43 protein-coding genes (2 of these 43 cut by a window edge) are annotated in these 57671 nt (G+C 65.5%); 28 read left to right on the top strand and 15 right to left on the bottom strand.

From position 1 onward, the window contains the following. Positions 1 to 740 carry the 5' portion of a polyamine ABC transporter substrate-binding protein gene (locus ACUXVH_RS26725; protein ID WP_065364312.1) on the bottom strand. 349 nt of this gene lie to the left of the window's left edge, so only the first 740 of its 1089 coding nucleotides appear in the window; it begins with the start codon at positions 738 to 740; its stop codon lies off the left edge, out of view. Between the two features lie 51 nt (positions 741 to 791). Next, entirely contained in the window at positions 792 to 2093 is a 1302-nt protein-coding gene (locus ACUXVH_RS26720) for an NAD(P)/FAD-dependent oxidoreductase (RefSeq protein ID WP_015636032.1), read from the bottom strand. A 136-nt stretch (positions 2094 to 2229) separates the two neighbouring features. Here ACUXVH_RS26720 and ACUXVH_RS26715 point away from each other — a divergent pair, with 136 nt between their 5' ends. The 3 genes from ACUXVH_RS26715 to ACUXVH_RS26705 all read left to right on the top strand — a co-directional run bounded on the left by ACUXVH_RS26715 (position 2230) and on the right by ACUXVH_RS26705 (position 6269). Further along, positions 2230 to 3207, top strand: coding sequence for a LysR substrate-binding domain-containing protein (locus tag ACUXVH_RS26715; protein WP_065364313.1), 978 nt, complete (start codon positions 2230 to 2232; stop codon positions 3205 to 3207). A 569-nt stretch (positions 3208 to 3776) separates the two neighbouring features. Further along, on the top strand, positions 3777 to 4928 hold the full coding sequence (gene wecB / locus ACUXVH_RS26710) for a non-hydrolyzing UDP-N-acetylglucosamine 2-epimerase (protein ID WP_065364314.1): 1152 nt from the start codon (positions 3777 to 3779) through the stop codon (positions 4926 to 4928). A 240-nt stretch (positions 4929 to 5168) separates the two neighbouring features. Beyond that, a complete protein-coding gene (locus ACUXVH_RS26705) occupies positions 5169 to 6269 on the top strand; it encodes a GGDEF domain-containing protein (RefSeq protein ID WP_065364316.1) in 1101 nt (366 codons plus the stop codon). Between the two features lie 31 nt (positions 6270 to 6300). Here the strand turns inward: ACUXVH_RS26705 and ACUXVH_RS26700 are convergent, their stop codons facing one another. The 3 genes from ACUXVH_RS26700 to ACUXVH_RS26690 all read right to left on the bottom strand — a co-directional run bounded on the left by ACUXVH_RS26700 (position 6301) and on the right by ACUXVH_RS26690 (position 9554). After that, positions 6301 to 7863 (bottom strand): TerC family protein, encoded by a 1563-nt coding sequence (locus ACUXVH_RS26700; RefSeq protein ID WP_011061874.1) that lies wholly within the window; start codon positions 7861 to 7863, stop codon positions 6301 to 6303. Positions 7864 to 8219: 356 nt separating this feature from the next. After that, on the bottom strand, positions 8220 to 8597 hold the full coding sequence (locus ACUXVH_RS26695; RefSeq protein WP_011061875.1) for a VOC family protein: 378 nt from the start codon (positions 8595 to 8597) through the stop codon (positions 8220 to 8222). 75 nt (positions 8598 to 8672) lie between these two features. Then, a complete protein-coding gene (locus ACUXVH_RS26690; protein ID WP_011061876.1) occupies positions 8673 to 9554 on the bottom strand; it encodes a LysR family transcriptional regulator in 882 nt (293 codons plus the stop codon). 104 nt (positions 9555 to 9658) lie between these two features. On the opposite strand from ACUXVH_RS26690, the gene ACUXVH_RS26685 reads away from it, so the two are divergent. The 18 genes from ACUXVH_RS26685 to ACUXVH_RS26600 all read left to right on the top strand — a co-directional run bounded on the left by ACUXVH_RS26685 (position 9659) and on the right by ACUXVH_RS26600 (position 35739). After that, on the top strand, positions 9659 to 10156 hold the full coding sequence (locus tag ACUXVH_RS26685) for a GlcG/HbpS family heme-binding protein (protein WP_019094372.1): 498 nt from the start codon (positions 9659 to 9661) through the stop codon (positions 10154 to 10156). Beyond that, the gene (locus ACUXVH_RS26680; protein WP_065364317.1) at positions 10153 to 11694 is read left to right on the top strand and encodes an MFS transporter; all 1542 of its coding nucleotides are present in this window, start codon (positions 10153 to 10155) and stop codon (positions 11692 to 11694) included. Before ACUXVH_RS26685 ends, ACUXVH_RS26680 begins: the two co-directional genes overlap by 4 nt. A 152-nt stretch (positions 11695 to 11846) precedes the next feature. Continuing rightward, the gene (locus ACUXVH_RS26675; RefSeq protein WP_255313409.1) at positions 11847 to 12911 is read left to right on the top strand and encodes an NAD(P)/FAD-dependent oxidoreductase; all 1065 of its coding nucleotides are present in this window, start codon (positions 11847 to 11849) and stop codon (positions 12909 to 12911) included. A 118-nt stretch (positions 12912 to 13029) separates the two neighbouring features. Next, positions 13030 to 14775 carry a ubiquinone-dependent pyruvate dehydrogenase gene (gene poxB, locus ACUXVH_RS26670; RefSeq protein ID WP_072450010.1) on the top strand — a complete coding sequence of 582 codons (1746 nt, stop codon included), beginning with the start codon at positions 13030 to 13032 and terminating at the stop codon, positions 14773 to 14775. A 523-nt stretch (positions 14776 to 15298) separates the two neighbouring features. Then, entirely contained in the window at positions 15299 to 16912 is a 1614-nt protein-coding gene (locus ACUXVH_RS26665; protein WP_065364320.1) for a tryptophan halogenase family protein, read from the top strand. Continuing rightward, a complete protein-coding gene (locus ACUXVH_RS26660) occupies positions 16912 to 17997 on the top strand; it encodes a PrnB family protein (RefSeq protein ID WP_065364321.1) in 1086 nt (361 codons plus the stop codon). The genes ACUXVH_RS26665 and ACUXVH_RS26660 overlap by 1 nt, the downstream gene beginning before the upstream one ends. Positions 17998 to 18039: 42 nt before the next feature. Beyond that, the gene (locus tag ACUXVH_RS26655; RefSeq protein WP_065364322.1) at positions 18040 to 19743 is read left to right on the top strand and encodes an NAD(P)/FAD-dependent oxidoreductase; all 1704 of its coding nucleotides are present in this window, start codon (positions 18040 to 18042) and stop codon (positions 19741 to 19743) included. A 24-nt stretch (positions 19744 to 19767) separates the two neighbouring features. After that, complete coding sequence (locus tag ACUXVH_RS26650) at positions 19768 to 20859, top strand: Rieske 2Fe-2S domain-containing protein (protein ID WP_065364323.1); 1092 nt, start codon at positions 19768 to 19770, stop codon at positions 20857 to 20859. A 154-nt stretch (positions 20860 to 21013) separates the two neighbouring features. Next, complete coding sequence (locus ACUXVH_RS26645; protein WP_065364324.1) at positions 21014 to 22249, top strand: cation:proton antiporter; 1236 nt, start codon at positions 21014 to 21016, stop codon at positions 22247 to 22249. 24 nt (positions 22250 to 22273) lie between these two features. Beyond that, entirely contained in the window at positions 22274 to 22834 is a 561-nt protein-coding gene (locus ACUXVH_RS26640; RefSeq protein ID WP_015636044.1) for a flavin reductase family protein, read from the top strand. Positions 22835 to 23232: 398 nt separating this feature from the next. Beyond that, entirely contained in the window at positions 23233 to 23751 is a 519-nt protein-coding gene (locus ACUXVH_RS26635; RefSeq protein ID WP_011061887.1) for a sigma-70 family RNA polymerase sigma factor, read from the top strand. Next, on the top strand, positions 23744 to 24733 hold the full coding sequence (locus ACUXVH_RS26630; RefSeq protein ID WP_255313408.1) for a FecR family protein: 990 nt from the start codon (positions 23744 to 23746) through the stop codon (positions 24731 to 24733). The genes ACUXVH_RS26635 and ACUXVH_RS26630 overlap by 8 nt, the downstream gene beginning before the upstream one ends. Positions 24734 to 24852: 119 nt before the next feature. Continuing rightward, complete coding sequence (locus ACUXVH_RS26625) at positions 24853 to 27648, top strand: TonB-dependent receptor (protein ID WP_011061889.1); 2796 nt, start codon at positions 24853 to 24855, stop codon at positions 27646 to 27648. Position 27649: 1 nt separating this feature from the next. Continuing rightward, a complete protein-coding gene (locus tag ACUXVH_RS26620; protein WP_065364326.1) occupies positions 27650 to 28750 on the top strand; it encodes a cytochrome-c peroxidase in 1101 nt (366 codons plus the stop codon). A 252-nt stretch (positions 28751 to 29002) separates the two neighbouring features. Then, positions 29003 to 29452 (top strand): PTS sugar transporter subunit IIA, encoded by a 450-nt coding sequence (locus ACUXVH_RS26615; RefSeq protein ID WP_041118852.1) that lies wholly within the window; start codon positions 29003 to 29005, stop codon positions 29450 to 29452. 246 nt (positions 29453 to 29698) lie between these two features. Continuing rightward, a complete protein-coding gene (locus ACUXVH_RS26610) occupies positions 29699 to 31444 on the top strand; it encodes an efflux transporter outer membrane subunit (protein ID WP_141679907.1) in 1746 nt (581 codons plus the stop codon). Positions 31445 to 31540: 96 nt separating this feature from the next. Continuing rightward, positions 31541 to 32653: an efflux RND transporter periplasmic adaptor subunit gene (locus tag ACUXVH_RS26605; protein WP_011061893.1), complete on the top strand. Its 1113-nt coding sequence runs from the start codon at positions 31541 to 31543 to the stop codon at positions 32651 to 32653. Between the two features lie 8 nt (positions 32654 to 32661). Further along, the gene (locus ACUXVH_RS26600) at positions 32662 to 35739 is read left to right on the top strand and encodes an efflux RND transporter permease subunit (protein ID WP_011061894.1); all 3078 of its coding nucleotides are present in this window, start codon (positions 32662 to 32664) and stop codon (positions 35737 to 35739) included. 28 nt (positions 35740 to 35767) lie between these two features. Here the strand turns inward: ACUXVH_RS26600 and ACUXVH_RS26595 are convergent, their stop codons facing one another. The 3 genes from ACUXVH_RS26595 to ACUXVH_RS26585 form a co-directional block, all read right to left on the bottom strand. Next, positions 35768 to 36196 (bottom strand): TOBE domain-containing protein, encoded by a 429-nt coding sequence (locus ACUXVH_RS26595; RefSeq protein WP_015636050.1) that lies wholly within the window; start codon positions 36194 to 36196, stop codon positions 35768 to 35770. A gap of 119 nt (positions 36197 to 36315) precedes the next feature. After that, positions 36316 to 37626, bottom strand: a complete 1311-nt coding sequence (locus ACUXVH_RS26590; RefSeq protein WP_065364329.1) for an NtaA/DmoA family FMN-dependent monooxygenase — start codon at positions 37624 to 37626, stop codon at positions 36316 to 36318. 75 nt (positions 37627 to 37701) lie between these two features. Beyond that, entirely contained in the window at positions 37702 to 39795 is a 2094-nt protein-coding gene (locus tag ACUXVH_RS26585; RefSeq protein ID WP_093403950.1) for a TonB-dependent receptor, read from the bottom strand. 270 nt (positions 39796 to 40065) lie between these two features. Between ACUXVH_RS26585 and ACUXVH_RS26580 the strand changes: the two genes are divergently transcribed. Continuing rightward, complete coding sequence (locus tag ACUXVH_RS26580) at positions 40066 to 40851, top strand: IclR family transcriptional regulator (RefSeq protein WP_169893601.1); 786 nt, start codon at positions 40066 to 40068, stop codon at positions 40849 to 40851. A 9-nt stretch (positions 40852 to 40860) separates the two neighbouring features. On the opposite strand, the gene ACUXVH_RS26575 is transcribed toward ACUXVH_RS26580, so the two are convergent. After that, positions 40861 to 41652 (bottom strand): ABC transporter ATP-binding protein, encoded by a 792-nt coding sequence (locus ACUXVH_RS26575; protein WP_011061899.1) that lies wholly within the window; start codon positions 41650 to 41652, stop codon positions 40861 to 40863. A 147-nt stretch (positions 41653 to 41799) separates the two neighbouring features. On the opposite strand from ACUXVH_RS26575, the gene fepB reads away from it, so the two are divergent. From fepB to ACUXVH_RS26560, 3 genes are read left to right on the top strand one after another with little or no spacing between them, the layout of a single operon-like run. Then, on the top strand, positions 41800 to 42705 hold the full coding sequence (gene fepB, locus ACUXVH_RS26570) for a Fe2+-enterobactin ABC transporter substrate-binding protein (RefSeq protein ID WP_081305204.1): 906 nt from the start codon (positions 41800 to 41802) through the stop codon (positions 42703 to 42705). A 3-nt stretch (positions 42706 to 42708) separates the two neighbouring features. Beyond that, the gene (locus tag ACUXVH_RS26565; RefSeq protein ID WP_011061901.1) at positions 42709 to 43749 is read left to right on the top strand and encodes a FecCD family ABC transporter permease; all 1041 of its coding nucleotides are present in this window, start codon (positions 42709 to 42711) and stop codon (positions 43747 to 43749) included. Next, positions 43746 to 44777: a FecCD family ABC transporter permease gene (locus tag ACUXVH_RS26560; RefSeq protein ID WP_053159269.1), complete on the top strand. Its 1032-nt coding sequence runs from the start codon at positions 43746 to 43748 to the stop codon at positions 44775 to 44777. Before ACUXVH_RS26565 ends, ACUXVH_RS26560 begins: the two co-directional genes overlap by 4 nt. Before the next feature lie 79 nt (positions 44778 to 44856). On the opposite strand, the gene ACUXVH_RS26555 is transcribed toward ACUXVH_RS26560, so the two are convergent. Then, on the bottom strand, positions 44857 to 45411 hold the full coding sequence (locus ACUXVH_RS26555) for a hypothetical protein (protein WP_019094352.1): 555 nt from the start codon (positions 45409 to 45411) through the stop codon (positions 44857 to 44859). A gap of 502 nt (positions 45412 to 45913) precedes the next feature. On the opposite strand from ACUXVH_RS26555, the gene ACUXVH_RS26550 reads away from it, so the two are divergent. Continuing rightward, positions 45914 to 46636 carry a helix-turn-helix transcriptional regulator gene (locus ACUXVH_RS26550; RefSeq protein WP_011061904.1) on the top strand — a complete coding sequence of 241 codons (723 nt, stop codon included), beginning with the start codon at positions 45914 to 45916 and terminating at the stop codon, positions 46634 to 46636. Positions 46637 to 46670: 34 nt separating this feature from the next. Here the strand turns inward: ACUXVH_RS26550 and ACUXVH_RS26545 are convergent, their stop codons facing one another. The 4 genes from ACUXVH_RS26545 to ACUXVH_RS26530 form a co-directional block, all read right to left on the bottom strand. Continuing rightward, a complete protein-coding gene (locus tag ACUXVH_RS26545; RefSeq protein ID WP_065364331.1) occupies positions 46671 to 48290 on the bottom strand; it encodes a serine hydrolase domain-containing protein in 1620 nt (539 codons plus the stop codon). A 239-nt stretch (positions 48291 to 48529) separates the two neighbouring features. Further along, on the bottom strand, positions 48530 to 49072 hold the full coding sequence (locus ACUXVH_RS26540) for a TetR/AcrR family transcriptional regulator (protein ID WP_015636058.1): 543 nt from the start codon (positions 49070 to 49072) through the stop codon (positions 48530 to 48532). Continuing rightward, complete coding sequence (locus ACUXVH_RS26535; protein ID WP_019096132.1) at positions 49065 to 49613, bottom strand: dihydrofolate reductase family protein; 549 nt, start codon at positions 49611 to 49613, stop codon at positions 49065 to 49067. The genes ACUXVH_RS26540 and ACUXVH_RS26535 overlap by 8 nt, the downstream gene beginning before the upstream one ends. An 87-nt stretch (positions 49614 to 49700) precedes the next feature. Next, positions 49701 to 50606, bottom strand: a complete 906-nt coding sequence (locus ACUXVH_RS26530; protein ID WP_011061908.1) for a LysR family transcriptional regulator — start codon at positions 50604 to 50606, stop codon at positions 49701 to 49703. A 92-nt stretch (positions 50607 to 50698) separates the two neighbouring features. Here ACUXVH_RS26530 and ACUXVH_RS26525 point away from each other — a divergent pair, with 92 nt between their 5' ends. Beyond that, positions 50699 to 51661 carry an SDR family oxidoreductase gene (locus ACUXVH_RS26525; RefSeq protein ID WP_065364332.1) on the top strand — a complete coding sequence of 321 codons (963 nt, stop codon included), beginning with the start codon at positions 50699 to 50701 and terminating at the stop codon, positions 51659 to 51661. On the opposite strand, the gene ACUXVH_RS26520 is transcribed toward ACUXVH_RS26525, so the two are convergent. Then, positions 51643 to 54660: an autotransporter outer membrane beta-barrel domain-containing protein gene (locus tag ACUXVH_RS26520; RefSeq protein ID WP_065364333.1), complete on the bottom strand. Its 3018-nt coding sequence runs from the start codon at positions 54658 to 54660 to the stop codon at positions 51643 to 51645. The genes ACUXVH_RS26525 and ACUXVH_RS26520 overlap by 19 nt on opposite strands. Before the next feature lie 249 nt (positions 54661 to 54909). Here ACUXVH_RS26520 and ACUXVH_RS26515 point away from each other — a divergent pair, with 249 nt between their 5' ends. Continuing rightward, positions 54910 to 57671: the 5' portion of a hybrid sensor histidine kinase/response regulator gene (locus ACUXVH_RS26515; protein ID WP_065364334.1), read on the top strand. The gene runs 76 nt beyond the window's last position; 2762 of the gene's 2838 nt are visible here — the first part of the coding sequence; its start codon is at positions 54910 to 54912; its stop codon lies off the right edge, out of view.

The following is a 57671-nucleotide window of genomic DNA, read 5'->3' as shown; positions in this document are numbered from 1 at the left end:
GCGGTGGCCATGGCTTGCAGCACGTCGCCGCTGAAACCCACGGCCACGCAGATGTTGCCGTTGGCCAGGTCGCTGACGTACTTGGCCTGGTGGAAGTAGAGGATCGAGGGGCGGATCGCCTGCAGCGCCGCTTCGGCCTTTTTCAGGTCCGCCGGCTGTTCGCTGTGGGGGTCCAGGCCCAGGGCATTGAGGGTGATGGGCACCATCTGCGTCGGGTTGTCGAGAAAGGCCACGCCGCACTGCTTGAGCTTCTGGATGTTCTCCGGCTTGAACAGCAGCTGCCAGGACTGGGTGACATCGGTGTCGCCGAAGATCGCCTTGATCTTGTCGACGTTGTAGCCGATGCCCACGGTCACCCACATATAGGGAATGCCGTACCTATTGCCCGGGTCGCTGGTTTCCAGCAGCTTCATCAGCTTGGGATCGAGGTTGTTCCAGTTGGGCAGCTTGCTGCGATCCAGCGGCTGGATCGCCCCGGCCTGGATCAGCCGCGGCAGAAAGTGGTTGGACGGGCTGGCCAGGTCATAGCCGCTGCCGCCGGTCATCAGCTTGGCCTCGGTGGTCTCGTTGCTGTCGATCACGTCGTAGGTAGTCTGGATCCCGGTGCGCTGGGTGAACTGGGCCAGGGTGTCCGGAGCGATATAGCCGCTCCAGTTGGCGATGCTCACGGTCTCGGCCGCCTGGACGCTTGCGGCGCACAAGGCCAGGGATAAAAGTGCCGTAGTGGTGCGATTGATCATGTTGCCGCCCTCTGTGCTCTTATTATTGCGGCGTTTCATTCGCCGCGACGGTTAACGTTCGTGTCGCGCGCGCTGCACTTCCCAGCCCATGCGCAAGCTTGCTCCAATGTCGAAAAACGGTCGGGGTGGCAGGTAGCCGGGCCGGGCCTGGGACAGCACGTCCCGCAGCAGCGAGGAGTCGCAGCCGGCGGCCATTTCCACCAGCAGCCTGCCCCACAGGGTGCCCCGCGCCACCCCCGAGCCGTTGCAGCCGGCCACCGCGTGCAGGCCTTCGGCGACCCGGCTGAAGTACGGCTCGCCGGAACGGGTGCCGCTCAGGTGCCCGGTCCAGGTGTATTGCAGGTCGGTATCGGTAATGCCGGGAAAGCGCTTTTGCAGGCCCCGCAGGTGTTCCTGGCGGCGCACCGCCAACTGCGCCGGGCCGAGATCGCGCTGGCGATACTCGACGGTGTTGCGCATCAGCAGGCGGCGCCCGGGCAACAGGCGCACCGTGGCCGCCCCGGGCAAGGTGGAGAGCACGCCCCAGCCCTGCTCATCCAGCAGCCGCTGCCAGTGATCTTCCTGCAGGGGCCGGGTGATGCTGGCGCTCAGTTCCAGGGGGAAGGTGCGGCTGTGCCGGACTCCGAGCCGGGGCAGAAAGGCACCGACACAGGCCAGCACCTGGGGCGCCTGGATCTCGCCCTCCCCGGTCACCGCCCGCCAGCCCCGGCCCGGCAGAGGCTGCAGGTCCTGCACCGGGCTGTTCTCGAACACCTCCACCCGCTCCGGCAGGCGCTCCAGCAGGCCCTTGACGTATTTGGCCGGCTGCAGCAGCGCGTTGCCACCGGCGCAGTGGATGGCCCGCTGGTAGAAGCCGCTGCCCAGGCGCTGCTGCAAGGCCGCGCCTTCCAGGTACTGGGCCTGGGCGCCCGCGGCATTCAGGGTAGCGACTCGGGCGCCGCTGTCCTGCAAGTGCTGCCCCTGGTGCACGGCGAAGTGATAGCCGCCAGCGTCGAACTCGCACTCGATGCCCAACTCGTCAATGCGCCGGCGCACCTCTTCACCGGCAGCGATGCCGATGCCGCAGGCAAGCTGATAGGCCGAGTGGCCGGGCCGGCCCAGCAACTCATCGGCGCCGGGCAATTCATGGCTGACCACAAACCCCGAGTTGCGCGCCGAAGCCCCCTGGGCCGCCCGCTGGCGATCCAGCAGGACGATGCGTTGCTGGGGCAACATCCGCGCCAGGGCATGGGCCGCCGAGAGGCCGGTGATGCCACCGCCAATGATCAGCCAATCGGCTTTCTGTAGGCCCTTGAGGGTTGGCCGCTGGGAAGTCTGCCCTGCCAGGGCGATCCAGCCACATACATTGTTCAAAGCCTGTCACTCCTGCACAATCCATGCGCCCGGAGCATTCAACAGAACACTCAACCCGGCGCCACATGCCTACAATCTATGGATATGACGGCTTTATTTCGAACGTTATTAATTCATCTATCTATTCGGAAAACGCATGGATAACCCTCTTCGACTGCCCTCGTTGCAGGCCCTGCAGACCCTGGTCAGCGTGGCCCAGACCCACAGCTTCACCGAGTCCGCGGCGCGCCTGCACCTGACCCAAAGCGCGGTGAGCCGGCAGATCCAGCAACTGGAGGAGCACTATGGGGTCAGCCTGTTCGAGCGCAGCAGCCGAAGGGTCTCGCTGACCGAACAGGGGCGCGATGTCTGCACGGTGGCCACCCAAGTCCTGAGGTCCCTCGGCTCCCTGCAGGAACGCCTGGCCCCGGCGCCCCTGGACCGGCCGTTTCGCATCCGCATCTTTGTCTCCCTGGCGGTGCGCTGGTTGCTGCCGCGGCTCAGCGGTTTCTACGCCGCCAACCCCGGGCTGTGCCTGTCGATCGAGACCGTGGGCGGGGCCACGGTAGACCCCGGCGGCGATTGCGACGCCTATGTGCTGTACCTGCCGGAAGGCCTGGACGAGCGGCCGCTGACCCCGCTGTTCGACGAATACCTGGTACCGGTGTGTGCCCCAACGCTCAGTGACGGGCAATTGCCGCCGCGCTCCCTGGAGGAACTGGCCGGGCACGCGCTGATCCACGGTTCTACCAGCCGCCAGGAATGGACCGCCTGGCTGCAGGCCCAGGACGACCAGACGCCTCACAGTTACAAGCATCTGCTGTTCAACCTCGACGACCTGGCCCTGGACGCCGCGGCCCGGGGGCTGGGGGTGGCCATGACGGACCTGATCCTGGCCCAGGACTCGATTGCCCGGGGCAGCCTGCTGATCCCCTTTGGCCAGGCGCTCAAGACCGGCGGGGTCTATGCCCTGTGGCTACGCGACAGCGGCGCCGCGCATCCGGCCTGCGAAACCGTATTGAACTGGTTCCAGGCTCAGGCAGCCGAACGGGATATGCCCGCGGCACGAGGCCTGGCTGGGGCGATTGCAGCAGCCCTGCCCACCCTGGGTGGCAGTAAATCCCTGGCTGAATGACTGGACCAGGCCCTGCTGCTCATGGGCCTGGGCAAACAACATTGAAGGGCCGATGAACACTGCCCGGGAAAGCTCGAGCGCCGCCGGCGCTCAGCTGTAGAGCGTCACCATTGCCCAGGCAAAACACGCCAGCACCAGGGCCATCCCCACTACATACACCGCTAAAGCACGACCCACAGCATCACTCCACGAACCAGGCAGTCATCAACACACTCACTCTCGGGGTGAGTCATGGCGCGCATTCTAGCAGCGCGCGACGTCATTTTGACACGAGCCTCTAAGCCTGATTAAAAGCCTCCCGACAAATGGTATTGGCGTCAATTTAATGGCTTAAATCAGCCTGACTCTTCTTAACGGGCAGCCGAACTGCGCAACATCATCTTGCATTGCGCCCAGTGTTTTCTTTCCGCCGAGAAACCTGCTGCCTCCGGGATCAATGCAAGCCCCCTTTTCCCGCTAAACCGCGAACCTGAGCGCTATCAGCGCCTGCACTCCTGGTTGGACAAGAGTGATTCTCACTGCTTTGATCTCAACGCCAGGTCCGGTTTTCACAATCCCAGGGAGGGTCCATGTCGTTCAAGGTCATGATGGTTTTCGGTACACGTCCTGAGGCGATCAAGATGGCACCACTGGCTCGGGTTCTAAGGCACTGGCCAGGTATCGAGCTGCACATCTGTTCCACCGGCCAGCACCGGGAAATGCTCAAACAGGTACTCGACGCCTTTGAGCTCGAGGTCGATGTGGACCTGCAAGTGATGACCCAGGGCCAGACCCTCAACGGCTTGTCGCAGCAACTGCTGATCCACCTGGACACCAGCTACGAGCGCCTGCAACCGGACATCGTGCTGGTCCATGGCGACACCACCACCAGTTTTATCGCCGCCCTCGCCGCCTTCAACCGGCGGTTGCCCATTGGCCACGTCGAGGCCGGCCTGCGCACTGGCAACCTCCAGGCACCCTGGCCCGAAGAAGCCAACCGGCGCCTGACCGGGGTCATCGCCGACCTGCACTTCACCCCGACCGCCAGGTCCGCAACCAACCTGCTGCGGGAAAACGTGCCCGCTGAAAACATCGAGGTCACCGGCAACACGGTGATCGACGCGCTACTGTGGATGCGCAACCGGCAGAAGCACACCCACTGGCGCCCCGCGGCCAACTCGCCCCTGGCGGTGCTCGACGACAGCCGGCGCATGGTGCTGATCACCGGCCACCGCCGGGAGAACTTCGGTGACGGTTTCCGCGATATCTGCAAAGCCCTGGCAACCCTGGCCGAGCGCTACCCGGACGTGCAGTTCGTGTACCCGGTACACCTCAACCCCCAGGTGCAGAACGCGGTGTACGGCCTGCTCTCGAACAAGCCGAACATCTACCTGGTAGCGCCCCAGGACTATCAGCATTTTGTCTGGCTGATGGGACGTTCGCACTTCATCCTCAGCGACTCCGGCGGCGTCCAGGAAGAGGCCCCGGCCATCGGCAAGCCCTTGCTGGTGCTGCGCGAGGTCACCGAGCGGCCGTCGGTGCTGGAAGGCGGCACCGTGCTGCTGGTGGGCACCGATCGCGAGCGCATCGTGCACCACGCCAGCGAACTGCTGGACGATGCACAGCTGCATGCCCGCATGAGCCGCGTGTACAGCCCCTACGGTGACGGCCGCGCCAGCGAACACATCGCCCGCCGCCTGTGCACCTGGCTGGAGGCCCAAGCCCCCCGTACTCCGGCATGAGCCCGGGCAGCCCCCGCAGCCCGCAGTCGCAAAACGTCCAGTTGGCCATATGGCTCCACACCTTGTGCGAGAACTGGAAGCTACCGGTCACTGGCAGGTACCTGCCGATTGAACTGGACGACCTACACTTTCAAGCAGCGGATCGTCGCGCCCCCTCCAACCCCGGCGCGGTGTTCTCCCTGCGCTATCGCCCCTGGGGCAAGCCGCTGCTGGATCATCAGCTCACATCCAAGGCCCGCGATGTTCAGAACCCTTGAAGAACAAGTGCTCAAACAGGCCGCTCCGGCGGCCTTGAAGCTTGAATTCGCGCAACATGATTTCGAACGCCTGCGCAGCTTCTGCGTCCTGATCTACACCGCCAGCATCCTGATCTGGCTGATCTTCGACCTGATCGTCAGCTTTCCCGGGCAGCAGGGCTTCACCGCCTATTCGATGGTCTTTCTGAGCATTCTGTCCTTCACCACCATCATCCTCGGCTTCACCCGCCAGGACCGGCACTTCCAGTGGGTCAACCTGCTGTTCGTGCTGACCATCACCATCGGCGTGCGCCTGGTGATCGAGGGGCTGCCCATCGACCAGCGCCCGGTCTGGCTGATTCTCGGGGCGTCGAGCATGCTCTACGGCGCCTCGGTGATGCCTCTGCGACGCTGGTCGTTCGTCAGCGCCATCTTCATCACCTGGCTGGTGCTCAATCCGTTCTGGCGCACCAGCACCACCCTGCAGGAACTCAAGGGGCTGCTGGTGCTGGTTTACGCGCTGTTTCTCAGCGCATTGACCCTCTACAGCTTCATCACCCTGCGCCGGGCCCGGCTGCACAACTACATCATGTCCAAGTTGCTGCTGGACCAGGCCTACCTCGACACCCTCACCGAGATCCCCAACCGCCGCTCGTTCATGGCCCGCGCCGGCCAGCGCCTGCAGGCTCTGCCCCGGGAGCACGACCATTACCTGGCGATGGTCGACATCGACAACTTCAAGAAGGTCAACGATGTGCACGGGCATGACATCGGCGACGAAGTGCTCAAGCGCATCGCCGCCGATATCAAGGGAGTGATGAGGGATTTCGACTATGCCCGCCTGGGCGGCGAGGAGTTCGCCATCTACCTGGCCGACGTGCCCCGCGCGGATGTGGAGGCGCTGGCCGCGCGGCTGTGCCAGGTGGTGCGCGACCAGCCGACCCGGCACCCAGTGACCATCAGCATGGGCCTGGCCCGGGTCGAGCCTGGCGAAACCCTGAACCAGGCCCTGATCAAGGCCGACCAGGCGCTGTACGAATCCAAGCACGGCGGCAAGGATCGCTACACCTTCCATCCAGCCGCCAGGCCCGCACCACCCGCGTAGGAGCTGGCTTGCCAGCGAAGAGGCCCCAGTGTCAGTCCACGCTCCTGCGCGACAGCAGCACCTGGGTTACCCGGCGCTCTTCCACTGCCCTGACCTGCAGGCTCCAGCCCGCCCACTCCACCCTATCGCCCTTGACCGGCAGGCGGTCCAGCAGGCTCATCACCAGACCGGCCAGGGTCTGGTAGTCCTCGGTGGGTTCAGCGCCGAAGCCGGTCCGCTGGCGTACCTGAGGCAGGTTCAGCGCACCATTGACCAGGAACCCGCCCTCTTCTTCGATCACATCCGGGCCTTCGATCTCGCTGGCATCCGGCAGCTCGCCGGCAATGGATTCGAGAATGTCGGTCATGGTCAGGATGCCCATGAAGTCACCGAATTCGTTGATCACAAAGGCAATGTGAGTGGACGCCTGGCGCATCTGTTCCAGGGCGTTGAGGATCGAAAAGCTGTCCAGCAGGTTGATGGTCTTGCGCGCCAGATGCTCAAGGTTCGGCTCGCTGCCCGCCAGGTACTCCTTGAGCAGTTCCTTTTTGTGCACGAAGCCCAAAGGCTCATCCACCGCGCCATCGCGAATCAGCGGCAGGCGCGAGTACGAAGAATGCATCAGCTTGGTACGAATACTCTCCGGGCTGTCCGTAAGGTCGATGCAGTCGACCTCGGCACGCACCGTCATCAGGCTGCGGATCGGCCGCTCCGCCAGTTGCAGCACACCACTGATCATCACCCGCTCACGGCGGTCGAACAGCTCGCTGCTGGGGGCCTCATCAGTTTCCAGCAAGTCGGCAATTTCCTCGCCCACTTCTTCCGCCGCCAGCCTGCGCCCACCCAGCAGGCGCATCACCGCATAGGCCGTGCGCTCGCGCATCGGCCGCAGGCCCTGCATGGATTTCTTGCGCCGGGCCCGGGCGATCTGGTTGAACACCTCGATCAGGATCGAGAAGCCGATGGCCGCATACAGGTAGCCCTTGGGAATATGGAAACCCAAGCCTTCGGCGGTCAGGCTGAAGCCGATCATCATCAAGAAGCCCAGGCACAGCATGATCACCGTCGGGTGCGCGTTGACGAAACGAGTCAGCGGCTTGCTGGCGACGATCATCACGCCGATGGACACCACCACCGCGATCATCATCACCGACAGGTGCTCGACCATGCCCACCGCGGTGATCACCGCGTCCAGGGAGAACACCGCATCGAGCACCACGATCTGCGCCACGATCGGCCAGAACAAGGCGTAAGTGGTACTGCCGGCGCGCTGGCTGACATGGCCCTCCAGGCGTTCATGCAACTCCATGGTGGCCTTGAACAGCAGGAACACACCACCGAACAGCATGATCAGGTCACGCCCCGAGAAGCTGTGCTCGAAGACCTCGAACAGCGGCTGGGTCAGGGTCACCATCCACGAGATGCTGGCCAGCAGGCCCAGGCGCATCAACAACGCCAGGGACAGGCCGATGATCCGCGCACGGTCGCGCTGCTCGGGCGGCAGCTTGTCCGCGAGGATGGCGATAAACACCAGGTTGTCGATGCCCAGCACCAGCTCCAGGACGATCAGGGTCAAAAGGCCAAGCCAGGCCGTGGGGTCTGCGATCCATTCCATAACGACGACTCAAGTGCTCCGGAAAATTCAAACGGCCAGGCGCGACGCAGCGCCAAGGTGCAGGGGCTGCAAAACCTCGGGTACGGGCGGATAAAGGCAGGAAGTGGCAAGTGCCAGGCAAGTGCAACCGGGAGAATGGCTGCCTGAGCGTCTGGGGCTCAGAACCGCCGGATGGCGCGAGAAGTCATGGGGCAAAGCGAGGAAAGAGCGCCGACTGGGGGGCTCCGAGAGCGTGTTCATGCAAGTCCTGAAGGAAAAAACGGACTTGGAGATTACAGGGAGGGCAAGGCGATTCCCCAGCGGGAAATCATTACAAGATTTTATCCGGCCCGCGTCTCTGACGCAGGCCGGCACCGCTACAACTGCTCGGAAATCTCGATCAGGTTCAGGTCCGGGTCCCGCAGGTACACCGAACGGATCGGGCCGGTGGCGCCGGTGCGCGGCACCGGCCCTTCGATGATCGGCCAGTTGGCCTGTTGCAGATGGGCAATCACCTGTTCCAGGGGCACGCTGGCGATGAAGCACAAATCCAGCGCCCCCGGCACCGGCAGGTGGGCCTTGGGTTCGAACTCCTGGCCGCGCACATGCAGGTTGATCTTCTGGTTGCCGTACTTGAAGGCCTTGCGCCCGCCGGCAAAGGTTTCCAGTTGCATGCCCAGCACGCGGACGTAGAAATCCTCGGCGGCAATCGGGTCGATGGTGGTCAGTACCAGGTGGTCAAGGTGGTCGATCATCGAAGACGCAGCTCCTGAAGCGAAAGGAATGGCCCGGGGATTATGCGACCCGGGCCATCGCTTGAACATGCCCCATCAGGCTTTGCCGCGGTACTCGCGCCGTACCTGCTCGATGTAGCGCACCACCGCCGGTGCCTGCTCGAAACGCCGGTGGATCAGCGACAGCCAGGACGTCGCCGAGCTGCCGCCAATCGGCCGGTACAGCACATGGGGCAGGCTGATGTGGCCCACCACCGACTCCGGCACCACTGCCACGCCCTGCCCCAGGGACACCAGGGCCAGTACCGCCACCAGGCCGCCGGGCTGGGGGCCCAGCTTGGGGGCGTAGGCACCCTGGGCCGCCACCTGCAAGGTGCCGCTGATCTGCTCCGGAAGAATGAAGGTTTCATTGAGCAGGTGTTCGGAGGCGATCTGCGGCAGGCGGCACAGCCAGGATTCATCGGACAGCGCCAGGACAAAGCCCTCGGCGTCCAGGCGAATGGCCTCGACCCCTTCCGGCAATGTCATGGGCGAGCGAATGTAGCCCACGTCCAGGCGACCATCGGCAATCCGCGCCGGCAGCGTCGCCATCGGGCACTCCCGCACGTTGAGGCTGACGTCCGGGCAGTCGCGGCCAAAGCCCTGCACCTGTTTCTGCAACAGCCCGCAATACACCGCCGAGGCCACATAGCCCAGTTCGATATGGCCGATCTCGCCGCGCCCGGCACGCTGGGCATTGCGCTGGGCAAACTCGAACTGGCGCACCGTGGCCTCGGCTTCCAGCAGCAGGGTGGCGCCGGCCTCGGTCAGGCTGACCTCGCGTTGCTGGCGCAGGAACAGCCGGGTGCCAAGGGTGTTCTCCATGTCCTGGATCTGCCGGCTCAGGGTGGGCGGGGCAATCCCCAATTGCTCGGCGGCGCGGGTGAAATTGCGCTGCCGGGCCACCGCCAGGAAGTAGCGAAAGTGACGAATTTCCATGATGGGCATTAGCTCAAAGGTAATGAACTGATCGCCAGCAGCTAACAAAGACCGCGAAAGGCCGGGATAAGCTGAGCGAACCTTCACAGTAGAGAGCTTCTGCCATGCGCGTCAAACCCCTGTTTCTGGCAATGATCACCTGCTGCGTGCTGCAGACCGCGGCCGCCGAGGACAGCCGCCCCGTCATTGCCCACAAGGCAATACTTACCCTGGACAACGCCCAGCGCCTGCTCAGGGCCGCCCAGCAAACCGCCCAGGCCAAGGGCTGGCCCTGCGCCGTGGCAATCGTCGACGACGGCGGCTGGCCGATACTCGGCGCGCGCATGGACGGCGCCCCGGTGGTGGCCGGAGTCGAGCTGGCCCAGGGCAAGGCACGCACCTCGGCGCTGTTCAAGCGGCCCTCCGGGGATCTGGAAAACGCCGTCAATGGCGGCCGCCCCGCGGCCCTCAGCGCCGGCCTGGTGATGATGAAAGGCGCCCAGCCGATCATCGTCGACGGCCAGGTGATCGGCGCCATCGGGGTCAGTGCCGACACCCCGGCCCACGACGATGAAATCGCCCTGGCCGCCCTCGCCACCCTCAGTCGGCAGGCCACGCAATGAACCGCTCCGTCAACCCGCGCCTGACCCTGCTCACCGCCTCCGGGGTCTGTTCGCTGATCGTTCTGGACACCAACATCGTCGCCGTGGCGCTGCCGAGCATCGCCCGTGACCTGGGGGCCAACTTCGCCGATATCGAGTGGGTGGTCAGCGCCTACATGCTGGCCTTCGCCGCCCTGCTGCTGCCCGCCGGCAGCCTGGCCGACCGCTTCGGCCGCAAGCGCACCCTGCTCTGCGGCCTGGGCCTGTTCATCCTCGCCTCCCTGGGCTGCGGCGCGGCGCCCAACGCCCTGCTGCTGGACATCGCCCGGGCGCTCAAGGGGGTGGGCGCGGCGCTGCTGCTGACCTCGGCCTTGGCCTCCATCGGCCATACCTTCCACGACGAAGTGGAACGGGCCAAGGCCTGGGCCTTCTGGGGTGCCTGCATGGGCATGGCCATGACTGCCGCGCCCACGGTCGGCGGGCTGATCACCGAGTACTTCGGCTGGCGCTGGATCTTCTACTTCAACCTGCCGGTGGGTGCGCTGCTGCTGTGGAGTGTGCTGCGCAACGTGCCGGAATCCCGGGATACCCAGGCGGCGCGCCTCGACCCCTGGGGCAGCCTGGCCTTCAGCGCCAGCCTGCTGTGCCTGATCTGGGGCCTGATCGAGGCCAACCGCATCGGCTGGAGCCACCCGGCCACCACCACCCGCCTGCTGGCAGGCGTGGCGCTGCTGGGGTTGTTCGTGCTGATCGAGCGGCTGCAAAGCCGGCCCATGGTGGACCTGCAACTGTTCCGCCACCCGCGCTTCATCGGCGCCCTGCTGGGCATGTTCGCCTACGCCGGCTGTGCCCAGGTGATGATGACGCTGCTGCCCTTCTACCTGCAGAACGGCCTGGGCTTCTCGGCCATCGCCTCGGGCCTGGGCATGCTGCCCTTCGCCCTGACCATGCTCATCTGCCCGCGGATCGGCGCACGCCTGGCCGGGCGCTATGCGCCGGCCACGCTGATGGCCGCAGGGCTGACCCTGGTGGGCTGCGGCAACCTGCTCAGCGCCTGGGCGGTACACGCCGGGGGCTACCTGAACTTCGCCCTGGCAATCGCCGTGACCGGCGCCGGGGCCGGCTTGCTCAATGGCGACACGCAGAAAAACATCATGGCCTGCGTGCCCCGGGAGCGCACCGGCATGGCCTCGGGCATGAGCACCACCATGCGCTTTAGCGCCATCATGCTGGCCATAGGGGTGTTCGGTGCGCTGCTGGCCAGCCATACCCAGCAGCTCTTGCAGGGCAGCCTGCACGCCGTGCCCGGGCACTGGCTGGAGCAGGCACCGGAGATTGCCTCACGGGTGGTGGCCGGGGACATGCAGGGCGCGATGGCCGGGTTACCGACCGATGCCCAGGCCCTGCTCGAGCCCCTGGCCCGGCAGGCCTTTGTCGGTGGTTTCGGCCTGGTGCTGACGGTAGCCGGGATGCTCGCCCTGCTCGGCGCCCTGGTGGTGGGCCGGCTGATGCGCAATCCACTGCCCCAAGCGTCGGGGCTGACGCTGAAGCTGCAATAGCCCAGGCACTGCACAAACCGCTGCCGCGCCTGCGGCAGCGGTCCTGGCCCGCCCGCTTGCAATTTCACAACACTCGTTCAATTGCTGGGGCAATCCGCCACGGTTAAGGTGCGCCCTTCGCAACGCCCCATTGAATGGATAACGAGGTGAGCGTGAAGCCTTCAAGCGTGATCGTGGTGGGCGCCGGGATTGTCGGCGCCGCCATTGCCTACCACCTGGCCCGCCAGGGCGCGCAGGTGACCGTGCTGGAACAGGACAGCCCGGGCTCGGGCGTCACCCGCCACTCCTTTGCCTGGATCAACCCCCACGGCGAGTTCCCGGCAGCCGCCCGCGCCCTGCGGGCCCAGGCGCTGGCAGACTACCGCCGCCTGCAGCACGAACTGCCGGCCTTGCAGATCCGTTGGTCCGGCGCGCTGACCTACGGCGCGGCCGACCAGCAAGCGCCAGATACCGACGAGCCAACCGCCGAGGCCTCGACCCGGTGGCTGGACCGGGCCGGGGTTGCCCAACTGGAACCCCACCTGCAAGTGCTGCCGGAGCGTGCCCGCTATGCATCCGGCGAAGGCAGCCTGGACCCGGTGGCCGCCACCCGCACCCTGCTCGATGCGGCCTGCACCCACGGCGCCCGGGTGTTCGACCAGACCCGGGTACTTGGCTTGCGGGTCGAAGGCCGGCGGGTACTCGGGGTAAACACCGCCGCAGGGCTCCACCGTGCCGACCAGGTGCTGCTCGCCAGCGGCTGCGCCACCCCGGCCCTGCTCGCGCCCCTGGGTATCCAATTGCCGGTGCAGGCCTCGCCGTCGATCCTGATCCGCGTCAATGCGCCACCGGGCCTGGTCAAGACCCTGGTCTCCAACAGCCAGCTGGAAATCCGCGAAGCGGCGGACGGCAGCCTGCTGCTGGCCGAGGACTATATCGATGCCCAGGGTCCACTGGGGCCCGAGGCCATCGCGCAACAGGCCCTGGCCAGCATCCGCCAGCTGTTCCGTGGCGCCCAGGCCATCACCTTGCGCAGCGTGGAAGTCGGCCTGCGGCCGATGCCCGGGGACCAACTGCCGATCATCGGCCCCAGCACCCGCTACCAGGGCCTGTACCTGGCGGTGATGCACGCCGGAGTGACCCTGGCCCCCACGGTGGCGCGCCTGATCAGCCAGGAACTGCTGCACGGGCAAACCTGCGCCGAACTGGCCGCCTGCCGACCGGCACGCTTCGCCTGAACACCAGCCCCTGTCGCCACACCGCGGCAGGGCCTGCAAGATTTCACGGAATCATCCGCACTCGCCTGTTGTCCTCTTTTGATTGCACGACTTCTTAAGCGGACCGCAGGAGCTCTTCATGGCGAACATCACCATCGCCCAGCAACTGGCAACCACCCTTGAACAGGCCGGGGTCAAGCGTATCTGGGGGCTGACCGGCGACAGCCTCAACGGCCTCACCGACGCTCTGCACAGCATGCAGACCATCGAGTGGATGCATGTGCGCCACGAAGAGGTGGCCGCCTTTGCCGCCGGCGCCGAAGCCGCCACCACCGGGCAACTGGCGGTGTGCGCCGGCAGCTGCGGGCCGGGCAACCTGCACCTGATCAATGGCCTGTTCGACTGTCACCGCAACCATGTGCCGGTACTGGCCATCGCCGCACAGATCCCCTCCTCGGAGATCGGCCTCGACTATTTTCAGGAAACCCACCCTCAGGAGCTGTTCAAGGAGTGCAGCCACTTCGTCGAACTGGTGAGCAACCCGGCGCAGATGCCCGAGGTGCTGCACCGGGCCATGCGCAGCGCGATCCTCAACCGCGGCGTGGCGGTGGTGGTGATCCCCGGCGACGTGGCCCTGCAGCAGGTACCCGCCGCCAGCAAGCCATGGCCGGCCCTGCACGCACCGCGCACCCTGCCCGCCCCCCACGACCTGGACAAACTGGTGGAACTGCTGAGCCAGAGCAAGGCCGTGACCCTGCTCTGCGGCAGCGGCTGCGCCGGCGCCCACGATCAGGTGGTGGCCCTGGCCGACGCCCTCGGCGCACCGGTGGTGCATGCCTTGCGCGGCAAAGAGCATGTGGAATGGGACAACCCCTTCGACGTCGGCATGACCGGCCTGATCGGCTTCAGCTCCGGCTACCACGCCATGCTCAACTGCGACACCCTGGTGATGCTCGGCACCGACTTTCCCTATCGCCAGTTCTACCCCAGCGACGCCTGCGTCATACAGATCGACCGCAACCCCCAGGCCCTGGGCCGGCGAGTGCCGCTGGACCTGGGGATCGCCGCCGACGTCGGCGAAACCCTCGCCGCACTGCTGCCGCGCCTGCCCTATAAGGGCGACCGCCGCTTTCTCGAAGAATCCCTCAAGCACTACGCCAAGGCGCGCCAGGGCCTGGACGACCTGGCCCAGCCCTCGCCCGCTGGCCGGCCGATCCACCCGCAGTACCTGACCCGGCTGCTCAGCGAACTGGCAGACCAAGACGCCATCTTCACTGCCGACGTCGGCACCCCCACGGTGTGGGCCGCGCGCTACCTGAAAATGAACGGCCAGCGGCGCCTGCTGGGCTCTTTCAACCACGGCTCCATGGCCAACGCCATGCCCCAGGCCATGGGCGCCCAGGCCGCCTTCCCCCAGCGCCAGGTGATCTCACTGTCCGGCGATGGCGGCTTCAGCATGCTGATGGGCGACTTCATCTCCCTGGCCCAGCTCAAGCTGCCGGTGAAGATCGTGGTCTACGACAACGCCTCCCTGGGTTTTGTCGCCATGGAAATGAAATCCGCCGGCTACCTGGACACCGGCACCGACCTGCACAACCCGGACTTTGCCGCCATGGCCAACGCCATGGGCATTCTCGGCCTGCGGGTGGAAAACTCCGAAGAACTGGAAGGCGCCCTGCGCACCGCCCTGGCCCATGACGGCCCGGTGCTGGTGGACGTGGTCACCGCCACCCAGGAACTGGCCATGCCGCCGGCCATCAAGCTGGAACAGGCCAAGGGCTTCAGCCTGTACATGCTCAAGGCGGTGATGAGCGGGCGTGGCGACGAGGTGATCGAACTGGCCAGGACCAATTGGCTCAAGGACAGTTGGTTCAAGATCACCTAGAAAGGCTCTACCCCCGGGCATGCCATCGCAGCCTCTAATGCACCCACATTAGAGGCCTGTGTCCATGAAAAGGGTGGCAGTGGCATCCATCGAGGGTGGCGTTGGGAAAACCACCACCTCCGCAGGCCTCGCCTCTTATCCATTAAGACAAGACGTTTCGACTGCACGCCAACGGATTGGCCGTAAGCACAAGCGGGACAAGAAAACCGTCGCGTTCCTTCAGTGATCAGATCATTTTTGAGCGGCTCGCCTCTTTCAAGATCGGCGGCGGATGAAGGCATGCCCAAACTTCAGCCCCCCTCAGCGGCCGACTGATCAGGCGCAAAAAACCTACGCAATATTTTCCTTTAGACCAAATGCCTTTGCTTTTTTGAATGCTAATTCGGAAACGGAAGGTGCATCGCTTTTCCGGCAGGCTAGAGTCTAAATCCGACAAGCACATTGATGTGCCTCTTGCACGGATGCACAGAGACTGGCGGCCTTCCCCTCCTCACAGACAGCCCGCCTCGAAACAGGGAGTGTTATGAACAAGCCAATCAAGAATATCGTCATCGTGGGCGGCGGCACCGCGGGCTGGATGGCCGCTTCGTACCTCGTCCGGGCGCTCCAACAGCAGGTAAACATCACGCTCATCGAGTCTGCGGCGATCCCCCGGATCGGCGTGGGCGAGGCGACCATCCCGAGTTTGCAGAAGGTGTTCTTCGACTTCCTCGGGATACCGGAGCGGGAGTGGATGCCCCAAGTGAACGGCGCCTTCAAGGCCGCGATCAAGTTCGTGAACTGGAGAAAATCTCCCGACCCATCGCGCGAAGATTACTTCTACCATTTGTTCGGCAGCGTGCCGAACTGCGACGGCGTGCCACTTACCCACTACTGGCTGCGCAAGCACGAACAGGGCTTCCAGCAACCGATGGCGTACGCGTGCTACCCGCAGCCCGGGGCCCTCGACGGCAAGCTGGCACCTTGCCTGGCCGACGGCACCCGCCAGATGTCCCACGCGTGGCACTTCGACGCGCACCTGGTGGCCGACTTCTTGAAGCGCTGGGCCGTCGAGCGCGGGGTGAATCGCGTGGTCGACGAGGTCGTGGAGGTTCAACTGAACGACCGCGGCTACATCTCCACCCTGTTAACCAAGGAAGGGCGGACGCTGGAGGCGGACCTGTTCATCGATTGCTCCGGCATGCGGGGGCTCCTGATCAATCAGGCCCTGAAGGAACCCTTCATCGACATGTCCGACTACCTGCTGTGCGACAGCGCGGTCGCCAGCGCCGTGCCCAACGACGACGCGCGCGAGGGGGTCGAGCCTTACACCTCCGCGATTGCCATGAACTCGGGATGGACCTGGAAGATTCCGATGCTGGGCCGGTTCGGCAGCGGCTACGTCTTCTCGAGCAAGTTCACCTCGCGCGACCAGGCCACCGCCGACTTCCTCAAACTCTGGGGCCTCTCGGACAATCAGCAGCTCAACCAGATCAAGTTCCGGGTCGGGCGCAACAAGCGGGCGTGGGTCAACAACTGCGTCTCGATCGGGCTGTCGTCGTGCTTTCTGGAGCCCCTGGAATCGACGGGAATCTACTTCATCTACGCGGCGCTTTACCAACTCGTGAAGCACTTCCCCGACACCTCGTTCGACCCGCGGTTGCGCGACGCATTCAACGCCGAGATCGTCTACATGTTCGACGACTGCCGGGACTTCGTCCAGGCGCACTATTTCACTACGTCGCGCGAAGACACGCCGTTCTGGCTCGCGAACCGGCACGAACTGCGGCTCTCGGACGCCATCCAGGAGAAGGTTGAGCGCTACAAGGCCGGGCTGCCGCTGACCACCACCTCGTTCGACGATTCCACGTACTACGAGACCTTCGACTACGAATTCAAGAACTTCTGGTTGAACGGCAACTACTACTGCATCTTTGCCGGCCTGGGCATGCTGCCCGACCGGTCGCTGCCGCTCCTGCAGCACCGACCGGAGTCGATCCAGAAGGCCGAAGCGATGTTCGCCAGCATCCGGCGCGAAGCCGAGCGCCTGCGCACGAGCCTGCCGACGAACTACGACTACCTGCGGTCACTGCGTGACGGCGCGCAGCTGTCGCGCAACCAGCACGGGCCGACGCTCGCGGCTCAGGAACGCCAGTAGTGGAACGCACCTTGAACCGGGTATCCGCATTCGCGGCCACACACGCTGCCGTGGCGGCCTGCGATCCGCTACAGGCGCGCGCGCTGGTTCTGCAGCTGCCGGCCCTGAACCGTGACAAGGACGTGCCCGGCATCGTCGGCCTGCTGCGCGATTTCCTCCCGGTGAGCGGCGTGCCCTCCAGCTGGGGCTTCGTCGAAGCCGCCGCCGCGATGCGGGACATCGGTTTCTTCCTGGGGTCGCTCAAGCGGCACGGACATGAGCCCGTGGACCTGGTGCCCGGGCTTGAACGGGTGCTGCTCGACCTGGCACGGGTGACCGACTTGCCGCCGCGCGAGACACTCCTGCATGTGACGGTCTGGAACCCGGCGGCGGCCGATGCGCAGCGGAGCTACACCGGGCTGCCCGACGAAGCGCACCTGCTCGAGAGCGTGCGCATCTCGATGGCGGCCCTCGAGGCGGCCATCGCGTTGACCGTCGAGCTGTCCGATGTATCCCTGCGCTCGCCCGCATTCGCGCAAGGGTGCGATGAGCTGGAAGCCTACCTGCAGAAAATGGTCGAATCGATCGTCTACGCGTATCGCTTCATCTCGCCCCAGGTCTTCTACGATGAGCTGCGCCCCTTCTACGAACCGATTCGAGTCGGGGGCCAGAGCTACCTCGGCCCCGGTGCCGTAGAAATGCCCCTCTTCGTGCTGGAGCACGTCCTGTGGGGCTCGCAATCGGACGACCCAGCTTATCGAGAATTCAAAGAGACATACCTGCCCTACGTGCTTCCCGCGTACAGGGCGGTCTACGCTCGGTTCTCCACAAAGCCGGCGCTCATCGACCGTGCGCTCGACGAGGCGCGAGCGGTGGGTACGCAGGGCGAGCACGTCCGGGCTGGGCTGACGGCCCTCGAGCGGGTCTTCAAGGTCCTGCTGCGCTTCCGGGCCCCTCACCTCAAATTGGCGGAGCGGGCATACGAAGCCGGGCGCAGCGGCCCCACAACCGGCAGCGGGGGCTACGCGCCCAGCATGCTCGGCGATCTACTCACGCTCACCTGTGCCGCGCGGTCCCGCATCCGTGCCGCGCTCGATGAATCCTGATGCGCGCGACCCAGTGTTACCTCACAAGGAGAGTTTGCCCCCATGACTCAGAAGAGCCCCGCGAACGGACACGATAGCAACCACTTCGACGTAATCATCCTCGGTTCGGGCATGTCCGGTACCCAGATGGGGGCCATCCTGGCCAAACAACAGTTTCGCGTGCTGATCATCGAGCAGTCGTCGCACCCGCGGTTCACGATCGGCGAATCGTCGATCCCCGAAACGTCTCTCATGAACCGCATCATCGCTGATCGCTACGACATTCCGGAGCTCGGCCACATCACCTCGTTCTACTCGACGCAGCGTTACGTTTCGTCGAGCACGGGCATCAAGCGCAACTTCGGCTTCGTGTTCCACAAACCTGGCCAGGAGCACGACCCGAAGGAGTTCACCCAGTGCGTCATTCCCGAGCTGCCGTGGGGGCCGGAGAGCCATTATTACCGGCAGGACGTCGACGCCTATCTGTTGCAAGCGGCCATCAAATATGGCTGCACGGTCCGCCAGAAGACGAGCGTGACTGAATATCACGCGGACAAGGACGGCGTCGCGGTGACCACCGCCGAGGGCGAGCGGTTCACCGGCCGGTACATGATCGACTGCGGAGGACCCGGCGCGCCGCTGGCGACCAAGTTCGGGCTCCGCGAAGAGCCGTGTCGCTTCAAGACGCACTCGCGCAGCCTCTACACGCACATGCTCGGGGTCAAGCCGTTCGACGACATCTTCAAGGTCAAGGGGCAGCGCTGGCGCTGGCACGAAGGAACCCTGCACCACATGTTCACCGGCGGCTGGCTCTGGGTGATTCCGTTCAACAACCACCCGCGCTCGACCAATAACCTGGTGAGCGTCGGCCTGCAGCTCGACCCGCGTATCTACCCGAAAACCGACATTCCCGCGCAGCAGGAATTCGACGAGTTCCTCGCGCGGTTCCCGAGCATCGGCGCTCAGTTCCGGGACGCCGTGCCAGTGCGCGACTGGGTCAAGACCGACCGCCTGCAGTTCTCGTCGAACGCCTGCGTCGGCGACCGCTACTGCCTGATGCTGCACGCGAACGGGTTCATCGACCCGCTCTTCTCCCGGGGGCTCGAGAACACCGCGGTGACCATCCACGCGCTCGCGGCGCGCCTCATCAAGGCGCTACGCGACGACGACTTCTCCCCCGAGCGCTTCGAGTACATCGAGCGCCTGCAGCAAAAGCTTTTGGACCACAACGACGACTTCGTCAGCTGCTGCTACACGGCGTTCTCGGACTTCCGCCTATGGGACGCGTTCCACCGGCTGTGGGCGGTCGGCACTATCCTCGGGCAGTTCCGGCTGGTGCAAGCCCACGCGAGGTTTCGCGCGTCGCGCGACGAGGGCGACCTCGATCACCTCGACAACGACCCGCCGTACCTCGGGTACCTGTGCGCGGACATGGAGCAGTACTACCAGTTGTTCAACGACGCCAAAGCCGAGGTCGAGGCTGTGAGCGCCGGGCACAAGTCGGCCGAGGAGGCCGCGTTGCGGATTCACGCCCTCATCGACGAACGCGACTTCGCCAAGCCGATGTTCGGCTTCGGGTACTGCATCACCGGGGACAAGCCGCAGCTCAACAACTCGAAGTACAGCCTGATACCGGCGATGAAGCTGATGTACTGGACGCAAACCCGCGCGCCGGCAGAGGTGAAGAAGTACTTCGACTACAACCCGATGTTCGCGCTGCTCAAGGCGTACATCACCACCCGCATCGGCTTGGCTCTGAAGAAGTAGTCGGCCAAGGACGGCACACACGCGATGAACAACATTCAATTGGATCAAGCGAACGTCAAGAAGCATCCCCCGGGGGCGTACGACGCGACCACACGCGTGGCCGCGAGCTGGTACGTCGCGATGCGCTCGAACGACCTCAGGGACAAGCCGAAGGAGTTGACGCTCTTTGGCCGTCCGTACGTGGCGTGGCGCGCAGCGACTGGGCAGGCCGTGGTGATGGACCGCCACTGCTCGCACCTGGGCGCGAACCTGGCTGACGGGCGGATCAAGGACGGGTGCATCCAGTGCCCGTTTCACCACTGGCGCTACGACGAGCAAGGCAAGTGCGTTCACATCCCCGGCCACAGCGAGGTGGTGCGCCAACTCGAGCCGGTGCCACGCGCGGCACGCCAGCCGACGTTGGTCACCACCGAGCGATACGGCTACGTGTGGGTCTGGTACGGCTCCCCGCAGCCGCTGCACCCGCTGCCCGAAATCACCGCAGCCGACGTCGACAACGGCGACTTCATGCACCTGCACTTCGCGTTCGAGACGACGACGGCGGTCTTGCGGATCGTCGAGAACTTCTACGACGCACAGCACGCAACCCCCGTGCACGCGCTCCCGATCTCGGCCTTCGAGCTCAAGCTCTTCGACGACTGGAGCCGGTGGCCGGAGGTTGAGTCGCTGGCCCGGGCGGGCGCGTGGTTCGGTGCCGGGATCGACTTCCACGTGAACCGCTACTTCGGCCCCCTCGGCATGCTGTCGCGCGCGCTCGGCCTGAACATGTCGCAGATGAACCTGCACTTCGATGGCTACCCCGGCGGGTGCGTCATGACCGTTGCCCTGGACGCAGACGTCAAATACAAACTGCTCCAGTGTGTGACACCGGTGAGCGACGGCAAGAACATCATGCACATGCTCATCTCGATCAAGAAGGTGGGCGGCGTCCTGCGCCGTGCGACCGACTTCGTGCTGTTCGGGCTGCAGACCAGACAGGCAGCGGGGTACGACGTCAAAATCTGGAACGGGATGAAGCCCGACGGCGGCGGCGCGTACAGCAAGTACGACAAGCTCGTGCTCAAGTACCGTGCGTTCTACCGCGGCTGGGTCGACCGTGTCGCGAGTGAGCAGTAATGCGTGAGGCCGAGCCGGTAGCGGTCGCGTCGCGCTGCCCGGCGCTTGCGAACCTTTCGAGCTGCGTCACGGAGATCACGGCGTACGGCGCGGCGGGCCCGCTTGGGCTCGCGGCCACCCGCTTGGTGTCGGTGTCGCTCTTTGCGAGGTATTGATGACCATCTGGCTGTTGCAACTCGTGCTGGTGATCGCGCTCTGCAACCTCTGCGGCCGCCTTGCCGAACGGCTCGGCCAGTGCGCGGTGGTCGGCGAGATCGCGGCCGGCCTGCTGTTGGGGCCTTCGCTGTTCGGCGTGATCGCACCGAGTTTCTACGACCTGTTGTTCGGCCCACGTACGCTGTCAGCCATGGCGCAAGTCGGCGAAGTCGGCCTGATACTGCTGATGTTTCAGATCGGTCTGCATATGGAGTTGAGCGAGACGCTGCACGGCAAGCGCTGGCGCATACCTGTCGCGATCGCGGCGGGCGGGCTCATCGCGCCGGCCGCGATCGGCATGATCGTCGCCATCGTCTCGAAAGATACGCTCGCCAGCGACGTGCCGGCGCTGCCCTACATACTCTTTTGCGGTGTCGCACTTGCGGTATCAGCGGTGCCGGTGATGGCGCGCATCATCGACGACCTGGCGCTCGGCGCCATGGTCGGCGCACGGCACGCAATGTCTGCCGCGATGCTGACGGATGCGCTCGGCTGGATGCTGCTGGCAACGATTGCCTCGCTATCGAGCGGGCCTGGCTGGGCATTTGCGCACATGCTCGTCAGCCTGCTCGTGTACCTGGTGCTATGCGCGCTCCTGGTGCGCTTCGTGGTGCGACCGGTGCTTGCGCGGCTCGCCTCGACTGCGCATGCGACGCGCGACCGCTTGGCCGTGTTGCTCTGCTTTGTAATAGCCTCGGCACTCGCGACGTCGCTGATCGGATTCCATAGTGCATTTGGCGCACTTGCGGCGGCGCTGTTCGTGCGGCGCGTGCCCGGCGTCGCGAAGGAGTGGCGCGATAACGTCGAAGGTTTCGTCAAGCTTGTACTGATGCCGGTGTTCTTCGCGTGTGCGGGGCTGCATGCGTCGGTCGGCACGATCGACGACGCGGCATCATGGATGTGGTGCGGGGTATTCCTCGTGGGCGGATTCATCGGCAAGTTCGGCGGCAGCTATCTGGGCGCGCGTGGCACTGGGCTGGCGCCGCACGATGCGATGCTGGTGAGCTCGTTGATGAATACGCGCGGGCTGATGGAGCTAATCGTCCTGTCAATCGGCCTGCAGATGCAGATTCTTCCGCCAAAGGTCTACACGATCCTCGTGGTGTTCGCGCTGGTGACGACGGCGCTAACCGCACCGCTGGTTCGATTCACGCTGCGCATGCAAACACGCGCAATGAGCCAACAGGCCGCCTGAGCCAGCTTGAGGGGAGAGCTCACCATGATTGCTGCCACCGAAACCAAAGTTCACGATTTGCTCGATGCCGAGGGCCGCGATGTCCGCGATGCCCGTGAACTGCGCAACGTGCTGGGGCAGTTTGCTACCGGTGTGACCGTGATCACCACCCGCACCGCTGACGGCCGCAACGTCGGCGTGACGGCCAACTCGTTCTCCTCACTGTCGCTGTCACCGGCGCTGGTGCTCTGGAGCCTGGCACGCACGGCACCGAGCCTGAAGGCCTTTTGCTCGGCGAGCCACTTCGCCATCAACGTACTGGGCGCGCACCAGCACCACCTGTCGGAGCAGTTCGCACGGGCAGCAGCCGACAAGTTCGCCGGTGTAGCTCATTCCTATGGCAAGGCGGGAGCCCCGGTGCTGGACGATGTGGTGGCAGTGCTGGTGTGCCGCAACGTCACCCAGTACGAGGGCGGTGACCACCTGATCTTCATTGGCGAGATCGAACAATACCGCTACAGCGGCGCAGAACCGCTGGTCTTCCATGCAGGCCAGTACCGAGGTCTAGGGAGCAATAGAGCAGAAAGCGTCCTCAAGCACGAATAGCCCGGCTCATGTGATCTTTTGCCGGGAAGGGTCACTGATCCAGGTGCCCCTTGATGTGGCAGCAGCTCGACCTCAGTGGCTCGCTCGCAGCGCCCCAGCGAACAACCAGCCCGACCGGCCAAGCGCCCGCGACAGCTATTTGTAGTTTCCCTCCTCCTCCTCCTCCTCCTCTGAAGTCGATCCGACACCCACGCCAGGAAATGAATAATCACTATTGGGTTTGTGCCCAATGAGAAAGCCCTTGTAGTACGTTTTTTTCGAATGCCTTAGGCCCTTGAAGCCTGGCCATCCCAGCGCGAGGCTTGCCCAGGCGCTGCTGATTGAGGCTCACAAAATGCATTTGATAATCATTTGCAATCAAGGATAGAATCCCGCCCCCTCGTCTGATCCCGCCTTGAATGATCGCCGCCGTGTCTTATCTCAGCGATAAACTCGAGCTCTACCTTTCCCACCGTACCGCGCTGGTCGACTATTCGGCGCCCATTGTCGGTTGTCGGGCTCAAGCCGAAGAAGTGGTCCAGGAGGCCTGGCTGCGCTTCTGCGGCCAGGCCGATAGCGCCGCCCAGCCGAGCAACCCGGTGGGCTACCTGTACCGCATCGTGCGCAACCTGTCCTTTGACCTGCTGCGGCGCTCGACCCTGGAAAATCGTCATCCCGATGGCGCCGATCTGCTGAACGAGCTGCCCTCGAGTACGCCATCACCGGAGCATCAGGCGCTGCACAGCGACCAGTTGCGCCTGCTGCAAGATGCGCTGGCACTGCTGCCGGAGCGCACGCGTCGGGCCTTCCACATGCACCGCCTGCAACACCTGACCTTCCAGGAAATTGCCGCTGAGCTGAAGATCTCCTCCAGCTTGGCGCACCAGCTGGTGCGTGACGCACTGACCCACTGTGCGGAGCACCTGGCCGATGACTGATACCCCCTTGCCTCAACCTGTATCCGGTTCATTGAAGGACGACCCCGTGTGGCAGGCGGCGATGGATTGGCTGCTGCAATGCCACGCGGCGCCGGATGACGCCTTGCTGCAACAGGCCCATGCGCGCTGGCTGGCCGCTGATGAGCGCCATGCTGTCGCCTGGCGCAAGGCCGAGAAAGTCTGGTTGCTCAGTGGCGGCCTGGCGCCGCTGGAACCACCCGTGCCCCAGCCTTTGCCCACCCCGCTCCGGGCTCGGCCGCGGCGGGCACTGAAGGCGCTTGCACTGGCAGCCTGCCTGCTGTTGCTGGCCGGGCCGACACCACCGACCGCCCATACCAGCCCAGCCGGCGAGCACCGACAAGTGCTCTTGAGTGACGGCAGCCGTATTGAACTGGGCAGCGATAGCGCTATTCGAGTGGACTTCGAACCTAGTACGCGGGCGGTCACCCTGCTCAGGGGGCAGGCGTTCTTCGAGGTCAGCCACGATGCCTCGCGCCCGTTCACGGTGCAGGCTGCGGACGTCAAGGTCAGGGTCATAGGGACCGCATTCGACGTGGACCTCAGCCGCACCGCCGTGGTGGTAGCCGTACAGAGCGGCGCTGTCCAGGTTCGCGATGGGCGCGGCGAACTCGCGGTGCCGGCCCTGGGCCCGGGCGATAGCCTTCGCCTTGGCCTGGACCAGGGCCCGCCGCAGCGCGGTCGGCTATTGCCTGGCCAGGTTGCCCCCTGGCGCCAGTGGCAGTTGCTGGTCAATGACCGGCCACTCTCCGAGGTGGTTGAAGCGCTGCAGGACTATTACCCCGGTGTACTGCTATTGACGGACCCTGCTCTGGGCGAGCGGCGCATCACCGCTTCGCTGAACCTGCGCTCGCCAGTCAGCGCACTGCAACTGGCGATCGCTCCGTTGGGTGGGCATCTGCGGCAATGGGGCCCCTACCTCACGCTGATCCGCAAAGAGCCGCAAGTGCCGGCAAAACAATAAATTTCAAAATTTTCTGGAAGTTCTCGATCGCCGTTCGTTTATTGCCCCGCTGAGTTAATCATAATTATTCTCATTAGCATGTGCGTATTGTTCGCACTGAACGGGGAGTTCACCAGAGCATGTCCATTTTCCCCCAACAGGGACTACAGGGTTGCCGACGCAGTGCGCGGCTGTTGTGGCTGTCAGTGGGGCTGGCGGTGTCCCTGCCGGCCTTGGCCAGTGACCATCGGACACGGCATAGCATCGACATCGCACGCCAGCCGTTAAGCACGGCGCTGATGGCGCTGGCACAGCAGACCGGCCTGCAGATCAGCGTCGAGAGCCAACTGCTGCTCAACCTGAACGCTCCGGCGGTGCAGGGCGAACTGAGCGCCGAGCAGGCGCTGGCGAAACTGCTCAAGGGCAGCCAGCTGGAGTGGATCTACATCGGTGACGACGCGCTGATGGTGCAACGGGCGACTCGCCCGCGTACCGACCCGGTCCGCCTGGGCAATACCAAGGTGCCTGGCGAGTTGTCGCTGCCCCAGGGTGAAACCCGAGTGGACCGCGCGACGATCGAAGCAATGCCGGCGGGCAATGGCGACATCACCAGCCTGTTGCGCAGCCATCCCAACGTGCAGTTCGACGACGCTCAGCTGAGCAGCAAGACCCCTGGCGAAATCGGCCCGGCCAACATCAGCATCAACGGGGCGCAGTTCTACCAGAATGCCTTCCTGGTCGATGGCATCAACATGAACAATGACATCGATCCGGCCGAATACCGGGTGCAATTGCTGGACGCGGTACCGGGGCGCAGCCAGGGCCTGGCGCTGGACACCGACCTGCTGGAGAACATCACGGTCCTGGACAGCAACGTGCCAGCGGCCTATGGCGGCTTCAACGGTGGCGTCATCGATGCACAGACCCGTGCACCGACCCAGGCGCTGCACGGCAAATTCTCGGTGCAGACCACCCGCTCCGCCTGGACCCAATATCACGTCGACGAAAGCGAAGAACAACGCATGGAAAACTCGGGCTCTCCCGACGAGCAGCCCAAGTTCGACAAGGTCACCGTTCGTGGCACGCTGCAGGGCCACCTGACCGACAATTTCGGCCTGCTTGGCAGCTTCAGCCAGAAGCGCTCGACCATCCCCCTGGGTTTCTACTCCTACAACAATGTCGAGGAGATGGGCTTCCACGAGGAGAAGCAGCAACGGCGCATCGACAACTACTTCCTCAAGTCGGTATGGAAAGCCAGCGATCAACTCACTGTTGAGACCAGCGTGACCCATGCCCCCGAGGAGAGTCACTACTTCCGTGCCAACGTGGCCAACTCGGGTTATGACAACAAGGCCGGCGGCACCCAAGTGAACCTGCGCACCGTCTGGGATGGCGACCTGGCGCGCGTCGAACAGAACCTGGCGTGGAGCGGCCAGGAACAGAGCCGCCAATCGGACTCCGCCGATTACTGGACCTGGCGCAAGTCGGCCACCAAGGACTGGGGCATCGGCAACAAGGCCACCTCCAATACCCTTGAAGGCGGTTGGGGTGATATCGAGCAGCAGCAACGTACCTGGCAGTACAAGCTCAATGCCGACTGGCGCAGCGTCGACTGGCTGGGCATGACTCACCGCCCGCAGACCGGCCTGGAGTTCTCCCGCCAGTACGTGCGCTACGAGCGCCTGACCGACAGCAGCACCTATGTCACCCCCGCGGCCACCACTACCTGCACCAACGGCGCCGGGGTTACCGACAGCGTCGCCTGCAACATCGGCCAGACCCTGAACGGCTGGGCGGGCCAGTACATGAAAAGCCGTACCCGCTATGCCACTGGCGAATTCGACTTCACCACCACCTCCTGGGGCAGCTGGCTGCAGGACGAGATCACCCTCGGCCAACTGACCTTGCGCCCCGGCGTGCGCGTGGACAGCGACGACTACATGGACAAGACCACCTGGGCGCCGCGCTTCTCCCTGGAATATGACCTGTTCGGTGACCGCACCACCTTGCTCAATGCCGGCGTCAACCGTTACTACGGGCGCAGCGTCAGCAGCTGGCAGTTGCAGGACGGGCGCAACCGCCTGCGCTTCAACGAAACCCGCGACAGCCTGGACAAACCCTGGGTGGTCAAATCCAACGCGGCCAACCAGGTGCGCTTCAATCAGCTGGACATCCCCTACGACGACGAGCTGATGCTGGGCGTGGTGCAGCAATGGGCCGGGGTCGAATATGCCCTCAAGTATGTCAATCGCAAGGGGCGCGACCAGGTGGTTCAGGTGTCCGGCAAGACCTTGGGCGAGCCCTCCACGGACCCGACGCTGGCGAGCAACTACACCACCTACACCAACGACGGCAAGAGCGAGACCGACACCTACACCCTGACGGTGACACCGTTGCAGCGCTGGACACTGCTGGGCACCCAGACCGGCGGGCAACTGGCGCTCAACTGGACCGACAGCAAGGCCTCCGCACCGACCTACGTCGCGGCCGAGAACCTGTACTACCAGAACAGCGTCATCCAGTACCAGGGCAGCTTCATCAATTATGACGACCGCCCGGCCAGCAACTTCAACCGGCCCTGGACGGCCCGCCTGACGACCATCACCGAGATCCCCCAGGCCAATCTGCAGTGGAGCAACTTCTGGCGCTACCGCGCCGGCTACAAGCGCATTGGCGACACGGGGCGCAATGTGGACTACATGGGCACCTCGGTGGATGTCTGGGAGGAACAGAAATTCCAGGCGGCGCTGACCTGGGACACGCGCCTGGGCTGGCGTATTCCCACCGCCAGGGACCAGAACGTGTTCATCAATGTCGACGTGTTCAACGTGCTCGACAAGAAGTCGGTCAATGCCAACCAGACGGTCAACAGCAACTCGGTCTCGACCTATGAGGTGGGCCGCCAGTACTGGCTCGAAGTCGGATACGCGTTCTGAAATGCGCCGGTCCCTGAAGAGCCTGCAGGTCATGCTCGGCATGGTGCTGGTGATTGGCCCGCAGCACGTGCTGGCCTGCGCCACGAGCGAACCGTCTTGCCTGCGCGAGTTGTACAGCCGCCCCCCCGCGCAGTGGCCGGCGCCGCAGGTGGATGCCGGCGTGGCCTGGCAAGAGCTGGGCCCCTTGCCCGAGCGGGCGCCGTCCCCGGCGTACAACCCCTACACGCAGCAGAAGGCCGATCTGGGCCGCCGGCTGTTCTTCGACCCGCGCCTGTCGCGTTCGGGGCAGATTGCCTGCGCCTCCTGCCATGAACCGGACCTGGGGTTCGCCGATGGGCGTCGGGTTTCGTTCGGGCATGACCGTGCCGCGGGCCGGCGCAATGCACCGAGCCTGGTGGCCAGCGGCCTGGCCAAGAAGCTGTTCTGGGACGGGCGCGCCGACAGCCTGGAGATGCAGGCCCTGATGCCGGTCGTCGACCCCAAGGAGATGGCCTTCAGTGTCGCGGAACTGGTGGCCCGGCTGCGTGACACCACGGACTACCCGGCACAGTTCGCCCAGGTATTTCCCGGGCAGGCGCTGGGTGCCGAGCAGGTGGCGGCGGCATTGGCGACTTATCAGCGTGGCCTGCTGCGGGTTGCCCAACGCACCCCCTTCGAGCGTTTTCTACGGGGGCAGGCGAAGGCGCTCAGCGACCAGCAATTGCAGGGGCTGCACCTGTTTCGCACCAAGGCACGCTGCATGAACTGCCACTTCGGCCCGGGGATGCAGGACGACCGCTTCCACAATGCAGGCCTGACCTTCTATGGGCGCCTGCGCGAAGACCTCGGGCGCTATGAAGTCACCGGGCTGGCGCAGGATGTCGGGCGCATGCGCACACCTTCACTGCGGCTGGTGAGCCATACCGGCCCCTGGTTTCACAACGGGCTGGCCAGCAGCCTCGATCAGGTGCTGTTGTTCTACAACGCAGGCATGCCCAGGCCCGTACCCAAGGAGGGGCAGCTGCAAGACCCGCTGTTTCCCGTGACGTCGGCGCAATTGAAGGTATTGGAGCTGGACCGGACCGAACTGAAGGCACTGAAGGCTTTCCTGGAGGCCCTATGAGAGGTTGGCCGCGGCGGCTGCACATCGGTGTGGCCACACAGGGCCAGCGCCAGGGACTTGATCACCTCCTGCCCGCTGCGGATACCGCTGTCGAGCCAGACTTCGAGGCGCTGGGCAACAGGCGCCTGGCGGCAGCGGGCCGGCGGCTGGCGATCTAAAGAGTTCGTAAAGACTGCCCGCCCGCCCCTCCCGGCACCTGGCAAATGCGCTTCAATAGCCTGCAAGCCAAGCCTGAAGCTCCCGGAGAAGCCCATGAGCAAAGTCGCCCGCTATCTGCAGGTCGAAGACATCCTCCTGGCGGTCAATGTCACGAACAAGCAGCGCCTGTTCGAGCAGGTCGGCCAGCACCTGCAAGAGACCCGGCAACTGCCGGCGGAGTGGGTGGCCGCCAGCCTGTGGCGCCGGGAGCTGGCCGCCAGTACCGCCATCGGTGAAGGGGTGGCGGTGCCCCACGCGCGGCTCGCCGAGCTCGATCGCATTCATGCGCTGTACCTGCGGCCGCAGACCGCCATGGCCTTTGCCGCCCCGGACCAGCAGCCGGTCAGCGATATCCTGGTGCTGCTGGTGCCCGCTCCCGCCGATCAGCAGCACCTGGACCTGCTGGCCGACACCGCACGGCTGTTTACCAACCCGCGGTTTCGCCAGGCCCTGCTGCGCTGTACTGCGCCGATGCAGGTCAAACAGCTGTTCGATCACTGGTAGCTTGACCCAGACACCTGCTCCAGCACGCAATACCCATTTGCCGCTCCCCCGCGGCAAATGGGATAGCCCAAGCCCCACCGATCACCTTCCGGCACAAGATTTCATCTATTGGCGGTTAGCCGACTCATCCATTAACGTTCATTACACTTCGCGCAGCCCAGTGCTTGAGGGGGTGCCTGCCCTGCCGTCGCGCCGCTCTCCATATTCCTGTTGAACTCACTCACTGATTGCTCAATTAGAGAGAATATGAACAAGCCACAGCTGCTGCCTGTAGCCACTGGCGGCCGGCGTCCTCACAGGGACGAAGGTACCGGTCGAAAATCCTCTGGGCACCTGTCTCTTCTGTTGCTTGCCCGCTCGTCCCTGAACCTGATCTGCATCGCAGCCCTCGCCAGCTGCGCCGTGGGGCCGGATTTCAGCCGCCCGGAACTGAGCCGGGACGCCGGCTACAGCGCCACGCCCCTGCCGCCCCGCACCGTCACGGCGGGGGTCGCCGCCGGTGGCGCGGCGCAGCGACTGGTGAACGGCATGGACATTCCCGGGCAGTGGTGGACGCTGTTCCGCTCGCCGCAACTCGATGCCCTGGTGCAGGAAGCGCTGCAGGCCAACCCGGATATCGACGCCGCCCAGGCCGCGCTGCGCCAGGCCAATGAACTGCTGTACGCCGAACAGGCGTCGCTGTTTCCCTCCCTCAGCGCCTCGGCCTCGAAAACCCGCGAGAAGGTGTCCGCCGCCAGCGCCCTGGGCTCCAGCGGCGGTGCGGCAGCGGCCGGGGGCTCTGCGGCGCAGATCTTCACGGTCAACTCGGCGTCCCTGAGTGTGTCCTACGCCCCCGACGTGTTTGGCGGCACCCGCCGGCAGATCGAGGCCAGCGGTGCCCAGGCCGACTACCAGCGCTACCAGCTGGAGGCGACCTACCTGACCCTCACCGCCAACCTGGTGAACACCGCCATCAGCCTGGCCTCGATCCGTGACCAGATCGCCGCCACCGAAACCGTGATTCGCCTGCAGAGCGACCAGCTCGACCTGCTGCAGGCCCAGCGTCGACTGGGTGCCATCGGCGACAGCGATCTGCTGACCCAGCAAGCGACCCTGGCCCAGACCCGCGCCACCCTGCCGCCCTTGCAGAAACAGCTGGCCCAGACCCGCAACCAGTTGCAGGCCTACCTGGGTCGCTTCCCCAGCCAGGACCGTGGCGAACACTTCCAGCTGGCCTCCCTGCACCTGCCCGAGGAACTGCCCCTGAGCCTGCCTTCGGCCATCGTCGAGCAGCGGCCCGACGTGCGTTCCGCCGAGGCCCAGTTGCATCAGGCCAGCGCCGATATCGGCGTGGCCATCGCCAACCAGTTGCCGCAGTTCAGCATTACCGGCTCCCTGGGGTCCACGGCGCTGGCGGGCACCAAACTGTTTTCCTCCGGCACCGGGGTCTGGAGCCTGACCGGCTCCATCGCCCAGCCGCTGTTCGACGCCGGCGCCCTGGAGCATCGCAAGCGCGCCGCGGTGGCCGCCTATGAGCAGGCCGCAGCGCGCTATCGCGGCACGGTGATCACCGCCTTCCAGGACGTAGCCAATGCCCTGCGTGCCCTGCAGGCCGACGCCGAGGCCCTGCAACAGCAAGTGCTGGCCGAGACCGCCGCGCGCCAGAGCCTGGACCTGGCCCAGGCCCAGTACCGCCTGGGCGCGGTGGGCTACCTGAACCTGCTGACTGCGCAGCAGACCTACCAGAACGCGATTGTCAGCCGGGTGCGGGCCCAGGCCGCCCGCTACAGCGACACCACGGCGCTGTTCCAGGCCCTGGGGGGAGGCTGGTGGCAGCGCCAGGATGTCGACCCCGACAGCCTCGGCAGCCCCGATCGTTTCGGCTGGCCGTCGCTCAAGGAGATGTACCCGCCGTCCGCGGCCCAGCACCGCGAACAGGCTCAAGCCGGCCAGCCGGGCCGGCTCCAGGGGCCGGCAGCCGCGCCGTCCACTCGACCTGCACCCTTGCCTTAAGTGAGATCCGCCATGGCCGATGTCCACTCCAGCCCCTCCCCTGCGCACCCCGGCACGGTCCCCCAGGCGCCGCGCAAGCGCCGGCTGCTGCGGCCGATGCTGATCATGCTCGGCGTGGTGCTGCTGATCGTCGCGGTGATCGGCGGGGTCAAGTTCGCGCAGATCTCCAAGCTGATCGCCCAGGCCAAGGTGCCCCTGCCGCCCGCGGTGGTTACCGCCATCAAGGCCCAGTACGAAGAGTGGCAGCCCAGCGTCTCCGCGGTGGGCTCGATGAAGACCGTGCGCGGGGTGGACGTGACCACCGAGGTCGGCGGCATCGTGCGCAGCATCGGCTTCAAGCCCGGCCAGGAAGTGGCCGCCGGCGACCTGCTGGTGCAGTTGAATGCCGACTCCGACATCGCCCAGTTGCATTCCCTGGAAGCCACCGCGGCCCTGGCCGGCACGGTGCTCAAGCGCGACCGGGCGCAACTGAAGGTGAGCGCGGTGTCCCAGGCCCTGGTCGAGGCCGACGAAGCCGACCTCAAGGCCAAGCTGGCCGCTGCCGAACAGCAGCGCGCGCTGGTGGCGAAGAAGAGCATCCGCGCGCCCTTTGCCGGGCGCATCGGCATCACCGCGGTCAACCCCGGGCAATACCTCAACCCGGGGGACAAGATCGCCAACCTGCAGACCTTCGACCCGATCTACATCGACTTCAACGTGCCCCAGGCCCAGGTGCAGCAAGTAGCTCTGGGCCAGAGCGTCACGGTCAGCGCCGACGGCCTGCCCAAGCAGACGTTCACTGGCCGGGTCAGCTCCATCGACACCCAGTTCGACCCCAACACCCGCAACGTCACGGTGGAAGCCACCATCGACAACCCCAAGCGCAGCCTGGTGCCCGGCATGTTCGCCCGGGCCGTGGTGGCCTCCGGCGGCACCCAGCGTTACCTGACCCTGCCCCAGACCGCGGTCACCTATAACCCCTACGGCACCACGGTGTTCATCGCCAGCCAGAAGAACAACGACCAGGGCGACGCAGTGCTCACCGCGCAGCAGACCTTCATCGAAACCGGCCCCAACCGTGGCGACCAGGTGGCGGTGCTGTCAGGGGTCAAGGAAGGCGACCTGGTGATCACCAGCGGCCAGATGAAACTCAAGAACGGCTCGCCGGTGAAAGTCGACAACAGCCACGCGCCGCGCAACGATCCTTCGCCGACGCCGCAAGAGCACTAGGGCCCGCCATGAACTTCACCGATACCTTTATCAAGCGCCCGGTCTGGGCCGTGGTGGTCTCGCTGTTCATCCTGATCCTGGGCCTGCGCTCGATCTTCGAGCTGCCGGTGAACCAGTGGCCGCGCACGGAAAACACCGTGGTCACCATCAGCACCTATTACTACGGGGCCGACGCCGCCACCGTGGCCGGTTTCATTACCCAGCCCCTGGAGGCCGCCATCGCTCAGGCCCAGGGCATCGACTATCTGTCGTCCACCAGCATCACCGGGCTCTCCACCATTACCGCGACCCTGCGCCTGAACTACGACTCCAGCAAGGCGCTGACCGAGATCAACACCCAGGTCAACTCGGTGAAGAACCAGTTGCCGGCCCAGTCCCAGGAACCGGTGCTGACGGTAGCGGTGGGCCAGACCACCGACGCCATGTACCTGGGGTTCTACAGCGACACCCTGGCCACCAACAACATCACCGACTACCTGGTGCGGGTGGTCAAGCCCAAGCTCGATTCCCTGGAAGGCGTGCAGACCGCAGAGATCCTCGGCGGCCGCCAGTTCGCCCTGCGGGCCTGGCTCGACCCGGACAAGCTGGCGGCCCACAACGTCACCGCCCAGGACGTGGCCACGGCCCTGGGCAACAACAACTACCTGTCCGCCGTGGGCTCCACCAAGGGGCAGATGATCACCGTGGACCTCACCGCCGGCACCGACCTGCACACGGTGGACGAATTCAAGCGCCTGGTGGTCAAGCACAACGGCGACGCCCTGGTGTACCTGGAGGACCTGGGCAACGTCACCCTGGGGGCGGAAAACTACGACAGCAGCGTGGCTTTCTCCGGCAAGCGCTCGGTGTTCATCGGCATCAAGGCAGCGCCCACCGCCAACATCCTCAACGTCGCCGACAACGTGCGCAAAGCCTTCCCCGAACTGCAATCGCAACTGCCGGCCGGGGTGCGCGGCGAGATCGTCTACGACTCCACGGCCTTCATCAACACCTCGATCTTCGAGGTGGTGAAGACCCTGGTGGAAGCCATGATCATCGTCTCGGTGGTGATCTACCTGTTCCTCGGCTCGTTCCGTGCGGTGATCGTGCCTCTGGTGGCGATCCCGCTGTCGCTGGTGGGCACCTTCTTCGTCATGTACCTGCTGGGTTATTCCATCAACCTGCTGACCCTGCTGGCCCTGGTGCTGGCCATCGGTCTTGTGGTGGACGACGCCATCATCGTGGTGGAAAACGTCGACCGGCATATCAAGGAGCAAGGCCGCGGCGTACTGGAGGCGGCGCTGCTGGCGGCCCGCGAGCTGGGCGGCCCGATCATCGCCATGACCGTGGTGCTGATCGCCGCCTACGTGCCCATCGGCCTGCGCAGCGGCCTGACCGGGGCGCTGTTCAAGGAGTTCTGTTTTTCCCTGGCCGGCGCAGTGACGGTGTCGGCGGTGATCGCCCTGACCCTGTCGCCAATGATGACCTCGCGGCTGTTCAAGAGCGGCCAGGAGGAAGGCCGGTTCGCCAAGCGCCTGGACCGCTACTTCGACTGGCTGCGGGGGCGCTACCACCGGGTGCTGGCGGCCGGGCTGGATAGCTGGCCGGTGCTGGTGACCTTCGGCTTCCTGCTGTTCGTGCTGGTGGCCGCCAGTGGCCTGACCGCCAAGAGCGAGCTGTCGCCCACCGAGGACCAGGGCCTGGTGTTCATGCAGATCAAGGGCGCGCCCACCGCCTCGCCGCAGCAGATGGAGTGGATTGCCGACCAGGCGTTCCAGATCGCCAACAAGGAGCCCGAGTACCTGCAGATGTTCCAGCTCACCGGCCTGCCCTCGCTGAACCAGGGCCTGGGCGGGGTGCTGCTCAAGTCCTGGGAGGATCGTGACCGCTCCCAGGCGCAGTTGATCCTCGACCTGCAACAGAAGTGGAACCAGGTGCCCGGCGCCACCATCGCCGCCTTCCCCCTGCCCTCGCTGCCCGGCGCCCAGGGCCTGCCGGTGCAGTTCGTGATCAGCACCACCGAGTCGGTGGCCAACCTCAACGAGGTGGCCCAGGCGGTACTGGCCGAGGCCACCAAGCAGCAGCTGTTCTGGTTTTCCGACCTGGACCTCAAGCTCGACAAGCCCCAGGCCAAGCTGGTGGTGGACCGGGAAAAGATCGCCGCCCTGGGCATGACCCAGGCCGACGTCGGCGCCGCGCTCTCGGCGGCCCTGGGGGGCAACTACGTGAACTACTTTTCCACCGCCGGGCGCTCCTACAAGGTGATCCCCCAGGTGCTGCAGGTGGACCGGCTGAACCCCGAACAGATCCTCGACTACTACATCCGTACCCCGTCGGGGGCGATGATTGCAGCGCGCACCGTGGCCCATATCGAAACCTCCACCGAGCCTGAGTCGGTCAACCACTTCCAGCAGCTCAACTCGGCGACCCTGTCCGGGGTCAGCGGCGTGTCCCAGGGCGAGTTGCTGGCCCGGCTCAAGGGCATTCTGGAACAGGTGGCGCCATCCGGTTACTCCAGCGACTACGCCGGCGAATCACGGCAGTTCATCCAGGAATCGGGGGGGTTCGTCGGCCTGCTGCTGTTCTCGATCCTGATCGTCTACCTGGCCCTGGCGTTCCAGTTCGAGAGCTACCGCGACCCGGTGGTGATCCTGTTCTCGGTGCCGCCGGCGCTGTTCGGCGCCCTGGCCTTCATCACCATGGGGTTCGCCTCGATCAACGTCTACACCCAGGTCGGGCTGGTGACGCTGCTGGGGCTGATCACCAAGCACGGGATCCTCATCGTGCAGTTCGCCAACCAATTGCAGCGCGCCGGCCACAATAAGCGCGAAGCCATCGAAGAAGCCGCCGCAGTGCGCCTGCGGCCGATCCTGATGACCACCGCGGCCATGGTCCTGGGGGTGGTGCCGCTGGTCTGGGCTTCCGGCGCCGGCGCGGCGGGCCGCCACGACATGGGCCTGGTGATCTTCGCCGGGCTGTCCATCGGCACCCTGCTGACCCTGTTCATGGTGCCGGCCATGTACCTGTTCATTGGCAGTACGCACTCTGCCGCAAGCATCGAGAACCCGGGGGCGCAGGCGGATGCCGGAGCTTCCGACAGCGCCTGAACCCCTGCTCGATCGAAACCGCCGGGTATCAGGCCGGCACGCCCAGGATGATGTGGGAAGCCTTGATCACCGCCGTGGCGCTGACGCCCGGAGCCAGGCCCAGTTCGGTCACCGCATCGCGGGTGACGATGGAATACACCTGGCTGCCGCCGCTGAGCTCCAGCACCACTTCGGCGTTGACTGCACCATCGGTGACGCTGATCACCTTGCCCTGCAGGCAGTTGCGAGCGGACAGGCGGATGCCCTCGGCATCGGTCATGAGCATCACCCAGGGTGCCTTGACCAGGGCCAGGGCCTCTGTGCCCGGGGCAATGCCCAGGCTACGCAGGCTTTGCAGGGTCACCACCGCCACCAGTTGCTCGCCGCCCTCCAGGGACAGCACCACCTCGGCGTTGACCGAACCCTCTTCCACCTGGCTGACCCGGCCTTTGAACACGTTGCGTGCACTGACTTTCATGTTGCATTCCTTTTATTGACTGCGGGGTTAGGATCGCCCGGCATGATCCGGGCGCACGTTGTGGAGAAACAACCATAGCGCCCGCCACTCAAAGCCGGATATTTCTCGCAGGCCCCGGGTCAATCCTGCTCTTGCAGGTGTTCGATAAAGGTCGTGCCGCTATAGCGCTCGCGAAACAGCCCCGCCTCCACCAGCATCGGTATCACCTGTTCCAGGAAAATGTGCATCGAACGAATCGAGCCCCCCGGCGCGGCGATAAAGCCGTCCATGGCGCCGGCCTCGGCCCATTCCACGATCTGTGCAAATGCATCTTCGGCGGTGCCTATCACTTGCCAGTGGGCCGCGCAAATCACTTCCGGGCGCAGCAGCAGTTCGTCCAGGCGCAGGGTTTCGCGCTCGATCAACCGCCGCAGCAGGTTGGTGTGGGTACGGCTGCCGGGGTTGTGCACCGGGGCCGGCAGGTCGGCGGCGCTCACCGGGCGGTCCAGGGGCCAGTCGCTTAAATCGAGGCCGATCATCTGCTGGATCGAGGCGAACTTGCGCGCGTTGTCCGGGCGCCCGTGGGTTTGCATGAACAGCTCGCGGGCCTGTTCCCGGGTCGGCGCCAGGTACAGGCTCAGGCCCGGCAGCAGGCGGATGTCCTCGGGGCGGCGGCCGTGGCGCCGGGCCCGTTGCGAGAGGTCGCGACGCAGTTCCAGGGCCGCATCCTTGTCCGGGGTCGGGGCGAACACCAGGTCGGCCACCGAGGCGGCAAAGTCGCGACCGGTGTCCGAGGCGCCGGCCTGGACCAGGGGAATCCGTGCCTTGCCGAACGCCGGCAGGTTGAGCGGGCCGCGCACCCGGAAGTGCTCGCCGGCATGGTCCACCGGGTGCACCTGGCTGCGGTCGGCGTAACGGCCGTTCTCCCGGTCCAGTAGCAGCGCCTGGTTGGGGTAGCTGGCCCACAGGTCGTGCACCAGGCGGGTGAACTCTGCCGCCCGGGCATAGCGCTCATCCGCGCCGGGCATGGCCTCCAGGCCGAAGTTCTCGTGGCCCTGCAAGGCGGTGACGATGTTCCAGCCGGCGCGGCCGTTGCTCACCCAATGCAGCGACTGCAACTGGCGCGCCACCACATAGGGCGGGAAGAAGGTGGTGGAAACGGTGGACACCAGGCCGATGCGGGACGTCTCCCGGGCGATGCACGCCAGCAGCACCGTGGGATCGAGGCTGGCGAAACCCGAGCCGCTTTCCAGGCCGTCCATGTTCAGGCAACTGACGTCGGGGCGGAACACGAAATCCAGGTGCGCGGCCTCGGAACGCTTGGCGATGTCCACGGCGAAGTCGGCGCTGTAGATGCCTTCGATATTGCTGTCGGGCTGGCGCCAGGCATCGCCACTGAGCCAGGTGGGGGCCAGGGACATGCCGATATGCATGCGTTTGCGGTTACTCATCTGTTGCCAATCTCCTGTGTACGAATGAACGCCGGCAGCGCCTCGAGGGGCGGCCGGCGACGGATTCCCGGGGCCTCAGAACGCCCCTTTGACGCCGATGCCCAGGGTCCGTGGCTGGGTCATGCTGGCCTCGATGCCGCCGATGCCGCGGTTCTGCTGCATGTAGGTGGGCGAGCGGTCGTCGAAGACGTTCTTGACGTAGCCATAGAGCTGCACCTGGTCGTTGAAGCGGTAGCTCATGCGCGCATCGGTCAGGGTGTAGGGCTTGATCGAATAGGCCGAGGTGTTGGCGGTATCCGAGTAGTAGCCGTCCAGGTAGCGCACCTGGGCATTGAGGTTCAGGCGCTCGGTGATGTCCCAGCTGGGGCCGAAGCTCAGGGTGTAGCCCGGCGAGCGGGCAAACTCGTTGTGGGCGTAGTCGGCGTTGCTGGAAATCTTGTCGATGCGGGTGCGCAAGGTACCGGCGCTGGCCTTGAGCCGCAGGTTGTCCAGCAGGCGATAGTCCAGATCCAGCTCCAGGCCATAGGCGTGGGCCTTCTCGGCGTTGATGGTGTAGGACTGTGCCACCCCCGGGGAAATCACCACCGGGATGTTGTACTGGGCGTCCTTGAAATCCATGTAGAACAGGTTGGTGTTGATCAGCAGGCGGTCGTCGAGAAAGCTCGCGCGGCTGAACAGCTCATAGTTCCAGATCGACTCTTCCTTGAAATAGGCCCATTGCCGGGTCGTCAGGTTCAGCGACACACCGCCCGGGTTGTAGCCCCGGCTGACCAGGCCACCGACGGTCCAGTGCGGGGTGGCGGCGTAGGCCAGGGAAACCTTGGGCAGCACGGTGGAGAAGGTCTTGTCGTAGTTCAGCGCGCCGGGAGCCAGCACCGAGTTGCCCGTGCGCTCGATGTGGTCCTGCTGGTAGCGCAGGCCGGTGCTCAGGGTCCACAGGTCGGTGAGCCGGTAGTTGAGCTCGCCGAAGATTCCCAGGTTGGTCTTGGTGTCGTCGAAGGCCGAACGGCCCCGCAGGTTGAGGGTTTCGTCGGTGCGGGTGCGGGCGTAGTAGATCCCGCCCATGCCACTGAGCAGGTCCTCTTTCTCACCGAAGGTCAGGCGCGACTCGTTGGAGGCGTTCTTCTGGTGGATGTCGGCATCGCCCTCGCCCGCCGCCCCGGTCACCCGGTGCACCGACGACAGCGAATACTGCGCCTGGTTGAACAGCTTGAGGCCATTACCCAGCTCATAGGAGACGTCGAGGATGCTGGTGTTGGTGTCCTGTTCCCAGGACGGCATGGTGGTGGAGCTGTGCTCCAGCTTGTGGAACGGCGCCGAGGCGGCTTCCTGGGTCGGGCGGTTGCTGTCGTTGTGGGCGAAGGTGAACTGGCTTTCCAGCCCTGGAATGTCGGTGGGCAACCACAGCAGCTTGGCCCGGGCATTGAGGTTGCGAAAATCCTGGTCGGTCTTGCCGCCCTGGAACTTCGGGTTGTCGTAGTCGATGAAGGTGTCGCGGGCCGAATAGTCCACTGCCAGGCGCCCGGCAAAGTCCTGGGCCAGGGGCCCGGACACCGCCACCGAACTGCGCCGCGAGTGGTAGCTGCCGATCTCCGCCTGGTAGGCCGCCTCGGGGGTGAAGGTCGGGTTCTTGGTGTTGACGATGATCGCCCCGGCAATCGCATTGGCGCCCTGGGAGGTGGTCTGCGGGCCGCGGAACACCTCGATGCTGTCCAGGTCCCAGACCGAGGTCGCGCCGAAGAACATCTCGTTGTAGTTCAGGTAGTGGCCGTCCAGGTTGATGGTGGCCCGCGGCACCGTACCGCCCCAGAACACGTTCTGCCCGTTGTTCGGGCCCTGGGTGTCCTGGCCGCGGATGATCGGCGCGCCCACCGAGTCGGTGTAGATCACGTTGGGGCTGCCGTTGATGACCTCCGACACCGACGCATCGCCGGTCTTGTTCTGGTCGATATCGCGGTCGGTGATGATCGACACCGAGGAGGCGGTGTCCTTCAGCTCGCGGTCGAGTTTCTCACCGGTGACCACCAGCGATTCCAGGGCCAGGCTGCCTTTCCCCGGCTTGTCCGGCTGCCTGCTGTCCTCGGCCATCAGCGGCGGGCTCGCCAGCAGGGTGGACAAGGTGAGAACGCCAATACCGTGACTGAATGTGCGGTGCGTAAGGGCCATCAAAACTTCCTTCCAAATGAGAATGATCCTCTTTCACGATTAGGCTATCACGCTGCCATGACATTCCTCAATACGGAATACATTCTGCAAATTGGAATGATCTACACTTTTGACCCGGGCGCATTCCCCCGTCCCAGGCAGGCGGTGGAACCGGTATCATGGCCGCCGCTAGCGCCAGCGCCGCGCAGGCCGTAGCCTGCGTACCCCACGCGGCCAGACATTGGTGAGGAGACCCAGCCGTTGAACAGTTCGCAGCCCCCGTTGGACGAGACCCTGGATGCACCGCCGGAAAAACGTTCCGGGGTGATCCAGTCGGTGTCGATCGCCGCGCGTTTTCTCAACACCCTGGCCAATGCCGAGGGCGAGTTGGCCCTGGGGGAAGTGGCCCGGCGCACCGGCACGGGTGGCTCCACCGCCCACCGCTACCTGCAAAGCCTGGTCAAGGAAGGGCTGGCCAAGCAGGACCCGCTCAGTGGCCTGTACGACCTGGGCCCGGCGGCCCTGAGCATCGGCATTGGCGCGCTCAAGCGCATCGATGCGGTGGACATCGCCGCCCAGCGCATGAAAGCCCTGGCCCAGCGGCATGCCGCCAGCGGGGGCGTGGCGATCTGGACCGACCGCGGGCCGACCCTGGTGCGCTGGTACCGCAGCGCCTATTTCTCCATCAACCCCCTGGCCCTGGGGGACATCCTGCCCATCGACAACACCGCCTGCGGCCTGGTGTTCCAGGCCTTTCTGCCCAAGGCCGTGATCGACGCGGCGCGCAAGCAGCAGCCGGCGCATTTTCGCGGCACCCCGCCCAGTGCCGCGGTGCTCGACGAGGTACGACGCCGGCATTGGGCCGAACTCACCAGCCACCTGCTGTCCAACGTCACCGGGCAGGCCGCGCCGGTATTCGACGCCCAGCAGGAGATCGTCTGCGTGATGACCACGGTCACTGACCTGGGGCAATTGCAGGCCCCGCAAGACCGCGATGCGCTGTTCCATGAAGCGGCCCAGGTCAATCAGGCCACCGGTGGCCAGCGCGTGCCCCAGGAAGCGTTGCCGGCGCGCCCCTGAGCCGTGGCTTCAGGCCGGGTCGATCCGGCCCTTGGGCACCATCAACGGCGTGCCGCTGACCGGGTCGCGGATGATCACCGAGGCCAGGCCGAACACCTGCTCCACCAGAGCCTCGGTGAAGATCGCCGCCGGCGCGCCCTGGGCGACGATGGCGCCGTCGCGCAGGGCGATCAGGTGGCTGGCATAGCGGCAAGCCTGGTTCAAGTCATGCAGCACCGCGACGATGGTCCGGCCCTGGCGGTTGAGCTCGGCCAAAAGCTCCAGCAGCTCGATCTGATGGACGATATCCAAGTAGGTGGTGGGCTCGTCCAGCAGCAGGATCGGCGTTTCCTGGGCCAGCACCATGGCGATCCACACCCGCTGGCGCTGGCCGCCGGACAACTCATCCAGCAAGCGTTCGGCCAGCGCCTCGACCCGGGTCGCGGCCATCGCCCCGCGCACCGCCTGCTCATCCTCCTTCGACCACTGGCGCAGCAACGACTGGTGCGGATAGCGCCCGCGCGCCACCAGTTCGGCAACGCTGATGCCATCCGGCGCCATGGCGCTTTGCGGCAGCAGGCCCAGGCGCCGGGCCACTTCCCGGGCCGGCAGTTGGCGGATGTCCTTGCCATCGAGCACCACCCGCCCTTCAGCCGGTGCCAGTAGCCGGGACAACGCCGCCAGCAAGGTGGATTTGCCACAGGCGTTGGGCCCGACAATGACCGTGAACGAGCCGTCGGGAATGCTCAGGGACAGGCCCTGGGAAATGATTCGCGCGTCGTGGCGCAAGGTCACGGCATCGGCGTGCAAACGGTGAGTCATGGCGGGGTTTTCCTTGGGAGACAAGCGCTTGCAGTATTGCAATTGCGGAATGGATTCTACAATATGGAACGCATTGCATGAGAAGCATTATCATATGGTTCTGCTGTTCAGGCCCCTGCGCCCCACCCTTTACCGTCCGATGGATCGATGATGAACCCACGCCTTTGCGCCCGGCTGCTCAGTGCAGCGGTCCTGGCCCTGAGTTGCCAGCTGGCCCTCGGGGCAAGCACCACCCCCACCCGTATCGTCTCCACCAGCCCCAGCGTCACCGGGATCCTGCTGGCCATGGATGCGCCGCTGGTGGCCAGCGCCGCCACCACCCCCAGCCGCCTCACCGATGAGCGCGGGTTCTTTTCCCAGTGGGCAGAAGTGGCCAGGCAGCGCGGCGTAGCGGTGCTGTACCGCAACCTGCAATTCGATATCGAAGCGGTGATCGCCGCTGACCCGGACCTGCTGGTGGTGTCCGCCACCGGCGCCGACAGCGTGGTCGCCCACCGCAGCGAGCTGCAGGCCCAGGGCCTGGAGATCCTGGTGGTGGACTACTCGAACCAGAGCTGGCAAGACATCGCCACCGCCCTGGGCCAGCGCACCGGCCTGGAGCAACAGGCCCGGGCGGCGATCCAGCGCTTCGACCAGTACACCGCGCAAACCGCCGCCCGCATCACCCCGCCCCCGGGGCCGGTGAGCGTGGTGGGCTACAACATTGCCGGCAGCTATTCCATCGGCCGCCTGAACAGCCCCCAGGCCCGGCTGCTCGGCGCTCTTGGCTTCAAGGTCGCAGAGCTGCCCGAGGCGCTGGCGGGCAAGGTCACCCGAGCGTCGGACTTCCAGTTCATCTCCCGGGAAAACCTGCCGGCGGCGATCACCGGTGACAGCGTGTTCCTGCTCAGCGCCACCGACGGCGACGTGCAGGCGTTCCTCGCCGACCCGGTGCTGGCCAACCTGCCAGCGGTGATCAACCGGCGGGTGTATGCCCTGGGCCCGAGTTCGTTTCGCATCGACTATTACTCGGGACGGCAGATGATCGATGCCGTCGCCGCGCACTTTCGCTAAGCCATGAACCTCGTCGCCCAGCCCCTGGCCCGACCGCTGTCGCGCCCTCACCACCGCACCTGGGGCCTGCTGGCCGGGCTGGCGCTGTTGCTGGTGCTGGCCCTGCTGAGCCTGGCCATCGGCTCCCGGGCGATCCCCCTGAGCGTGACCTGGCAGGCGTTGCAGGCACCCGACCTGCACAACGACCAGCACCTGATCCTGCGTGAACTGCGCCTGCCCCGGACCCTGATCGCCCTGCTGGCCGGCCTCGCCCTGGGGGTGGCCGGCGCGGTGATGCAGGCGGTGACTCGCAACCCGCTGGCCGAACCGGGCCTGTTGGGCATCAATGCCGGCGCCGCCGTGGCGGTGATCGGCGGCGTGGCGCTGCTGCACTTGACCAGCCTGGCCGAGTACCTGTGGCTGGCGTTCGGCGGCGCCGGGCTGGCGGGAGTGGTGGTGTTCCTGCTGGGGCAGGCCCATGAGACCGGGACCAACCCGGTGCGCCTGGTGCTGGCCGGCGCCGGACTGTCAGTGATGCTGACTTCACTGACCGGGATCATCGTGCTCAACAGCCCGCCCGAGGTCTTCGATCACTTTCGCCACTGGGCCGCGGGCTCGCTGTCCGGCAGCGGCTTCGCCCTGCTGCAGGTTCCGGCCCTGGCCATCGCGCTGGGCCTGGCCCTGGCCCTGGGGATCGCCGCCCAGCTCAACGCCCTGGCCCTGGGCCAGGACCTGGGGCGCGCCCTGGGAGTGAACCTGCGCCTGACCTGGCTACTGGCCTGCCTGGCGGTGATGCTGCTGGCCGGTGCCGCCACCGCCGTGGCCGGGCCGATCGGTTTTGTCGGGCTGGTGGCGCCCCATCTGGCGCGGATGCTGGTGGGCACCGACTACCGCTGGATCCTGCCCTACTCGGCGCTGCTGGCCGCCGGCCTGCTGCTGGGGGCGGACGTGCTCGGCCGGGTGGTGGCAGCGCCGGAAGAAATCGCCGCCGGCATCATCACCCTGCTGCTGGGTGGGCCGTGCTTCATCGTACTGGTCAGGCGCTTTCGCCTGAGCCGCCTGTGAAGGGGCTCAAGGCCCTGCGCCTGGGCTCGCTCTCGCTGCGCTGGCAACCGCGCACGGCCCTGGTCTGCGCCGTGCTGCTGGTGGCGATGCTGCTGCTCTGGGCGCTGCTGCTGGGTACCGGCAGCCTGTCACTGGGCCCGGAACAGGTGCTGGCCAACCTGCTGGGCCAGGGCCAGGACCCCACCGCCCAGCGGGTGCTGCAACGCGTGCGCCTGCCCCGGGCCCTGACCGCGACCCTGGTGGGCGCGGCACTGGGCATGGCCGGGGCGATCTTCCAGTCGATCTCGCGCAATGCCCTGGGCTCGCCGGACGTGATCGGCTTCACCACCGGCGCCGCCAGTGGCGCCATCGTGCAGATCATGCTGTTCGATGCCGGCCCCCTGGCCACGTCCCTGGCGGCAGTGGCGGCCGGCCTGGGCACCGCCCTGCTGGTGTTGCTGCTGGCGCGAAACGGCCACAGCAGCGGGGGTTATCGCCTGGTGCTGGTGGGCATCGGCGTGGGCGCCAGCCTGTCCGGCCTGAACAGCATCCTGCTAGTCAGCGGCAACCTCGACCAGGCGATGTTCGCCCAACTGTGGCTGGCCGGCTCGCTGAACACCCGCACCTGGTCCCATGTACTGCCGGCGGCCCTGGGCCTGCTGCTGATCGCCCCGATCGCCCTGTACCACGCCCGGCGCATCAACCTGCTGGAAATGGGCGACGCCACCGCCAGCCAACTGGGAGTCGCGGTGGAGCGCACCCGATTGATCATGGTCCTGGCCGCCGTCGGCCTCACTGCCATCGCCACCGCCGCTGCCGGGCCCATCGCCTTTATCGCCCTGGCCGGCCCGCAACTGGCCCGGCGCCTGACCCGCAGCGCCGACGTGCCGCTGGGGTCGGGCGCGCTGATGGGCGCGGTATTGCTCCTGGCCGCAGACCTGCTGAGCCAGCGCCTGGCGTTCCACGCCAACCTGCCCATCGGCCTGATGACCGGCCTGCTGGGAGGTTTCTACCTGTTGTGGTTGCTGGGCCGTAGCCGGCGGGTTTGAGCCTCGGCGTGTACCGCATAAAAAGACGCAGGCGAGCAATAGGCTCGCCTGCCCCAGGTGGTCCACCAGGCTCCAGCCATCAGGCCAGAGTGAAGGTCCCGGTGCCACTACCATGGAAATAGCCGTTGTAGTAGTGCCCCGGCAGCGAGTGCATCACCCCCAGCACCCGCCCCTGGTCGTAAAACGTCATGGTGACCGCCCCCGAAGAAATCTCCAGGTTGAATGGCAACGTGTGGTTGACCACGCTGTTGACATCCGGGAACACCCCACTCATGTAGACATCTGACAGGTTGATGCCGGCGTTCATCGGCCCGTTCGCGCTGCCGTTGAAATGCGCGGGCATGCCCTGGCTTTGCGTCGGGCCGATGGTGGTCAGGTTCGAGCTGATGTAAAGGTAGCTGCTGCATCCACAGCCCTGGGTACTGAAGCAGTAGTAGCCGCACACATACTCCTGGCAGCCACAACCGCACAGCGACTGGGGATGCGGCTGCTGGCTCAGCGAGGAGGCCAGGCCGGGTTTGCCTGCGGCCATCTCGACACGTTGGGCGACGGCGGCGTCATAGGCGACCTTGGACAGCACGAACAAGGCATTTTTTTGTTCTTCAGTCACTTTGTTGGCAGGGTTCGAGTTCATTTCAAAGTCCTTTTTTCCAGAGTTGGGTCACGGTTTTCTTGCCAGCTAAGTCGCTATGGCAACTTGCTGAAAACGACTATAAAGCGACCCAATCAAGCTGAAATTGGTACTTTTACCAAATCTTCCTCCCGCACTTTTCGAGACGGCCTACCGGTCCTCTTTTCGATAATCTTTCTGCATATCCAGAATGGCGTCTATTGCCAAACAAGTTGACTCCTTGCGCCCTCTTCCCGGGGCTCATTCGGCCCCGCTCAACGGTGCCCGCAAAATTCATCAGTACCCACTTCATAGAACCTGACAGAACAGTTCCGGCACTGATTCCAAGGAGTATGCAGCGTCCCTTCGCAGCATTTTCAAACGCTCGCCAGCAACTACACTGGAACCTCCAAGGCAACTTGATCAAACACCACGAGGTGCGGATCAAGTCCCGGCTTGAGTTCGGAAAAGCGCACTTCTGGCCTTTCCCCACGCATTTTTCAGGCCGATTCTAAAGGAGTAGAAAATGGGACGTTATACGAGAAGATCGCCCGAGATAGAGTTCAAGAGAGTCAATATCCCGAGCAAGTTATGTGATGAGATCAGGACCGAGCTGGAACGAGAAACCAACCACACCGAGTTCTCTTTCATACTGCGCTCGGATCTGAAGTCCCACAGCAAAGTTGTCTACAACATCGATAGCTACAGCTACGCCTGGCGCCGGGACTACGAAGCGGAAAAATTCTGGATAGTGGACCCGATCCTGAAGATCCATTCTCCGACCCCCTACTTCCCGACGATATGGAGCGACGACTTCATCGAGAGCAAACTGTTTCTCCAGGCGGGCAAGGACTATGGCTTTCTTTCCGGGATGAGCATCGGCCTGCCCTGCAGCTTCGGCAACTACGGGGTGTTGTCGATCGCCTCGTTGAAGCAGGGTTCCCTGCAAGGCGTCGACCCCCTCGACTGGTCGGCTTGCGTCCTCAAGGTCTACGCCAAGCTGATCGACTACATCAACCGCCAACACTCCCTGCAGCGCATCTTCAACGATCATCAGCAAGCCCTGAATGATCGCGAGATCGATATCTTGCGCTACACCGCCGATGGCATGTCCTCCACCGATATCGCCATGCGCATGCACCTGAGCAAAAGCTCGATCGACTACCACATCGCCAAGATCCTGCAAAAACTCGACAGCCCCAACAAGCACCAGGCCCTGGCCCTGGCCATCAAGAAAGGCAAGATATGAAGCGCGTACAGACACCTGCGGCCTGCGTATCGTGCTATGGCGCAAAGACTTTCCCGAACCGCAGATTGCGCGCCACGCTGCTGGTCAGCACCGCGCCTTGCTCGGCAAAGCTGAGCACCCCCAGTTCCCCGGCGCTGAAACGCTCAGCGGTCAGGGGCTGCATCGGGTAGGTGTACAGGCCGATGCGTACATAAAGCTTGCCTTGCCGGGCATGGACCTTGAGCTGTCCGGGGCTGGTTTCTAGGGTATAGAGGCCGACGTAGGGGCGGATATCATCGGGCTTCCAGGGCGGGGCCAGGGCATAGGTCGAGGCCGGGTTGTTGAGCGCGATCCGCCCTCCCGGGGCCGCCGCGAGGTAGATCGGGGTGCCGTCGTTGTCCGCCACCAACACCTCATCGCTCTGCCGGGTCAGCGGCAGGACGTCGGGGAAGGTTTCCAGGCTCCAACCCTTGCCGCTGCGCCGCAGCTGCAACTGATGGCCGCCATCGTCCAGGTAGGTGCCGGCCACCAGCGTTTTCAGCGAGGCCTTGGGCAGCGCCCGGATGCTCGGGGGTGGCGGAGGAATGTCCGCTTCCCCGGACGGCGCCGGCGAGCCCAGCAGGGTATCGAGCAACTGGCGGCCGCGCTCCGAGGCACGGCCGTCATCGCTGTTGCACAGCACCACCGTGGCCACATCGAGCTTGGGGTACCAGGCCACGTCGGTGTTGAAACCGGCCCAGCCGCCGCTGTGGGACAGCTCTTGCAGCCCGCGGTAGCTGCGGTTGGCAAGGCCCATGCCGTAATAGCCGGGATCACCGTCGTTCAGGGGCTCGGTCTGGCGCATGTTCTCCACCAGCGCCTTGCCCCCGACCCGCCCGGTGGATAGGTTGCGCAACCACCGCATCAGGTCCGCCACATTGCTGTGCACCTGGCCGTCGCCGGTCTGCTCCCAGCGCGCATCCACCGCCACCTGGGCCTTGCCCTGCCCGCCCGGTTCATAGCCCCGGGCCAGGTTCGGCAACTGCACCGGGTACTGATCGACGATGCTTGAGTGATCCATGCCCAGGGGCAAAAAGATGTTCGCCCGGGAATAGTGTTTCAGCGACAGGCCGCTGGCTCGCTCGACGATGCTCGACAGCAGGACGTAGCCGCTGTTGCTGTAGCTGAATTCGCTGCCGGGCGGGAACATCAGGCTGTTCTGGCGCACCAGCAGGTCCAGGGCCTGTTGCTGGGTAAAGCGCTGGCTCAGGGGAATCCCCGCCAGTTCGGCCAGGAGCATGTAGTCCTGCAGCCCTGAGGTGTGGTGCAACAGGTGACGGATCCTGATGCCCTGGGCATAGGCCGGCAGCTCCGGCAGAAAGCGCCGCACCGGGTCCTCCAGGCTCAGGCGCCCCTGGGCTTGCAGTTGGAGGATGGCAAAGCCGGTGAACTGCTTGGACACCGATGCCAGGTTGAACAGGGTATCGGCCTGGATCGCCGCTCCGGTGGCCAGGTCGGCGGCGCCATAGCCTGCGCTCCAGATCACTTTGCCACCGCGCATCACCCCGGCGGCGCAGCCGGGCTGGTCGGCCGAAATATCCTCGAACACCTTGGAAAATGGCGCTGGTCCATCGGCACGAACCAGAGAGGCCGCCCCCAGGGTCGAGATCAGTACGGCGGTCAACAGTCTATGCATGGGGTTCTCCAGTCACGTCGGTCCTTGGCGCTCCGGCGGAGCAGGCGCCAGTATCCCCAGCAGCGGTGTTGGAATCTGTCGTGGGTCGGTGATTTTCTGTGAACAAAGGTGCAGGGATGTAATGAACGCCCGGGCCGGGAGGATTGCCCTGGAATGGGCAAAGGCCAGGTGTCGGACCGCAAGGAATGGCCAGCCCGGCGCTTTGCCGCGATGCTCGCCGGCGCCCTGTAGAAAGCCGCTTAGCGCAGCAAGCGGCGCAGCCCCGCTTCGAAAGCGCCCTCCAGCGCCTGCGCGCCCTCCCCGGCCAGGGCCAGCGCCAGGGCGTGGCCGTGGCTGTAGTCCACCAGCAGGTCGAACAGCGCCGGGTCTGCATCGAAGGCCCGTACTTCCTCGCGCAAGCGCTGGCTGAAGGTGGCCAGGGAGCCGCCGAACAGCTGCGGGTCACCGAGGACGCACAGGGTCAGCGCCGGATGGCGGCGGACCCGGGCCATGTACTCCCCCAACAGCGCCTGGATTCTTGCCTCGGGTGGCCACTGCGCTGCCGGCTCGGCCAGCGGCTCGGCGTGCACCCGCTCCACCAGCAGGCGCATCAGGTTGCGCTGGTCGCCCACGTGGTAGGCCACCGACATCGGGGTAATCCCCAGCTGCCGCGCCAGGGCCCGGCCACCGAACCCCTGGGGCCCCAGCTCCTCCAGCAGCTCCAGGCCCACGTCGAGGACCTGGTCCAGGCTCAGTTCACGCCCTGCGGCAGGGCGGCCGCTGCGCTTGGGCCGGTCAGTCATGGACGGCGCCCCGCTCCACCCGGTAGCGGGTGCTCACCAGCCCATCCCGATACCGCCGGGAATCGACGCAGCGCAGGTGCAGGTCCCGGGGCAGTGCGCCGAACAGGGGGCGGCCCGTGCCCAGCAGCACCGGCACCCGGGTCAGGGTCATTTCATCGATCAGCCCGGCCTGGAGAAAGGCTTGAATCAGGGTGCCGCCATCGATGTAGGCGGTTCTCCAGCCCTCGGCCCGCAACTGCGCCACCAGCTCCACCGGTTGCAGCGCGCTGATGCGTACTTTGCCCTCCAGGCGCTGCGGCACGTCCTGCGTACTGAGGGTGCGGCTGAGCACCACCACCGGCTTGTCGAAAGGCCAGGGGGTAAAACCCAGCACGCTGTCGTAGGTAGCACGGCCCATGACAATTCCGTCCACCGACGCCATGAAGGCGCCGTAGCCGTAGTCCTCGCCGGACTCGCCACTGGGCAGCCAGTCGATGGCACCGTCGTTGCGGGCGATGAAACCATCGACCGAGGTGGCGATGAATACCTTGCCGAATGCCATGGGCGTTGCCTCCTGGGGGCTTAAACATACAGCGTATGATAAGCCACTGCCGGGGCCACCTGGCAACCCTTGCCGACACCCTGGCGGTCAATCGCCCCCGGCATAGGCCGCCAGCCCCTGCACCAGCGCGGCGAAGGTCACCGCGCAGCGCGGGCTGTTGCGCAGGTCTTCATGCATCGCCACCCAGGCTTCCAGGCTCGGTGCGAACTGCTCCGCTAGGACCCGCACCAGGCGTGGATCAGCTTCGGCCAGGCGTACCTGGCAGGCACCAATGCCAAACCCCGCGCGCAATGCCGCCAACTGCGCCAGGTCACTGTCACTGCGCCAGGCGAAGGCGCCCCGGGCCAGCATCGGGTACTGCTGTTGCAGGCGGCGGATAAACGCGGTTTCACGATCGAAGCCGATCAGGGCGTGCCCGGCCAACTGCTCCAGCGAGAGCGGCGTGCCCTGCTGCTGCAGATAGTCCCGGTGGGCATGCAGGCCCAGTTCGATGTCGGCGACCCGGCGCACCAGCAGCGCTTCCTGGGTCGGGCGGAACATCCGCACGGCAATATCGGCCTGGCGTTGCAGCAGGTCGTCGGCACGGTTGGACAGCACCAGCTCCACCACCAACTGCGGATGCTGCTGGCGCAAGGTGGCGAGAATCGGCGGCAACACCTCCACCCCGATGATTTCGCTGGCCGAGATCCGCACACTGCCCTGCACCCCGGCGCCATGGCTGCTGGCCACCCGGCGCAAGGCCGCCTCCCCCGCCGCCAGCTGCAGCAGGTAGGGCTTGAGCTCCAGCGCCGCTTCGGTGGCGGCGAATCCGTCGAAGGAACGGGTGAACAGCTTCAGGCCCAGGGCCGCTTCCAACTGGTCGATATGCCGGCCCACCGTGGGCTGGGTCAAACCCATGGCGCGGCCGGCGGCAGACAGGGAGCCACTGTCCAGCACTGCGAGAAAGGTGCGGTACCAGTCCCAGTGGGGGGGAGTATCCGTGGGGCTATGCATTTTTTTATAGAAACCATCGAAGTCTGGGCAATTTCCATTTAGCCGAGGAACTCGCACTCTGCAAGCTCTGTTCATCCACGAGGAACCCCGTCATGCCCCAAGTAGCCTTGTTCGGCGCCGTCGGCGCCATTGGCCAGAGCATTGCTCGGACCCTGCGCAGCCAGGGCCAGCCCTACCGCGTGGTGGGCCGCAGCCAGAGCAGCCTGCTAAAGGCCTATGGCGCCGACCCGTTGGCCGAGCCGGTCACCTGGGACCCCGACCAGCCCGCCTCGGTCGAGGCCGCAGCAGCCGGCATCGACACCTTGATCTATCTGGTAGGGGTGGACTATTGGCGCTTCGAACTGCACCCGCAACTGATGCGCCAGACCCTGGACGGCGCCATCGCCGCCGGGGTGCGCCGGATCCTGCTGATCGGCACCGTCTATCCCTACGGCATGGCTCGCAGCAACCCGGTGGCGGAGCAGCATCCGCGCCAGCCCAACAGCTTCAAGGGCCGCATGCGCAAGGCCCAGGAAGACCTGCTATGGAAGGCCCATGCCGACGGCAAGATCCAGACCACGGTGCTGCGCCTGCCGGACTTCTACGGGCCCGGGGTCGATAAAAGCCTGCTGCACGGCGCGTTCCAGGCCGCGATCCAGGGCGGCACGGCGAACCTGGTAGGCCCCCTGGACCGGCCCCATGAGTTTGTCTTCGTTCCCGACGTGGGGCCGGTGGTCTGTCGCTTGATCCAGCAGCCCGAAGCCTTCGGCAAGACCTGGCACCTGGGCGGCGCCGGGGTCACCAGCCAGCGCGAGCTGCTGGAACTGATCCGGCAGCACGGCGGTACCCGCTTCAAGCAGCGGGTGATCGGCAAGCCCCTGCTGCGCCTGCTGGGGCTGTTCGACCCGCTGCTGCGCGAGATGGTGGAGATGCATTACCTGATCAGCTCGCCGCTGATCCTCGACGACTCGGCCCTGCAAGCTCTGATCGGGCCGATCGCCAAGACGTCCTATACCGAAGGGGTGCGCCAGACGCTCGCGGCGAGCGCCAGTGCCCCTCAGAACGTGAAGCGGTAACCGAGGTTGGCGGCCCAGGGCCGGTCGATGTTCGAGCCTTCGCTGGTCTCGACCTCGGCATACACCTGATGCTGGCGGCTCAGCTCACCGGTCACGCCAACCCCGGCATACCAGCCACCGCCGTTGCCATCGGGACGGCTGGCGATGCCGTTGGTGCGGACCTTGTTCTGCGCCGACAGATCCTCGACCCAGCCAGCCTTGAGGTAGGGCTGCAAGCGTGTGCCATCTTGCAGCTGCAGGTTGCGCCCGGCCCGGGCACCGGTGCGGATCTGGGTCGACAGCCCATCGCCGGGCTGCACCTGCAGGCCGTTGTCCAGGCGGTAGTTGTCGGAGCGGGCATAGAGCATGGAAACCTGCGCCTGGGGCTCGACGAACCAGCGGTTGCCCAGATCGATCTGCTTGCCGGCTTCCACCGACAGGCCCGCGCCCTTGCTGCGTGAATGCCCGGAGACCTTGGCGCCGTCGGTGCCCCATACATCCAGGCGGGTGGACCAGCGGTTCAGGGTCACCAAGGTGTCGGTGTACCAGCCCGAGTCATCCAGGTAGGTGGCATAGCCGCCCAGGTGGTAGCTGTCGAGCTTGCCGCTGCCCTCGCCCTTGAAGTTGCGATCGGTCTGGCTGTAGCCGGCCAGCGCGCCAAGCACCAGGGTGCCACCGGCGGTGTCGAGCCGGGTGTCCATGCCCAGTTGCGTGCCCTGTACCTGTTGGGAAAACGTCCGGCCAACGCCGTTGTCCAGGGATTGCTGCTGGCCGAAACCACGGATCCACACACCCTGGCGATCGGCCCCCTGGCGCAGGTCGCCGAGGCGCTGTACCAGGGTTGCCCGCTCGGCATCCCAGGTGGCCCGCAAGGTGGCAATGGCGCTGCTGTTGACCGCCGCGCTGGCGCCGGTGGAAAGGTTGTCCGGCCCCGGCGCCGGCTGGGTACGGCCGACGTTCACCAGGTTCCAGTTGCCCTGGGCATCGGCCGCAAGACCGTAGCGATAGGTCCCGGCATCCACTACCCCACCGCGGTTGGCCAGGCTGAACGAACCCGGGCCACCGGCGCTTTGCACCAGGGTCAGGCTCTGGCCCTCGGCCCCCGGTTCGCTGCCGGAGTTGCGCACCAGAATGTCGTTGTTGCCGGTGACCTGGCCGCCGACGATCAACCGGTCACCCTGCTGCAGGCCCAGGTCGGTGTTCATGATGTAGTGGCCGTCGCCCTCTAGGTCGCCACTGACCTGCAACTGCTTGAAGGCCCCCGCCAGGCCGGGATCGGCGAACTCCACCACGCCGTTGTTGGCCAGGCGGGTGAGCTGGGAGTCGCCGCGCAGGGTCCAGACACTGCTGTCGTCCAGGCTCAGTTGGGTATCACGGCTGCCGCCCTTGATCGCCCCGTCCAGGCTGGAGTGGTCGGCCAGGGACAGTTGCAGGCTGCCGCCGTCCACCAGCACATCACCGAACAGGTTCGAGCGCACGGCGTCCAGTTGCACCGCACCGGCCAGCACCCCGCTGGCGCGGTCGGTGATCCACAGCGCGGTGCCCTGCTCGCCACCGCTGCGGCCCACCAGGCTACTGTCGGTAAAGCGCGTGGTCAGGCCTCCGCCGTTGACCAGGATGCCGGCGCCGTCTTCAGTCTGGATATGGCTGGACGTGACCTCCACATCGTTCACCACCCCGGCGCCGGTGGCGAAACTGACGATGCCATGGGCGTTGCTGCCGTTGGTGACCACGGTCGAGCCCTGGAAGCGGGTCGTGGCGTTGTTGCTGATGGCCAGGCCGTGAGCCTGCTCGCCGGCGGTCTGCACGTCGCTGTCCTGCAGCTCCACGCTGGCACCGCGGCCCGAGGCGAACAGGCCATAGCCCAGGTCGCCGTGGGTGACGATGCTGCTGTTGCTCAGGCTGATGCTCGCCCCCGCCATGCGGGCCAGCGCCCCCACGGAGCCCCGGCCGCTGGTTTCGATCAGCACGCGGCTGACGTTGAACACCGCACCGGGGCTGTTTGTGGTGTCCGGCGAGGCGTACAGGGCATGGGAGTTGTCGCCAAGGGTGCTGATGGAACCACCGTCCATGGTGAACACGCCGCCACGGTTGTCGATGGCCACCGCACTCTGGCCACGGGTTTGCAGAATGCTGTCCTTGACGTCCACCCGGGTGTTGCTGCCCGGCATCCAGATCGCCACGCCATAGTCGCCCAGGGCGGTGACCTGCACGCTGTCCAGATCGGCCGCGGCCTGGTCGGCGTTGACGTTGATACCGTTGCCATTCTGCGAGGTGATCCGGCTGTGGCTGACCACCGCCGTGCCACCCGGTTTCTGGTACAGGCTGCTCAAGGTGATGCCGTCGCCCTTGGCATTGATGCTGCCGTTGCGAAAGGTCAGGGCGGCGCTGGTCACACCGATGCCACGGCCATTCTCGGCGGTGATGTCGACGCCGTCGGCGCTGAGGGAGGAGCCGACCCCTTCCACGGCCACCGCGCCAATGAAGCCGCTGGACTGGATGCTGACGCGCTGCAGTTCGATGGACGCACCATCGGCGGCGCGGACCGCATTGACCGAGCCGGTCGAAGTGGCGGTCAGGGTCAGGTCCGAGGCCAGGATGCTGGAGCCCATGCCGGAGGCGGACAAGACATCGGCCTGGTTGCCCGAGGTGGTGATGGAGCCACCGGCCACCTGCACCTGGCCACCAGCGCTGGCCACCACGCCGCGGCTCTGGTTGCCGCTGGTGGTGATCTGCACATCGTTCAGGGTCAACTGGCTGCCGGCGCCGGTGGCCTGGGCCCCGGTGGCGAAATCCGAGCCGCCGGTGCTGATGGTCACGCCGCTCAGTTCGGCCTTGCCGCCGGCGTCCACCTGCACGCCCACCACCGCGCTGTTGGGGCTGTCCGCCGTGGCCCGGATATCGTAGCCCTGGCCCTGCAACTGGTTCTGAGCGCCGCTGACCCGCACCGCCGGCCCACGGCCGGTGTAATCGACAGACGCATCATCCAGGGTCAGGGATTCACCTTCGGGCGAGGACAAGTCGATTTTTTCATAATCAGCAGCGGTTGCAGACTGAGCAACAAGCGTCATCAACGACAGCGCGGAGCTGACGGCGAGGCTTATCGTTTTCTTAACCAGAACCATAACTTTCAAACCTTTGCGTTAGAGCACAAGAGGGTCGAAAGCCTGAAGTCAATAGGTGAACTAAAAAATGAGAATCTTCTTAAAGCCCCTGGCATTAAGAATATTCTGAAGAGGGATATAGATAGTTCTCCTTACTATGGGCCGATGCATACACAAGCCCACTTCCCTGCGTTTACCAGCCACTTCTCCGGGGCCTATATCCCGGTGGCCCTGCTGCGCCTTTTCATGTACAGCCTGCTGTCCTGCATCCTGATCATTGCCGGTTTCGTGGTCCACTGGTCACTTAATGAAACCCTCTCCAACTACCGCCGGCAAATGAACGCAGCAGCATTTAACGCACAACAATTCTTCAATCAACGGGAAAGCCTGTTGAAGGCCATTTCTTCTTCGGCCGTGCGCACTAGCGATGAGCGCCTTAGTTCAACGGCACGCAACTTTCTGGCAAGTAACGAGCAACTGCGGGTACTGCCCTTCGGCAGTACTCCCTCCCGGCGCTGGGCCCTGGTGCTGACTGCCCGCGACCTGGTGGAAGTGGACAGCACCCACAGCCAGCTGCTGTACCTGGTGCCGGAACAGGGCCTGGTCAGCACTCTCTACGAGCCAGCGGCCACCGGCACCGGCCAGCCCCCCAGCAAGGCCGTGGACGCGCCCTGGCTGCGCCAGCTCGACCAGCGTGCGGTACAGGACCTGCTGGCCCGACACCCCGAGGCCCGGACCCTGTGGTACTGGGCCGGCATCGATGGCAACAAGCAGGTGTACCTGTTGCGCCCGGTGGACGAGCATCACGCCAGCGAGGGCTGGCTGGGCCTGGAGCTCACCGAGATCGACCTGGCCCTGGACCCCCTGGGCCTGCACCAGGGCAAATACCTGCTGTATGACGCCGACGGCGCACTGGTGCTGCACAGCGCCAACTGGCAAGTGCCCGGCAGCCTGTCGCGCCTGCAGGCCGACGAGGACTCCTTCGGCCTGCACCGCCTGGGCGGGCTGCCCGACTACATCGTGCTCAATAAATCCGTGGGCAACGCCGGCTGGCGCCTGGTGTACTACGCACCGGTCAGCCAACTGCTGCGCGACAGCCGTGGCCCCCTGTACACCACCCTGCTGGTGACCCTGCTTCTGTTCGCGGTGATCTTTCTCGGCGCGCGCTACATCCGCCTGCGCCTGGTGGAACCCGCAGTGCGCCACTACAGCGCCCTGGCAGACAGCGTGTCCCTCAACCGGCGCTTCATCGAGGTGGCGCCGGTGGGCCTGTGCCTGATGCGGCGCGACAACGGCCGGCTGATCCTGTGCAATGAATCCGGGCGCCGCTGGCTCGCCTCGGTGCCCGGCCTGCGCGAGCGCATCCTCGACGAGCCGCCTGCCCGGGTGCATGCCATCGAACATGCCCTGGACGACGGCACCTTCATCCAGCTGACCTGTGCCCCCACCGGCTACAACGGCGTGGCGGCGGTGCTGTGCTGCATCAGCGACGTGACCGACTTCAAGGTGGCCGAACAGTCGCTGCTGCAGGCCAAGCTGCTGTCGGACCAGGCCAACCACGAGAAGACCCTGTTCCTCAGCACCCTGAGCCACGAGATCCGCACGCCCATGTACGGCATCCTCGGCTCTCTGGAAATGCTCCGCACCACCGCCCTCAGCGCCCAGCAGGGCGACTACCTGGAAGCCACCCAGCAAGCATCCTCGGCGCTGATGCGAACCATCAACGACACCCTCGACATGTCACTGATCGAGTCCGGCCGCCTGAGCCTCACCAGCGCCCCCTTCTCCCCGGTGCGGCTGGTGGAAGAAGTGGCCTTCAGTTACTCGGCCCGGGCCCGCAGCAAGGGCCTGCGCCTGTACGTGACCCTGGACCCGAATGTCGCCGAGCGAGTGGTGGGCGACGGCGAACGCATTCGCCAGATCCTCAACAACCTGGTGAGCAACGCCATCAAGTTCACCGAGTCCGGCCATGTGGTGCTGCGCCTGCATGCCGAGGCGGGCCCGAGCCAGGCGCCCCGCCTGCGCTTTCAGGTGGTGGACAGCGGCCCGGGGATCGCCCCGGAGTTCCAGGCCAACCTGTTCGAACCCTATTACCGGGTGCCCAGCTGGCTGGGCCAGAAGGCGCCGGGCACCGGCCTGGGCCTGGCCATCTGCCAACGGCTGGCGACGATGATGCAGGGTCAGTTGAGCGCCATCAGCGAACCGGGCCTGGGCTCCAGCTTCAGCTTCAGCCTGGCCCTGGAACCCTGCACCGCCGCCCCGGCGCCGGACCTGCCGCGCCTGGGGGTGACCCCGGTGTATGTGCGCGGGGATATCCAGGAAGTGAATCTCAACCTCTGCCACTGGTTGCGCCGCTGGGGCGCCCTGGCCATTCCCTATGTGGCCGAACGCGACCCGCCGACCCGCAAGGCGGTGCTGGTGGAAGCCTTTCTCGGCCCCTCGCGGCCAGTGGCCTGGAGCGGCCCGCGGGTGCTCATGCACGCCCCCGGCATGGGCCCGCCGCAGCGCCAGGCCGGCGACAGCTGGGTGGCCCGCACCTTCAGCCTCGACAGCCTGCGCAACGCCGTGGCCCAGGCCCAGTCCGGCATCGTCGCCGAACGGTGCTTCGCCTCCCCCGAAGCCCTGGCCCCGAGCCTGGACCTCAAGCTGCTGGCGGTGGACGACAGCCCCCTGTCGCTGCAGGTGATCTTTCAGCAGGGCCGCTACCTGGGCAACCGGATGGTGGCCTGCGCCAGCGCCGTCGATGCCTTGAAACGCACCGACCTGCTGTCCTTCGACGGCGTGCTGACCGACTTGCAGATGGAACACATGGACGGTCTGTCGTTTGCCCGCACCCTGCGCGAGCGGGGGTATTGCGGCCCCATCATCGGTATCACCGGTGAGCTCTCCCCGGCGCTGCGCAGCCACTGCGAGTCGGCCGGAATCCG

This window comes from Pseudomonas sp. 8(2025) (assembly GCF_052665325.1).
This window is presented reverse-complemented; position numbering and strand designations above follow the sequence as displayed.

Excerpts from the sequence above, each read along its gene's own strand:
- ACUXVH_RS26715 (WP_065364313.1), top strand. The coding sequence starts at position 2,230 with ATGGATAACCCTCTTCGACTGCCCTCGTTGCAGGCCCTGCAGACCCTG.
- wecB (WP_065364314.1), top strand. The coding sequence starts at position 3,777 with ATGTCGTTCAAGGTCATGATGGTTTTCGGTACACGTCCTGAGGCGATC.
- ACUXVH_RS26705 (WP_065364316.1), top strand. The coding sequence starts at position 5,169 with ATGTTCAGAACCCTTGAAGAACAAGTGCTCAAACAGGCCGCTCCGGCG.
- ACUXVH_RS26700 (WP_011061874.1), bottom strand. The coding sequence starts at position 7,863 with ATGGAATGGATCGCAGACCCCACGGCCTGGCTTGGCCTTTTGACCCTG.
- ACUXVH_RS26695 (WP_011061875.1), bottom strand. The coding sequence starts at position 8,597 with ATGATCGACCACCTTGACCACCTGGTACTGACCACCATCGACCCGATT.
- ACUXVH_RS26690 (WP_011061876.1), bottom strand. The coding sequence starts at position 9,554 with ATGGAAATTCGTCACTTTCGCTACTTCCTGGCGGTGGCCCGGCAGCGC.
- ACUXVH_RS26685 (WP_019094372.1), top strand. The coding sequence starts at position 9,659 with ATGCGCGTCAAACCCCTGTTTCTGGCAATGATCACCTGCTGCGTGCTG.
- ACUXVH_RS26680 (WP_065364317.1), top strand. The coding sequence starts at position 10,153 with ATGAACCGCTCCGTCAACCCGCGCCTGACCCTGCTCACCGCCTCCGGG.
- poxB (WP_072450010.1), top strand. The coding sequence starts at position 13,030 with ATGGCGAACATCACCATCGCCCAGCAACTGGCAACCACCCTTGAACAG.
- ACUXVH_RS26665 (WP_065364320.1), top strand. The coding sequence starts at position 15,299 with ATGAACAAGCCAATCAAGAATATCGTCATCGTGGGCGGCGGCACCGCG.
- ACUXVH_RS26655 (WP_065364322.1), top strand. The coding sequence starts at position 18,040 with ATGACTCAGAAGAGCCCCGCGAACGGACACGATAGCAACCACTTCGAC.
- ACUXVH_RS26650 (WP_065364323.1), top strand. The coding sequence starts at position 19,768 with ATGAACAACATTCAATTGGATCAAGCGAACGTCAAGAAGCATCCCCCG.
- ACUXVH_RS26645 (WP_065364324.1), top strand. The coding sequence starts at position 21,014 with ATGACCATCTGGCTGTTGCAACTCGTGCTGGTGATCGCGCTCTGCAAC.
- ACUXVH_RS26640 (WP_015636044.1), top strand. The coding sequence starts at position 22,274 with ATGATTGCTGCCACCGAAACCAAAGTTCACGATTTGCTCGATGCCGAG.
- ACUXVH_RS26635 (WP_011061887.1), top strand. The coding sequence starts at position 23,233 with ATGATCGCCGCCGTGTCTTATCTCAGCGATAAACTCGAGCTCTACCTT.
- ACUXVH_RS26630 (WP_255313408.1), top strand. The coding sequence starts at position 23,744 with ATGACTGATACCCCCTTGCCTCAACCTGTATCCGGTTCATTGAAGGAC.
- ACUXVH_RS26625 (WP_011061889.1), top strand. The coding sequence starts at position 24,853 with ATGTCCATTTTCCCCCAACAGGGACTACAGGGTTGCCGACGCAGTGCG.
- ACUXVH_RS26620 (WP_065364326.1), top strand. The coding sequence starts at position 27,650 with ATGCGCCGGTCCCTGAAGAGCCTGCAGGTCATGCTCGGCATGGTGCTG.
- ACUXVH_RS26615 (WP_041118852.1), top strand. The coding sequence starts at position 29,003 with ATGAGCAAAGTCGCCCGCTATCTGCAGGTCGAAGACATCCTCCTGGCG.
- ACUXVH_RS26610 (WP_141679907.1), top strand. The coding sequence starts at position 29,699 with ATGAACAAGCCACAGCTGCTGCCTGTAGCCACTGGCGGCCGGCGTCCT.
- ACUXVH_RS26605 (WP_011061893.1), top strand. The coding sequence starts at position 31,541 with ATGCTGATCATGCTCGGCGTGGTGCTGCTGATCGTCGCGGTGATCGGC.
- ACUXVH_RS26600 (WP_011061894.1), top strand. The coding sequence starts at position 32,662 with ATGAACTTCACCGATACCTTTATCAAGCGCCCGGTCTGGGCCGTGGTG.
- ACUXVH_RS26595 (WP_015636050.1), bottom strand. The coding sequence starts at position 36,196 with ATGAAAGTCAGTGCACGCAACGTGTTCAAAGGCCGGGTCAGCCAGGTG.
- ACUXVH_RS26590 (WP_065364329.1), bottom strand. The coding sequence starts at position 37,626 with ATGAGTAACCGCAAACGCATGCATATCGGCATGTCCCTGGCCCCCACC.
- ACUXVH_RS26575 (WP_011061899.1), bottom strand. The coding sequence starts at position 41,652 with ATGACTCACCGTTTGCACGCCGATGCCGTGACCTTGCGCCACGACGCG.
- fepB (WP_081305204.1), top strand. The coding sequence starts at position 41,800 with ATGATGAACCCACGCCTTTGCGCCCGGCTGCTCAGTGCAGCGGTCCTG.
- ACUXVH_RS26565 (WP_011061901.1), top strand. The coding sequence starts at position 42,709 with ATGAACCTCGTCGCCCAGCCCCTGGCCCGACCGCTGTCGCGCCCTCAC.
- ACUXVH_RS26555 (WP_019094352.1), bottom strand. The coding sequence starts at position 45,411 with ATGAACTCGAACCCTGCCAACAAAGTGACTGAAGAACAAAAAAATGCC.
- ACUXVH_RS26550 (WP_011061904.1), top strand. The coding sequence starts at position 45,914 with ATGGGACGTTATACGAGAAGATCGCCCGAGATAGAGTTCAAGAGAGTC.
- ACUXVH_RS26545 (WP_065364331.1), bottom strand. The coding sequence starts at position 48,290 with ATGCATAGACTGTTGACCGCCGTACTGATCTCGACCCTGGGGGCGGCC.
- ACUXVH_RS26540 (WP_015636058.1), bottom strand. The coding sequence starts at position 49,072 with ATGACTGACCGGCCCAAGCGCAGCGGCCGCCCTGCCGCAGGGCGTGAA.
- ACUXVH_RS26535 (WP_019096132.1), bottom strand. The coding sequence starts at position 49,613 with ATGGCATTCGGCAAGGTATTCATCGCCACCTCGGTCGATGGTTTCATC.
- ACUXVH_RS26530 (WP_011061908.1), bottom strand. The coding sequence starts at position 50,606 with ATGCATAGCCCCACGGATACTCCCCCCCACTGGGACTGGTACCGCACC.
- ACUXVH_RS26525 (WP_065364332.1), top strand. The coding sequence starts at position 50,699 with ATGCCCCAAGTAGCCTTGTTCGGCGCCGTCGGCGCCATTGGCCAGAGC.